Here is a 57,671-nt window from a genome sequence, read left to right as displayed (position 1 = left end):
TGGAAAGTTTCCATAAAAACTTTTACAATTACGGATTGCTTTCTCAAAAAGTGAGTCAGAAACAGCTCGATTTTGACTGGAGTATTGCTTCTCAAGCTTCTCCAATTGCAACTATAAAATGCGCTGAAAGCTGGGCAAATACAGATTTCCGACCAGAATTAGGCAACGTTAATGTGAAAACTTTAATTGTGCATGGTGACGACGACCAGATCGTTCCGATAGAAACTGCAGGAAAACAAGCTGCCGCAGGAATTGCTGATAATGATTTTGTCATTATTGAAGGCGGATCGCATGGCTTAAATATCACTCATTCAGAACATTTAAATGAAATCTTAACCAGATTTCTCACCAACAAATAACTCTTTTTTATATTTTATAGCTGATTTAATTAATCAGAAAACCGCAATAAAATTTATTGCGGTTTTGTTTTGTATAAGTTTAAAATTTAAACCTTTAAAAAATATAATCTGTACTCAAAAAATTAGAATCGTGGTCTCTCACAATGGTATTCAACAATTCTTTATTAGAATCTGTAATTTTTGCAGCCACCAAAGAACGGATTGAGAACGAACGAAGCGCATCAAAAACAGAAAGTGTACCTTCTGCGCTATCTTTTCTTCCTGTGAAAGGGAAAACATCCGGTCCACGTTGAGCTTGGCAATTGATATTCACTCGGCTCACCAGATTTACAAAAGAGTCGATCAGTTTTGAAACTTCCAGAGCATCTTCACTGAAAATACTCACCTGCATTCCGTGGTCTGCATTCACCTGATAATCGATGGGCTCTTCAATATCGTCAAAAGAAACTACCGGAATTACCGGACCAAACTGCTCCTCATGATACAATTTCATCTCATTATTCACAGGATAAACAACTGCTGGAAAAACAAAAGATTCTTCGGTAAACCCTCCATTTTCGTTGAGAACTTTTGCTCCTTTTGCTAAAGCATCATCAATGCATTCTTTTAAATAGGAAGGCTTATTGACTTCCGGAAGCGGAGTAATTTTCACTTCTTTTTCCCAAGGAAGTCCAGGTTTTAAAGCAGAAACAGCTTCCGTTAATTTCTTTGTAAATTCTTCCGCAACCTCTTTTTGAACGAAAATCAATTTCAAAGCGGTACATCTTTGTCCGTTAAAAGAAAGCGCCCCAAGAATAATTTCACTTACAGCAATGTCGATATTCGCATTTTTAGTTACAATTGCGGCGTTTTTTGCATCCAGACTTAAAATAGCTCTTAAACGATTGACTTTCGGATGTAGTTTTTTCAATCCGTTTGCTACTTTACTTGAACCAATGAAAGCCAAAACATTTACTTTTCCGCTTTCCATTATTGGAGTGATAATTTCTGAACCTTTTCCGTATAAAGTATTGACTGTACCTTTTGGAAAGGCTTCTTTAAATGCTTTTAATAAAGGATAATGCGCTAAAACACCATGTTTGGGAAGTTTAAACAAAATTGTATTTCCCATAATTAAAGCAGGAATCAAGGTGGTGAAAATCTCGTTTAAAGGATAATTGAAAGGTCCCATACTTAGAACAACTCCAAGAGGTGCTCTTCTGATTTGAGCAATTGTTCCTTCGGCTTGTTGAAAACGTGAAGATTCTCTGTCTAAATCTTTTAGTGCATCAATAGTTTGGTTGATGTAATCTACTGTTCTGTCGAATTCTTTGGTGGAATCCGGCAAAGTTTTTCCAATTTCCCACATCAGTAATTTGATAATTAAATCACGTTCTTTAATCATCAAATACACAAATTTCTGCATGCATTGTATTCTTCCTTCCACAGACATTGTTGGCCATTCTCCCAATCCGTTATCATAAGCTTTTACCGAAGCTTCTAAGACTTCCATTGCTTCTTTCGGACTAATATTCGGAATGCTTCCTAATAGTTTTCTGTTTAAACCATTTTCTGTTTTAATACAAATCGGTGAATAAATTTCGGTAACATCTCCCTTCCATTCTACCAATTCTCCGTTGAGGAGATATTCTCGTTGATGGATTTCGGGAACTTTATATTCTTCAGGAATTTCATTTTCAGATTTGAACAGATTATGGAATGAAGTTTCATTGACTGAGCTCATAAATTGTATATTTTAATAGTTTGGAAATTTGAAAGAATAAAGTTAGCCGTAAAAATCTGTTTTAAAAAGAAACAGCTCATAGATTTACTCTATTTGATGGGTGTTTGAATGAAAATTAATATTGAAAAAATTCTTTATAAACTCAAATATTTTCAGCATTATTATCAAGAAATTGTATGAAAAATTTCTCGAAATGATTTTTGCAAAATCTACTCGAAATGACGGGGTTTGGTCTATATGTTGAGACGAGCTTTTTTCAAAATAAAAAACTCAGCAAAAAAGCTGAGTTGAATTCTATTTTTCTGTTGATTTTAATGCCCAGAAAACAAGCAAGGGCTGCATAAATAGTCGGGCTAATCTCTTTCCGTCGGTATTTAAGCCGAAACTGTCTCGATCATTTTTATATTGTGCAATATTTCCCGGAAAAACTGCCGTAAAAAAAGTTCCTGCAATTTTACCAACTATCGATTCATATTTTTTAGGAGTCGCAATAATAGCAGTTCCTAAAGCAATTTCTGCAACTCCTGAGTAAACAACGGTATCATCTTTTTCAAGCGGAACCCAATTGGGAACCTGCGCCTGAAATTCTTTTCTTGCAAATGTAAGATGGCCTATTCCTGCGGTAATTAACATCGCTCCGAGACCGTATTTTGCGATGGTTTTGATGGTGTCTGCTTCCATAATGTATATTTTGTGATACAATAATGAAGTCAATAATGATTCCAATCTGATATTTATTTTTCTTAAAATTTTATTTCTTCTTTCTAAATTCTTTTTTAAGTTTAATAATGACGACTCCATTACGTGCTTTGGTTCCGTACAGTGCAGTTGCCTGAATTCCTTTGATAATATTCATTTTCTTAATCTTATTAGGATCAAAATCTTTCAAGGTTTTAGCTTCCACAATTTCGCCATCAATTACCCATAAAGGTTCGTTATTTCCCTGAATGGATGAAGGTGCACCTCTTCCCATTATTGGAAGTGAAGAATATGCATTGTTTTGATTAATTGTTAAACAAGATATTTTCCCTTGAAGACTGGCAAGAGCTGAAGTCTTTACTGAATCTTTTTCCTGAGCATTTACAGAGACAATTCCACCGGCTGTTAAGATAAAACCAATAGCAAATTTTGAAAATAGCGAGTTGATTATTGAGTACTTCATATTTCTATTAAGTTGTGATTGATAAAAGTTTCCGCAGGTATTTTGAGACGAATAATCAGAAAAATAATCTAAAATTTCATCATCAGAATTATTGGTAAAATCTATGACGGTTTTTGAGCAAACCGCACAGAATCGTCCTTTTTCTTGAGGAGTCATTGCTTCCCAGTCTTCATGACAAGGCTTTGGTAAAATAATCTTCATGGTCTCTTTTTAATTAAAGATGCAGTGTTCAATAAAAAGGTTGGAAAGAATTTAATATTTAAATGAAAATAATACTGTTTTGAACCATTTGAAAAAAAATAAATTTTCGCTAATTTTTTAGCAAGCCGATCAAAATATAAAACTCAGTTTTTTGTTATAAATTTAGCTTTGGATTAAGAAATTTTACTTAAACAAATCAACAGAAAGAAAAACAACATGACAGAAGAAGTAATTTACAGGCAAGAAACACAGGATGATTTTCAAGAAGTATTTGAACTTAACCATAAAGCTTTCGGACAGCAGAACGAAGCTAAGTTAGTAGATGCTTTAAGAAATAATCCGAATGTTTTTATTCCCGAACTTTCTATTGTTGCTATAAAAAACGACGCAATTATTGGTCATATTTTGTTTACTAAAATCAATATAAAAAATGATGATAAAACTTTAAATGAAAGTTTAGCACTTGCTCCAATGGCTGTATTACCCGAATTTCAAAAAAATGGAATTGGCGGTCAATTAATAAGATATGGTCTTGAAACTGCAAAAAAATTGGGTTATCAATCAGTAATTGTTTTAGGACATGAAGATTATTATCCAAAATTTGGATTTGAGCCTTCAGAGAAATGGAATATCAAAGCACCTTTTGATGTTCCTTTAAATGTATTTATGTCGATTGAATTGGTAAAAGGCAGTCTTGAAAATATCTCGGGAACAGTTATTTATCCTAAAGAATTTGAAACGGTTTGACGATTTTTTTCAAAACTAAGGCTAACTTCTTTCAATTGAATATCAATGTAAAATTAAATGTTCATCTCTCATTTAGCCTTTCTCATTAATACAAAATCCATTATTTCACCAAAATATAAATTTTAAATTATGAAAAATCAGAATTTACTCAGAATGGACAATGTCGGAATTGTCGTGGAATCCCTCGACGAAACGATTTCTTTTTTTCTGGAACTCGGTTTAAAACTTGAAGGAAGATCAATGATTGAAGGAGAATGGGCAGGTCGTGTAACAGGACTTGGAAACCAATATGTAGAAGTCGCTATGATGGTGACACCCGATGGAAACAGCAAGCTGGAGCTTTCAAGATTCATTAATCCTAAAGTTATTGAGGACCATCGCAATGCTCCCGTAAATGCTTTAGGTTATTTGCGTGTTATGTTTGCCGTTGCAGACTTAGACGATACGCTCGAAAGACTTTATAAGCTTGGCGCACAACTTGTGGAAGAGGTCGTAAATTATCAAAACGTTTATAAGCTTTGTTACATTCGTGGACCTGAAGGAATTCTTATCGGATTAGCAGAAAAAATTGAGAATAAATGAATACTGAAATTTGTTTAGACAAATTTGAAAATGCTAATTAATCGATGAAACACTTCTGAAATTTCAGGAAGTACGGCAAACCGTAAATGAACATAAAGGCATGTTTATATATTTGAGTAAATAATAAAATTTAAACAATATTAAAAACTTGAATATGGATTTTAAAATCAATGGCTTTTTAAATATTTCATTCGGAGAAAATAAGCAAAGTACAATTGAAAAAATTAAAGAAAGAAATGGAATTCTTGATTTAGATAATAGTACAGATGATTCATTAATATTTGATAACTTAAAATTTGCAGGAAGAGAAACAATATTTTCTGCTTTTCATTTTATTGATGATGAATTTTGTCGAGCAATGGTCTTTTTAAAAGCTAATTTAGAAAGTAGAACTATTGAGTTATATCAACAAATTAAAGAAGAAATTACTCAAAAATATTATATAACTAACCAAGATTTTGAAAATTATCAATACCATATGAAAAAAATGATGGACATACAGAGACTGCTATATCAATGGGAAAAGCAATTTTTTCAAGTTTTTGGAGATTTAAAAATGATAAAACTACTGAAGATGACTACATTTCCATTAAGATAGATGAAAACTTTCACATCATAGTAATTTATGAAAATGGAAGATTAATGAATAATTATGAAATCAATAAAAACACAAACAACTTTCAAGATTACTAAATATATTTACTTTAATTTGATTTTAAAATTAACATTTAATTTGAACTTAGTTTTTATGTTTTTTTATCTTTGAAAAATAAAGCATACTAAAAATACAATTTAAATGAAAGAAGAAAATATCAATAAACTAAACTCTTTATTCTCAAACTTAAAATCAGAAGATCAAAAGCTGAAAGAAAGTCTTGAAAAGAAAAAAAGTGAAGACGATTTATTTATTGAAGGTTTTAAAACGCTGTGCAAGAACTTTATTGACCCTAAAATGCAGGAATTCAGAAGAATGCTCAGGCAAAACGGATTTGGCTGTAAGGTTTCATTTAATGAAGAAATTAAAAATGGTTTAGGAATTAATTCTCAAACCAATATCAAACTTCAGATTTCAAGAAATGTAGATTCTAATTTTTATGCGAATGATAAGTTTCCGCATATTATGTTTGTTGCCGATAAAAATCTAAAAAGAATCGTTGTACATCAGGATACCATTTTTCAAAACGGAACAGGAACCGCTGCTTTAAAAGAGCAAAATTACACGCTTGAAAGTCTTCATGAAGATGATATAGAAAGAGAAATTCTGGAATCTGTAGAAAATATTTTAATAAATAAATAATTTTAAAGCCTGTATTTGCAGGCTTTTTTGATAAAATTGCTAAGCTTGTCATTTCGACGAAGGAGAAATCTCTTAAATCTACTACACTTTAATTCGTTCCGAATGACTTTATTAAAATTTATTTATTCTTCTGAAATTCCACATTAGAAACCAACACAGAATCATTAAGTGTTGCTAAAAAAGCCAATAAATCCTCCTTTTCCTGAGAATTAAAAATAATCGGTTTTTCTAATTGCTTTGCTAAAGTTGGGCTTTTAACTATTCCATTTTCATAATGATCCAAAACTTCATATAATGTCTTAAATCTGCCATCATGCATATAAGGATAAGTATAGGCAAGATTTCTCAAACTGGGAATTTTAAACATCATCTTATCTGCAGGTTCAAAAGTTTTGTTCCATTTTCCGTAATCTTTTAATTCGGAATTATAAGAAAGTCCGTTGTTTGCAAATTCATAGGTTGAAAACAATGGTTCAGAATGACAAGAGCTACAATTTTGTTTAAATAATTGGTAGCCTTTATTTTCGGAAGCAGTAAATTTTGCTTTTCCCTGTTTCACTTTATCATATTTCGCATGAGCTGAAACAATCGTTAACTGAAACTGTGAAAGCGCTTTCATAAGTCGTTCAGATGTCACTAAACTATCACCAAAACTTTTGTAAAAAAGGGTTTTGTATTCTTTTGACTGATTGAGTTTCCGAACAGCAACATTTATATCTTCTCCCATTTCTTTTGGATGATTGATCGGCGCCAAAGCCTGAACATCGATATTCACAACAGAGCCATCCCACATAAATGTTTTTTGCCAAGCCAAATTGAAAATCGCAGGAGAATTACGGTCACCAATTCCGTCTTCAATCCCTTTACTTAAATGATTTCCGGCATGCGAAAAAGCCTGATGCGACAAATGACATGAAGAACATGAAATTGTATGATCTCTCGATAAAACAGGATCATAAAATAATTTTCGTCCCAAGTCTACAGTAGACTGTTTTAGCGGATTTTTCTTAAAATCATAAACAGGTTTCGGAAAATAATTCGGATAAATCAATTGCAAATCCTGAAGACCGTAAAATGCCATCAGAATAAATAATGAAAGGAAACCTAAAGATTTAAATTTAGAATACACGAGAAAATTGATTAGGATAATTAATCTTCATTTTGAAATGATTATTCAGTACCTTTTTAAGCGATACTAATTAATTCTACAAATGAAAATACCTCGGATCAGGATATTGAAATTCGAAATTCAACTCTTCAATTATTTTATTTGGAGAGATCGTTCTTCCAATCTCCATTCTTTCGCCTGAATAAGGCAAATCTTTCTGAGCATTGATCACCTCTTCTTTGTTTGGATGAATAGGCGCAACCACATTGTACACTTTAGATTCAGAATGATTGTCCAGCATTTTTTCTACTACCGAACAAATATCTGCATAATGAATATGATTCACCAACATTTCTAAATTTGAAATATTATAATTCTTTAAAAGACGCTGATCCCCCATTAATCCGGCCAATCTCAGAACATTAGCATTTGGAAATTGATGCAAAATGAAATTCTCACTTTCTACCTCTTCTGCAGGTTGATTATCTTCTGTAAAATCTTTGTCAGTCTGAGGATAAACTCCCGTTGAGCTCATTAAAAACAATTGACCTTTATAATCTCCAAGAAATTCCAAAAGATTCTGCTGTTTTTCTTTCATAGAGACTTGTGCTCCTCTAATTCCTGAAAACGGAACGGTAATAATCACAGCATCTAATTGTGGTAAAACATCCCAAGTTGATATTGCTTCAGATGGATGATCAGGAAAATCAACCAATGTTGGATGATAACCTTTTGATTGTAGTTCTTTTATTTTAGATTCGGACGTCGTTGTTGCGAAAATTTCATATTGATTGGATAATCGTTCTGCAATATAATTTCCGAGCCAGCCACAGCCGATGATTCCTAGTTTTTTCATGTTTAGTTTTTGAGTATTATTATTTCAAAGATTCGTAATTGTTATCAGGATCTTGGAAGTTTTGGAGGATTCTATGGATTGTAAGTATTTCTTGATCCAAACTGTAGATTAAAGTATTATGCTTTGTAATTAAAATTTTATGATAATTTGTTCCTTCATATTTTTGAAATACAGCAATTCCATCAATAATTAGATTTAAAGTTTGATCAAGCTTTAGATTAAAATCATCCAACACCTTATCATTCCATCTGTTCAAAAGATAATCTTCAATCTCATCGAGGTCATCAAAAGATGCTTTACTAAATCGAATTTCCATTTCTATAATTCTCTAATCTTTGTCTAGATCTCTCTCTAACTTCCTCATAAGAATATACTCTTCCATTTTTAATATCTTCTTCAGAACGTTTTAAAGACTCCAAAATTTCTTCTTTCGTTTCGTTACGCCATTGTTTGGGTTCAATGGTTTTTGAAATCACTAAAAGTTCTTCCGGTGTGAATCTTTTTTCTTTTAGTTTCTTGAAAAAAGTAGGTTTCTTAATTCCTGATTTCTCAATAATATAAGACATTTTGAAAGGAGAATTTTTCAGAATCTCATCAATATTATTTTGAATTTCGATATATTTTTCTATTTCTGCTGTCATGTTTTTAAAATTTTAGACTCTAAATTTTAGATTTTAAATTGATAAAAAAGATACTTTTTGTCTCATTATATGATACAAATATAATCAATTTATGAGCCTAAATTATAGAAATGAATATCAAAAACATTGAATATCTTTGAGTCTCATCATTTTTTTTCTATTCCGTTTGTCATCCTGAAAGGATCTCAGCATGAATCTAATTTTCCCTAATTATGCACTAATCGTTGTAGGAAGTCTGCAAAGTTGCGGTTAGCGGATGGTTGGAAATTACAGGATATTTTCCTGACTGAATGTTGCTGATAATTCTCTGAGCCAAAGTCGCAAGATCTTTAGTACTCAGTCTGACTAATGAAATTTTCATCTTTTAAATGTGTTTTAATTATTAATTATTCATGAAATAACTGAAACAAATATAAATAATTCTGCATTTAGTTTAAAACATTTTGTGGGAAATAAAATGCAGTTGCAAGAAGTTCCCCTCAACTTGTAGGAGACCTCCTGTAATTGCAGGAAGTTACAAACAAGCTTGTTTTAAACAAAATGCAGTTGCAGGAGGTTTGTATTAAGAGTGTTTGTGAGGTAATGCGGATGCGTGAGGTTATAAATCGGTCTTTTTTGAGTATGGATATTGTAATAAGATAATGTTTTAAAGCAAGTTTCAAGATACTCGCACTAAGGGATGCAAGAGAATGTTTTAAAATCTCTTAGTGGAAAATCTTTTTTTGCTATATAAAAATTGTCCTGAAAAATAAATATTAAAATATGAAATAAAGTATTTTTAATATTTCTAGATTATTAATTTTTGCTACAATTTTATTTATCTTTAGAGAAAATTAAAACATTATGAAATACACAGATGTTTTTGTACCAGGCGGATTTCCTCAACACACTTACAATCCTAGACGAGATAAGGGGCTAGAAGAAAAAATTGAAGAGGCTAATAATAATTTATGTAAACTGGTAACAATAACTGGTCAAACGAAATCTGGAAAGACAGTTCTAACAAAAAAAATATATCCGAAAGATACTTCTATTTGGATTGATGGAGGATCAATAAAAACAGAAGATGATTTTTGGAATTCTTTGATTGATAAATTAGAATATTTCCAAGTGGAAAGTTTTTCAATGATTGAAGAAAAATCGGGGAGTTCTTCAACTGAAAACCATTTAAAAGGTGGAATTAAAATCATAGAGGGTGGAATTAAAAGCCAAGTGACTGAAGGTGACAAAACCAGCACTGTATCTTTACGAACAAAAAATGTTAGCACTAAAATTTCTGCAATCAATGCGTTGGAGTTTTACAAAACACCTTTAATAATTGATGATTTCCATTACATAGAAAGAGAATTACAAGGATCAATAATTCGAGCATTGAAAGCTCCAATTTTTGAAGGCGTTCCTGTTTTAATTATTGCTATTCCTCATAAAAGATATGATGCCATGAAAGTTGAAAAAGAGATGACTGGTAGGATATCACAAGTTTCGATACCAATATGGACATCTGAGGAATTAAGATTTATTGCTGATACAGGTTTTAGTATACTGAAGGAGGATATTTCTAATAAAATTATAGATTATTTAACTAACGAGGCTTTTGGAAGTCCGCATTTAATGCAAGAGTTTTGTAGAAATATTTCAAAAATATTAAGTAATGGTGAGGCACTAAGTAAAGAAAAAGTTGAAGTAATATTTTCAGAAATAGCTGATAACATTGGTCGACCAATTTTTGAGAAACTTATGAGGGGGCCAAGACAAAGAACTGACAGGATTCAAAGAAAACTCAAGTCTGGAGAAACGGTTGATATATATGGTTTAATTCTAAAAACTTTAGCATACCTTAAGCCAGGCTTAGTAAGCATAGAATATGAGGAGTTACGACAAGGAATGAAGGAAATCCTTCTAACTCAGATGCCTCAAATACATGAAGTAGCAAGAGTTTTAAAAACAATGTCCAGAATTGCTGCGACGGATGAAAGCTCAGCTCCTGTTATCGATTTTGATGATGTGGAAAAAAAGTTACATATAACCGATCCATTTTTTTCATTTTATTTGAAATGGGGTAAAATATAACACATAAAAACCTGCCTCACAGCAGGTTTCTCCATACTTTCTAAGTTTTTTTTGAAAATGAATATTTCTGCGTTATACTTCGCTGCCGCGAGCTTCAAGCTCGTGTCTTAAACTAAATTGAGTGAGTACGAGCAAGATGCTCGCACCAACGGGGAGAGACACACTCCATTTAATTATGACCGGAGTTGTCTACGTGATTATATGTTGTGTTGTTAATTCGGATTGAACTGAATATTGAAATTCTTTAAATAATCCTCTATTGGTTCCATTCCCATTTCTTTTCTTCTTTCGTTCACAGTTTCAGGATTTTCTAATTTATATAATTTACCATTTTCTATTTGTGAACCATATATTTGGGGGTTTCCTTCGTCCATTAACATCCTATCTTTCATCAATGCATATTGCTGTTTAGATAAGTCTCCATTTTTTACCGCTTTCTCTATTTGTGGAAAATATTTTTTTCTGATTTCTTTAGTACTATGTTGCAGTCCCAACCAGATTGCATCCATTTGTCTTTGATTCACCTCCTTTAATGTTGGCATACCACACTTTTCAATAATGCTAATCACTAATTCTTGATTCCTATGATCTTCTTTAGCATATTTGATGGGTTCATTTGATTTTCTAATTCTTTGGTCACTTTCTAAAACTTCGCTCAGGATTTGACGTTTTTTGCTACAATCGACTTCAATAATATCTACTGAACCTACATAGACAAATTTATCCCTATTCATATAAAGGAATATTGATATTACTAAAACAAGAGCGGTTAATATGCTAAATACTATTTTTTTTATTTTCATTTCTATTTTTGGGTCATATTCCAAAATAGGTTGACCAATTTTGGTTAAAAATTAATTGCTCCCAAAAGTAGGAATTATTTTTAAGTATCGGAATAAAGTATGGATAATTTTTTCCTGATCTCGCGGATTTGCAATCCGTGAACAAGAATAAAGCACGGATTAAAGATCCGCGCTATCATAAAAAGAAAAACCTGCTGTGAGGCAGGTTTTTCTTTTTCAATACAATAACTTCTCGATACGCTTTTTTTAAAAGCTACTCGAAGTGACGGATTGCTTTATCATTTTCAAATTCTAAAATTAAAAAAGACTCTCATCCACAAAATTCGGCAACGTCACTTTCAGATTCGGCTCAGCTTCCATTGCTCTTTTAATCGCGAAAACAGCACCTTCATTTCTTGCCCAGCTTCGTCTTGAAATTCCGTTGTTGACGTCCCAGAAAAGCATTGACTTTAATCTTCTGTCGGCATCATCGCTTCCATCCAATAGCATCCCGAATCCACCGTTGATCACTTCGCCCCAGCCAACACCGCCTCCATTGTGAATAGAAACCCAGGTTGCCCCACGGAAACTGTCACCGATCACATTGTGAATCGCCATATCTGCCGTAAATCTCGAACCGTCATAAATATTGGAAGTCTCTCTGTACGGCGAATCCGTCCCCGAAACATCGTGATGATCTCTACCCAAAACTACCGCTCCGATTTCTCCGTTTTTAATGGCTTTGTTAAAAGCTTCAGCGATTTTCATTCTTCCTTCTGCATCAGCGTATAAAATTCTCGCCTGTGAACCGACCACCAATTTATTTTCCTGCGCCCCTTTGATCCATTGAATATTATCCTTCATTTGCTGTTGGATTTCTTCGGGAGAATTTTGGATCATTTCTTCTAAAACCTGACAAGCAATTTCATCTGTTTTTTGTAAATCTTCAGGTTTTCCGCTTGTACAAACCCAACGGAACGGTCCGAAACCATAATCAAAACACATCGGTCCCATAATATCCTGAACATAAGAAGGGAATTTAAACTCTCTTCCCAACGTTGGATTTTCAGACATTACATCAGCTCCGGCTCTTGAAGCTTCCAATAAAAATGCGTTTCCGTAATCGAAGAAATACGTTCTTTTTTCTGTATGTTTATTGATTGCCGCAGCGTGTCTTCTCAAAGTTTCCTGAACTTTTTCTTTGAATAATTCAGGGTTTTCTGCCATCATCGTATTGGATTCTTCAAACGAAATCCCAACAGGATAATAACCTCCCGCCCAAGGATTGTGAAGCGAAGTCTGATCTGAACCGATATCGATTCTTAGATTTTCCTGATCAAATTTTTCCCAAACCTCAACGATGTTTCCAAGATAAGCCAGAGAAACTACTTCTTGAGCTTCCTGAGCTTTTTTTACTCTTTCCACCAATTCATCAAGATTTTCATGAATTTCATTCACCCATCCCTGATCATGACGGATTTTGGTGATCTTCGGATTGACTTCTGCAATTACCGTAACACAACCTGCAATATTTCCTGCTTTTGGTTGAGCTCCAGACATTCCACCTAAACCAGAGGTAACGAACAATCCGCCTTTTGGTTCTTTATTTATTTTTCTGAAAGCGTTTAAAACTGTGATCGTAGTTCCATGAACAATTCCTTGTGGCCCGATGTACATATAAGATCCTGCCGTCATTTGTCCGTACTGCGTCACACCCAATGCATTGAACTTTTCCCAATCATCCGGTTTAGAATAATTCGGGATCATCATTCCGTTCGTCACCACCACTCTCGGCGCATCTTTATGAGAAGGAAATAATCCCATCGGATGACCTGAATACATTGTCAATGTTTGTTCGTCTGTCATTTCAGACAAATATTTCATCGTCAAAAGATATTGAGCCCAGTTGGAGAATACCGCACCATTTCCACCATAAGTAATCAATTCGTGAGGATGTTGTGCCACTGCATAATCCAGATTGTTCTGAATCATCAACATAATCGCTTTTGCCTGCTCAGATTTTCCCGGATATTCTGCAATGTCTCTCGCTTTCATCTCATAATCAGGACGGAAACGGTACATATAAATTCTTCCGAATTCATCTAGTTCTTTTTTAAACTCTTGAATTAATTCTGCATGAAACTGAGGTTCGAAATAACGTAAAGCGTTTTTCAGATCGAGTTTTTTCTCTTCATCCGTTAAAATTTCTTTACGTTTCGGTGCGTGATTGATATTCGTTTCGTATGGTTTAGCCTGAGGTAATTGATTTGGAATACCTTGCTGTATCTGTTCTTGGAAAGTCATTTATAGTTGATCGTTATTTGTTGATAGATTTTTGTGGTTTTAAAGATATTAAAAATGAAAATTATAAAACAAATTATCGATATAGGAATAAGTATATAAAATTGAGGATTGATACACAATAAGATAAGATTGATTATGGAGAGTGTAAAATGTATCAATGACAAATATAAATTTGTTGATCTTCTAATTAAGGCAATAATAAAATAACCTAAAGGATAAGCAAAATAAGTAATCACAAAAACTGAAAAATTATATAATGAATTCCCAAGGTATTTATCCCAAATATTCCATCCTATTTTTCTGTTAAAACCTATCGCATCTATTGTATCCTTATTTATAAAAAACAAAAGAATTATAAATATCAATATAGGCAGATTAAAAAGAATGAAAAGTTGCTTTGTAAAGAGGGCTTTCATAAAAGATTGTTGCTAATTTGTAAATTTATTATTTTAAACTTAAGTAGGATGTTTAAAATCTTTTTCTTTTGAATTATTGCAACAATATTGATAAAACAGATATAATTACAATCCAGTTTTTATAGTTTTTAATTTGGTGATTTTAAAGATATTCAAATTAGAAAACCGGTGCAAATCAAATGAGAAAATATACAACATGATGGAGTTCCCCTCCTCTGGAGGGGTGGCGAAAATTCGAAAGAATTTTTGACGGGGTGGTTTAAAAATGTCTCATAATCAATAAAACTCCTATATGTTTAATGCCTTATTTTAACCACCCCGTCTTAATTTTCTTTGAAAATTAATCCACCCCTCCAAAGGAGGGGAATAATTTGGAACCGAAAATTTTCAATAATAAATTCTTCAAGGTCTTTCATTACAACAGACAAGTTATTTTTCACATCAAAATCTGTAATCCTGAAAATTTTTAAACCTAAGGATTCAAGATACTTTTGTCTCACCTCATCGTAAATTTCTTTGGTATCATAACTCCAACCGTCAATTTCAACGATTAATCCTAAATTTTTCACATAAAAATCTACAATATAGTTTCCAATAATTCTTTGACGGTCAAAATCTATATTGTGAAATGTTTTTGCCCGAACTATTTTCCAAAGAACTACTTCGCTTAGAATTCCGGCTTTTCGTTTTCCTGATAAGAGTTTCTTTAAGTTTGGATTATAAGGTAGATTTTCTACGAAGTTCCTGCGGATAAAAACTCCGTTGATTTCTGTTAAGATTTCATTCATCGTTTTTGTGTTTATGAAAAGATAGGGATATTTTTTAATTTTGTGAAATATAGAAAAGAGGTGCTTTTTTTAACCACCCCGTCTCAATTTTCTTTGAAAATTGATCCACCCCTCCAGAAGAGGGGAATTTTAATACGTTTGAAAACAAGATGATTTAGATTTTAAAATAACAAAAACCTCACTGAAAGTCAGCGAGGTTTTATCGTTTTAATTATTTTTAAAGGTTAATTATTATTCTTCACTAAAACCCATCCTGTAAACGTTCTTCCATCCGGAAGTGTGATAACATACCAATAACTTGAAGTTGGTATTGGTCTTCCTGAAATGGTTCCGTCCCAGATAATTTCGGTATTGGTATTCTGCTCGAAAATCAAATATTGATAACGGTCAAATACTTTTACGTTCGTCATTTTTGTTCCGAAAACATGAAGGTTTCTGATGATCCATTTATCATTATGCCCGTCTCCGTTTGGTGTAATTGCATTTTTAATATCTAAAATAACACCGTCTTGTTTTACAATACATTTTCCTTCAACATATTTTACATAAAATGTTGTAATTCCTGTCGGTAAATTATAGAAAACATTCGTTGCCTGCCAATTAATTCCGTCAATTGAATAGAGAATTGGCTGCGAACCGGTAGCAATAATCGTATAGGTATTACCGCTCGCAATCATATTCTGAATGACCGGAACATCGTAATATTTTGCTTCAAAAGTAGTCGTGTAAGAACATCCGTTATCTGATGTTACCGTTACGGTATAGGTTCCTACCATTCCAGCATTAACGAGAGTATCTGTAGTAGAAACTATTTGTCCGGCAGGATTTGTCCATACATAGCTTACAATCGTATGTCCTTCGACTTTTAAAGTATAGCTGAATGTCGCATCAGGACAGAAATACTGGGTTGGGATTTCAAAAATAGGAACTCTTTTAAGAGAAATTTTAATGGTTGCTATTTCAGGACATAATCCGGGAACGCTTACTTTTACATAAATGGTATCTAATCCTAAGTTTTGATTGAAAGAATAACTTGCAGGATTCGGAATTGCATTTGTTCCTGAATTTAAATCAGCTAAAGAAGTGTAATAAGTAAAGGTAGCCGTGCCGCCTGAGAAAATCTGTGATTCATATTGAGTAAGATTTACATTTTCTATTCCGTCATTTAAGGTATCGCAGACATTATTTAGAAGGAACGGTCCTGAATTTTGAAGTACCACTTTAGTTCCAATAATAAAATTAATTGTTGCAATATCATCACATCCAGGAATATTCATCACTTTTACCCAAATCTGTTGTGGAAAAGGATTTGCAGTAAAATTTTGAGGATTTGCAATTGGATTTACTCCGTTTTGTGCATCACTTTGAGTAAGATAAAAAGTGAAAGTATTGATTGTATTCGGAATATCCACATAAAGATTGGTATAATTCATCAGATTGACTTCATAAACACCATCAAGATTATCATCACAAACTGTTATGGTTGAATTAATTGCTTTTGGAGGAAAATATGTATTCAACTCAATCGGCGCGACTGAAAAGCAACCGTTCGTTTTCGATTGAAATCTTGCCCAAACCTGCACCGTAGAAACTGTTGTTACAATACTATTTCCAATCTGAGTGGAAGGAACTCCTGCATTGGCTTCTGCTAAAGTATTGTAATAAGTAATGGTCATATCAGAAAGCGGATATGTATTTTGAGAAGCTAAAAACATCTGCGGAATTGCATCATTCAGCTGAAAGGTTTCATTCAGATTAAAATCTTCGTCACACGTATTTAAAACAGCATTCTTCAGTACAATCACCGGTAAAAAAGTCATCTGAATATTCAATTGTGATGCAGAAAAGCATTCATTGTTATTAAACTGCACTTTTACAAAAACTGTTGCATTTCCCGGAATAGGAAACTCATTCGGGTTTGCGATTAATCCCGAAAAAACATGCGTTGCAGGATCATAAGAAGTGTAATATGTAAATGTAACATTCGAACCACTATAAATCTGAGGTTGAGCCGACAAAAGATTGTACAGCTCTACTCCATCATTATTGTTATCACAAATATTGGTCAGATTGATATTTACAACAGAATTTACAGCCGGAGTTGATATCAAACTGATGGTCACCGGATAAATCTGAGTACAATTGTAAGAATTAATTTTCACGAAAAGCTGTCTTGTACCAACAACATTTACACTGGTTACAGGATTGGTTCCGTTCTGAGCATCAGCTTGTGTTAGATAAAAAGTTGTAGTTGCGTTCTGATTTCCGATAATTGCCCCAGAAAACTGAGCGAGCGGAACAACTTCTGTATTATCATTATTAAAATCACAAACACTAAAATTGGAATCTACAATCACCGGATGAACCAAATGTACATTAATTGCTCTAATTGTATAACACGTTTCGCTTTGCTCAAACCGAACATAAAATGTTTTGCTTACAAAGTTTCCGTTTTCTGTAATCGTTTGGGTTGGTGAAATAGGATTTATTCCGTCTAATGCAGCTGAATAATTATCGTAAAACTCAGTAACAGGAACTGTTGAAGGAGTAACGAGCATGTTTGCAGAAAGCGTTTGTAGATTCACCGTAATATCTTCTGTTCCATTGAAGCAGATATATTCATTTTTATCATTAACCAAAATTTTGGTGAAGGTAATATTTAGATTAACGGTAACAACTGCAAAACATCCTCCCGGAATCTGAACTCTAATGTAAACCGTGTACTGCCCTTCTTTTATCGTTCCTACTACCGTTCCTGAATTATTATATGCTTCTGCAAAAGTCTGATAAACGGTAAAAGTAACTCCCGGTTGTGTTGTAATTAAAGGTCCAATATTTAAAGCAAAATCAAAAGGTTCATTATTATCTGCATTAATGTCGCACATCGTGTACGAAAAATTAATCGGTGAATTGGCATTAACTCCCGGTTGAAAAGTAAAATTTACAGGTCCGAGAATATAAGTACATGCGGCATCCTGTAATCTCACCCAAACTTTTGTGTTCACTATAATATTTGCCGTTGTTACTGCATTCGTATTATTTTGAGCATCCGACTGAGACAGATAATATGAAAATCCAGATGTTCCTGCAGGAAAAAGCTGACTGTTTAAGAAACTTAAATCATAGTTCTGTTCAATTCCGTCATTATTGGTGTCACAAAGCAAAATACTATCTGTCAAAAGATTTTTGGTGATGAAATTCAAAGTAAGAACTGCCACTCTGAAACATCCGGGAACATTGGGGTTTTGAATTCTTACATATAAAACCTTATTGGAATTGAGCGAATAACTTGTAGAAATACTATTCTGATTATTTTGTGCATCAGTTAAAGACTGATGAAAAGTAAAATTAAAACTCGCTGGATTTTGTGAAGTTACATTAGGTTTAAAATCATTCAGATTAAGCTGAATTGGAGCATTTCCACAAAAATCCTGGGTATAATCTCTTGAAATTGGATAAGATGGATCAAAATCAAGTGTAAAATCATCAGTCAGCGTCAGATTGCTATTTCCGCAAATATTAAAAACAACATTGGCGGTATAAACTTCATTCTGTGTTGGGCATAAAGTAGCCTGAATTCCTGATGCCACAGTTTGTCCTGCAGAATTAGTCCACGTTACTGTTGGTTGAATCGTACTTCCAGTGGGAGTAAATTTCCATGCTTCCTGCATAGCTTGCCAATTCCCTGTATTTCTTGAAGCCGGAGAATATCCTAAACTTCCCGTATCATTTATAATTCCAATCAGAGCATTTTCAAACTTTCTGGTTGGGCAGGGTGTGAGTTTTTTATCAACAAAAACTTCTACAATATTTGTTGTTTCATGTAAAACAATTTGTGATGAAGACCGATCTGTACAACCAGCGACTCTTCCGTCATAATAACTGATGACAAATTTGCGGTAAGGCGCAGTTCCTATTGTAGAATAATAAATTTCAGAAGCATCTGCGGCAGAAAAGACCATATCATGATATACTCCGAAAATAGAATTCTTGGGTAAACCCTGATTAGGATTTTGCCAAAGAACATTGGGATAATTGATATTTCCCTGCTGATTCAGGTCGAAAGTAACCATTCCGTTTGAACCGATCACAACAGATTCAAAATATTGATTAAAAAAGCAAAACTTAAATGGTAAATCTATTTTTGGCGTAAATAGATCGTCAAAATTGGCATTCAGCGCCGTCCCTTGGTTCAGTGGAATTGGCGGATCATACGTTCCTTGTGTCAATTGGTACGTTGTAGCTTGTTTCAGCTCCGGATATTCTACATGAAGCGGAATACAGCCGTTAGCATCGAGATCATTTGTGCATGTTACATGAAAATTTTCATTTCCCAAAGCGTCTTTTACTTTTACACTTACGGGAACTTGAGAATAAGCATAGCAACTCACAAACAGCAAGAAAGTCTGTAAATATTTTGTCATGGAAATTTGGTGTAAATAAAATTATTAATTAATCAAAAATAATTTACTAATAAATATATCTTAAAAATAATACTTTTTAATTAAAAAATACACAATCATAATAAATTATTAATGATTGTTAATAATTTATTAAAATTACAACAAAAATAAAGCCACAGGCAATTTTCCTCATTCAAATTCTAATATACAACACTTAACTTATTTTAAATCAAATAGATTTAAAATTTTCATCAATAATTCTAATTACAAAAAAAGTGATAACCAATTCATTGATTATCACTTATAATTATTTTAATTTTAAATAAATTTAATCTCCGTCTGAAAACATCGAATTGGCAAGCGATGTCACTATAGAAAGTGCTATACTGAAAATAAACGCCCACCAAAAACCATCTACCACCATACTATCAATAAAATAATCTGCAATAAGAATAATAATGGCATTAATTACCAAAGCAAAAAAGCCTAAAGTAATAATTGTAAGCGGCAAACCAAAAAGGCTTAAAACAGGTTTTACGATAAGGTTTAAAAGCCCTAAAACAATGGCAAAAATAATAGCGGTTGAAAAGCCTTCAAAATGTACTCCCGGTAAAATCTTGGTTAACAAAAAGGCGACAATAGCTGTAACCAGTAATCGAATAATTAAGTTCATAGTATTTAATTTTATATTATGGGTCTTTACAAACAAAACTTATTCCAAATACATCCAATTGATGATGAATACTAAGTTTTCTATGTTTTGAATCTATTTAATTTTCATCATCGTCACCAAAGATGTTGCTACATGACTTTCCGAAGTACGGTTTTCGTCAACCGTATAAATTTCAGTTCTGATAACACTGATTTTGGAACCACCCTTTACTACATAAGATTTCGAAACTAAGGCATCTCCCATTGCAGGTCTTAAATAATTAACCTTCAACTCCACCGTTACTACATAGCAATCTTCCTCATAATGACTTACTGCAGCATATCCTGAAGAAACATCAACCAAAGAAGCAATCATCGCTCCGTTGAACATTCCGGCTTTTCTGGTCATTAATTCCATTTTTGGAATTTTAATGGACACAAAATCAGTTTCTACTTCTAATAATTCAGCTTTGTAGAATTTTAAAGTTTCAGAACGGTTGAAACTATCGGTCATGAGTTTTGTTTTTTCGGGGGTCATGCAATTTAGGTTTAAGGTTTAAGGTTTAAGGTTTAAGGTTTAAGGTTTAAGCAAATTTCTTTAAATTATTTTAAATCTTGTTTACAAACAGTTTTTATTTTATTAGGATGAATAATCTTTATATTTGAAAATATAATTTAACATTTAAAAAACATTGAGAAAAATTTCTTTAATCATCATTCTTTTATGTTCATTAATAAGCTTAAAAGCTCAAGAAATTAAGTTTAGAGATAATATTGATAAAGATTCACTTTTTAATATCTCTGTTCAAAAACTTCCTGCACAAATACGTGAAGAGTATATAAAAATTTATAAAAACGGAAGAGAAAATGAAAAAGACTTTCTTCTACTTATGATTTCAATGCCAAGAAGTAATAAAGAGGAATTAATCACAAATTTTGAAAACAAAAGAAGTGAAATTCTAACGTTGAAAAATGAATATAAAAAATTAGTCCCACTTAATTATATTGTAGAAATTGAAATTCAACCAGAGAGTAAAATACTAACTACAAATGAAGAATACACAATAAAAATCTATACAAAAAAAACCGGGAAAGAATCAAAAAACAATAATACAATAGAAAGAAATGATGGTTTACAAGTTATATCCCAAAACTGGAACTTGAAACTTCAATCTAAAGAACTTGAAAAAGTTTTAAAATCAATAAATTGGACAAATCAAACCTTAACCAAAATTAAAACATTTTTAAATAACGCAAACTGCATTTCTATTGACAACAATACCATTTCAACCATTGGATATTCAAGAAGTGGATTAGGAAAATATTATTATAAAATATTTGAATCAGCAATAACTCCAGAGCAAAAATCAGAATATAATGATGGATGTCAATATATTTATTATAAGGATAATATAGTTTTAGAATATGGTGGCGGAGCAATTGGACCACAATGTTTTGAAAGTGAATAAAATCAAATTAATTACACAAACACCTCTTTTAAAATCCCATTAGAAGAGGTTTCTTATTTCCACATAAAATCCCCTACCTTTGCAAAATGGAATTAGAATCTATTTATAAAAAACTGCAGATTCAGGATATGAATCAGATGCAGAAAACAACATATAAAACGACAGAAAACAACACCGATGTTGTTTTACTTTCACCAACAGGATCAGGAAAAACACTTGCTTTTTTATTTCCGGTTCTTAGAAGTTTATCAAAAGAATCGACAGGAATTCAGGCTTTAATTTTGGTTCCGGCAAGAGAATTAGCTTTACAGATTGAGCAGGTTTTCAAATCGATGGGAACAGATTTTAAGGTAACTGTTTGCTACGGAGGTCACGATAAAAAGATTGAAATAAACAATCTCAAGGAAGCTCCTGCAATATTGATCGGAACTCCGGGAAGAGTTGCCTATCATATGAGAAATAAAAATCTTGATGTAAAAACAATTAAAAACCTGGTTCTGGATGAGTTTGATAAAGCTTTAGAATTCGGTTTTCACGATGATATGGAATACATTATTGAAAACATGTACAATCTATATCAAAGAATGCTGACTTCTGCAACATCGATGGATGAAATTCCAAAATTTACTGGTTTAAAAGATGAAAAAGTAATTGATTTCTTAAAATTAGGCGAAAACAAACCTGACATTCAATTAAGAAAAGTAATGACAATTTCTGAGGAAAAACTGGATACTTTATTCCACCTGATCTGTAAAATCGGAAACAAAAGAACCCTTATTTTCTGTAACCACAGAGAAACGGTTGACCGTATTGCTGATCTCCTTTTAGATAAAGGAATTGCCAGAGAAACCTTCCACGGCGGAATGGAACAAGACGAAAGAGAACGTGCTTTGCTGAAATTCAGAAATGATACGGCGAGAGTTTTAATCACCACAGATTTAGCGGCAAGAGGTTTAGACGTACCGGAAGTTGAATCGATTGTTCACTATCAATTGCCGACAACGGAAGATGCTTTCATCCACAGAAACGGCCGTACCGCAAGAATGAATGCAAAAGGTTTTGCTTATCTGGTGATGACCGAAGATGAGAAATTTCCGTTTATCAAAAAAGATACGCCTGAAGAATCTGTAAAAGAATTTTCTAAAGTTCCTGCAAACCCGCCATTTCAAACGATTTACATCAGTGCCGGAAAAAAAGATAAGGTCAATAAGGTAGACATCGTAGGATATTTATTGAAAAAAGGAGAATTGCAGAAAGAAGATTTAGGTCTGATTGAAGTAAAAGATACAACTTCTTATGTAGCAGTTTCGAGAACCAAAGTGAGAGATTTACTGAAAAAACTAAGCACTGAAAAACTGAAAGGCAAGAAAGTGAAAATGGAAGTTGCTTATTAATTTGAGGTTGAGGCTAAGGTTGAGACTAAAAAAAATCAACCTTAACCTTAACCTTAACCTTAACCTTAACCTTAACCTTAACCTATTTCAATCCTTTTGTTTTTGTCTGCAAAGTATAAACTGATTTTGAGGCGGTAATAAACAGAATATTGTTTTTCTCTCCTCCAAAAGTTACATTCCCCGTCCAGTCTTCAGGAATTTTAATGTGATGAACTTTTTCACCTTTGGTATTAAAAACCGTAACACCGTCTCCTGTAATATAAAGATTTCCATCCTGATCAAGCGTAATTCCGTCTGATCCCATTTCACAGAAAAGTTTCTTTTCAGACAATTTTCCGTCGCCTAGAATATCATAAACATAGGTTTTTCCGGCATCAATATCTGAAACATACAGCTTTTTCAACTTTATACTTCCAATAATTCCGTTGGGTTGCACAAAAGTTTCCAGTTTTGAAATCTTACCATTTCTGTTTCTGTAATACAGATTTTTTTCTGGAATTTCTACTTTAAAATTTTGCCAGTAATCTCTTCTATACAAGGGATCTGTGAAATAAATTCCTCCATTTCCATCGAGCCAAAGATCATTTGGTCCGTTTAATCTTTTTCCGTTAAAGCCTTTAGATAAAACCTCCATCGATTTATCTTTGCCAATTTTCCAGATTTCACCTTCGTTGTCTGAACAGGTAATTAAATTATCGTTCTCATCGAAATACGTTCCGTTGGCTCTTCCGGTTTTGTCTAAAAACAAAGACACTTTATCAGTTTTCCAGTCCCAGAAATAAATTTTATCGTTGGGCTGGTCCGTAAAATAAACATTTCCGGTTTTATCTGTTGCGGGACCTTCGGTAAATGAAAACTGATTTGATATTAATTTTGGTTCGGTATTTTCAAGCATTGCATTGTAATTTGGTGATTTGCAATTGAGAAATGCCAAAACCAAACCAACAAGACCCGCATTCAAAATATTTTTCATTTCTATAAATTTAAGGCATACAATTTACGATTTGTAAAAAGTTTAGCCAATTTTATATAACCATTTATTTAGTTTAACTACAAATAACAAAATGTCCTTTTTGTACTATTCTGTAAGTGTTTAATATTATTTATTAAACCTTAAAATCAAGAGCTTTGTATCATCTTTAGTGAGGGAATTTAGACTCATTATTACTTCAGAAATGATTTATTAATTATCTAAAAAAGTCCTTTTAATTCAATAAAATTCAAAAGATGAGCATTCAGCAAGGTAATATAAAAATTCCGGGAAGTGATGGTGAGGCTTTCAGAGATTCTGTAGGAACAATGGACGACACAGGAAAACGGAAATGGGTTTTCCCAAGAAAGCCAAAAGGTAAGTTTACCAATTACAGAGATTATACAAGTTATGTTTTATTAGCTTTATTTTTTGGAATTCCGTTTTTAAAAATTAACAACAACCCGTTTCTTTTAATCAATCTTATCGATAGAAAATTCTTCATTCTTGGTCAGTCATTTTACCTGCAGGATTTTTTTATTTTAGCTTTAGGAGCAGTGATCTCTGTCATTTTTGTGATGCTATTTACGGTGGTTTTCGGAAGAATATTTTGTGGATGGCTGTGTCCGCAAACGGTTTTCATGGAAATGGTATTCCGAAAAATAGAATATTGGATTGAAGGTGACCGTAACAAACAGATGAAACTCGACAGACAAAGCTGGGATTCCGAAAAAATAAGAAAAAGAGTTTTAAAATGGTCTGTTTTCTTTATCATGTCAGTGATTATTTCCCACTTTATGTTTATGTACATTGTTGGCTACGAAAATATTTTTAAAATCATTCAGGAAGGACCATTAGAAAACCCTTTGCATTTTACGGCAATGCTGTCTTTTTCATTGGTTTTTTATTTTGTTTTCACTTGGTTGCGTGAGCAAGTCTGTACTTTGATTTGTCCTTATGGAAGATTACAGGGCGTATTAATCGACAAGCAGACCATCAATGTATATTACGATACAAAGAGAGGAGAAGCTCGCGCCAAATGGAGAAACGGAGAAGACAGAAAATCTTCAGGAAAAGGTGACTGTATCGATTGCGGACAATGTGTCGTGGTTTGTCCAACAGGAATTGACATCAGAAACGGTCAGCAATTAGAATGCGTCAACTGCACTGCCTGTATTGACGCTTGTGATGAGGTAATGGTAAAAGTAGGTTTACCAACCGGATTGGTGCGTTATGCCACAGAAGCAGAAATTGAAACCGGAAAAAAACTCGGAATAACTTCAAGAATGATTATTACCACAATTTTTCTGGCGTTATTGATAGGATTTTTAGGATTTTTATTAAACGACAGAGGTTCTATGGAAGCAAAATTTATAAAACCTGCAGGCTCTACATTCTTTGTGAGAGACGGAAAAATCATCAATAATTTCACCTATACTTTTCTGAATAAAACCAATGAGAAAAAAGTAATTACCATAAAAGTGACACACCCTGATCATGCCGAAATTATTTCTTCAGGACCAAGCAAAATCACATTAAAAGGTGATCAAATTCTTAAAGGATCTATTGGAATTGCTTTTCCGGAAAATGAAATTAAATCTTCCAAACAAAATTTAACCATCGCTGTTTTAGATGAAAAAAATGAAGTTTTAGATACTTTCGAAACAACATTTGAAGGACCTTTTAAACTCGCATTGTAAAAGATTAGTTTTTATGATTTTTAATAAATTGCGAGGGTGTAATCCCTGAGTTTTTACGGAACATCCTCGCAAAATAAGAATACTCTTCATACCCCAATCTGAAAGCAATTTCCACAAGACCTTCATCAAGATAAATGAGCATTCTTTTAGCTTCAAGAATTACTCTTTCGGTAATAATCTCAGAAGCAGTTTTTTGCATAACTGTCTGTGTAATTCTGTTAAGATGCTTTGCCGAAATATTGAGTTGTGAAGCATAAAAAGAAATCGATTTTTGAGACGTAAAAGATTCTTCCAGCAAGTTTTCAAAATCCTGATAGTGTTTAAAATAAGATACACTTGTTGCTGAAGTTTTTTCATCATCTTTAGCAAACTCTCTTACCGACTGAATATAAATTTGAGAAATAAGTGAAAGTATAAATCCCTGTTTCATTACATTCTGAGACTCATGCTCGCTTCCAATATCCTCAAAAAGGCGAATCATATCTGTCAATTCATCAGATTGAAGCTGAAGCTTTCTCGGAAAACTCGGAGAGTTAAAAAACGGGAAATTTTTCAGCTTCTGATTAACATAATGCATTTCGTAATAAGGCTGAGAAAAAAAGAAAATATAACCATCGGTATCCGGAGAAAGTTCCCAACTGTGAACCTGTCCCGGAGAAAGAAAAAATAGGCTCCCTTCAGAAACGCTGTATTTTTGAAAATCTATTTCATGAATTCCGCTTCCTTTAGTGAAAATAACGGTTACATAAAAATCATGACGATGTGGTTTCTCGATATGCTTATGACTCGAAATCAAATGATTTTTCAGCGTATTGAAATAAAAATCCGGAGCATTTTTCTCTGACTGAAAAAGATTGATATGCAATACCGAGATAGAATTCATCCTGATTGATTAAGTGTGAAAGAGAACAAAAATACGCTTAAACTGCACATTTTACAACGTGTATTTGTAGTAAAGCTTAAAAAATATTTATCTTTGATTTTTCAGGATTTTATAATGAAGACAAATTTACCCGACAAACTGTATTATTCGATAGGAGAAGTTGCGAAAGCTTTCGATGTAAACGCTTCATTGATAAGATATTGGGAACAAGAATTCCCGATCATCAAACCAAAAAAAAACAAAAAGGGAAACCGATACTTCACTCCCGAAGACATTAAAAATCTGAAAATCATCTATCATTTGGTTAAAGAAAAAGGTTATACGCTTGATGGAGCAAGAATTGCGTTAACAACCAACTCAAAAATTTCTGAAACCGTAACTTTAATTGACCGCTTAGAATTCGTAAAAGCAGAGTTGCTTAAGCTCAAAGATTCTTTGGTAGAAAAAGATTCTGAATAAAAACGTAATATCAAATGATTAAAGTAAAACACAGAAAACATTTAAAAACTCTGGCCGGAGTCTCATTATTTCTTATAATTGTCGGAGCTATTTTTAATGTGAATACTTACTTAATGGCCGCTTTGATTGGAATCTTTGTCGTATCACTTGTCCAAATTTTCATTCACAAAAAAAGTGATTCTTAAGTTTACTTTTTGGGTATAAATACACTCACAATCAATTCAAAAACTTTCGAGATGTTGGCTTTATTATATTAAAGTTAATTGACTCTTTTGTAGAAAAAATCTAAAAAAAACCATTTCTCCAGAACATCAACCATCCTTTACATTTCCCTGTAAAACAATTATTTAATTATTCTTTTTTTCATTTTATAAGCTTGTGAATTAAATTAATTCATAACTTTATTGTATTCTGATTTCGGTAAATCGAAGTCAACCAAAACATAAATATTCAACGATGAAAAAAAATTACTATCAAAAGATGGCATTTCTCGGAATGTTATTGCTTGTTCTACTTGGATTTCAAAAATATACAGACAAATCCGACAAGCCTTTTCCCGAAGTCACATTTATTTCTGAAAGTTTACCTGTAGAATCTTTATCTGAATTTGATCCCAACGATTTAGATGAAAATCAATGGCAAAAGCTCGGATTTTCTGAAAAACAAACCGCAACAATTTTAAAATACAAGAAAATTGTTGGCGGAAAATTCCTTTCAAAAGAGCAACTCAAAAAATGCTTTGCCGTTTCGGAAGAAAAATATTCTCAGTTGAGTTCTTTTATTTTATTACCTGAAACCAATCTGGAAGCAAAATCCGGAAATTCAGGTTTTAAAACTTATGAGAAGAAATCTTTAAATATCACAAGAAAATTTAATCCTGATCAACTTTCACAAACCGATTGGGAAAACATGGGATTCTCTGAAAAACAAGCCGCTGCAATTCTGAAATATAAAAATTACTTAGGCGGAAGCTTTGTGAGTAAAGAGAAATTCAAAGAATGCTTTATCATTAATGAAGAAAACTATGCGAAACTTGAGCCTTATTTAATTCTTCCCGCAAAAACTCCAGCGAATTTCAATACTTATGCTGAAAAGTCTAATTCATCTAAAACTAAAACAGCACAAACCATCTTTGACCCAAATACTTTGGATGTAAAAGGTTGGATGGCTTTAGGATTTTCAGAAAAACAGGCAAATGTAATCGTGAATTACCGTGACAGAAATCTGAAAGGAAGTTTTAAAACTTTAGAAGATATTAAAAATTGCTTTGTTATTTCTGCAGAAAAGTTTGAAGAATTAAAACCTTTCATCAGACTGAATGCTTCTACAATGGCGAAAAACTCTGATGATAAAAAACCTGAACCAAAACAGGAAAAAACTGATTTTTCAAAAACAGATATGAATTCAATTACGTTTAAACAGCTTTTAGAATTTGGTTTGGATGAGAAAAGTGCAGGTTCAATGATCGGTTTCAGAAAAAAACTAGGCGGATTTATGACCAAAGAACAAATCATGGAAACCTACAATATTGATAAGGAATTGGTTCAAAAATTATTAAGCATTACTCCACTCGATAATTCAAAAGTTGAACGATATACTCTCGTTGATGCACCCGAAGAATGGCTGAAAAACCATCCTTATTTCAAATATTCCGCAGACAAAATTATTTATTACAGAATCAGCAATCCCGATGATAAAAAAATCTGGAAGTTATTGAAAACTAAGCCAGAATATGAAGCGAGGATGAGGCTTTATTTAAAGTAGAATGATGGAAGCTTGATGATGGAAGTCCGACGAGAGCCATTTTTCTTAGGCATTCAAAACTTTCACTAGTTGAACAATTCCTGATTTGATAGCTAAATAAACCTCCAGCTTCAGACATCCATCTTCCAGCCTTAATTATAGTAAAACTGTTAGAAATTCAGGTGATATCGAAACAATTCCTTCCGTTAAACTCTCGGGATGTGTTGTGAATCCTTTTAATTTTGAAGTTTTTCCTTTTAAAACTAAATCCATCAATTGTTTATCGGAAAGTTTTTTACCGAAAATATCAAATGAAACTTTAAAGCCGCAGTTTTTAAAATCGGAACATCCGACTGCGGTTTTACCTTTCATCAGATTGTGTGATTTGCATTTTGGGCATTGTGTTTCTTCCCAAGACTGTAATTCTTTTTTTACGGCTGGCTCACGTTTTTTCTTTTCCTTAACTTCTTCTTTTTCTTCATGTAAAGTGAAAACTTTTGCTTTTCCGTCGACTACTTTTTTGGTCAATTCGGTCACCATTTGTATCAATTCATCTTTGAACTGATTAGCTTCGTATTCACCACTTTCAATTTTACGAAGTTTTAATTCCCATTCCCCTGTTAATTCCGGGCTTTTCAGCAATTCGTCTTCGATGGTATCAATCAATTGAATTCCGGTTTGGGTAGCGATAAGATTTTTTCTTTTCTTTTCAATATATTTTCTTTTGAAAAGTGTTTCGATAATGTTTGCACGGGTTGACGGTCTTCCGATTCCGTTATTTTTGAGCATTTCACGAAGTTCTTCGTCATCGACTTGTTTTCCGGCAGTTTCCATCGCTCGAAGCAAAGTTGCTTCGGTGTAGGGCTTTGGTGGCGAAGTTTTCCCCTGATGAATCATCGGTTCGTGTGGTCCGGTTTCCCCAACTTTAAATTCAGGAATCGTCTGTTCTTCTTCCTTATCTTTTTCTTTATCGGTCGGTTCTTCTTTGGCATCTCTTGCATAAACTGCTCTCCAACCCGGTTCAAGAATCTGTCTTCCGCTTGTTTTAAAAGGAATTGTTCCAACCTGCGCTTCAACCAAAGTATTTGAAATTTTACATTCAGGATAAAAAACGGCGATAAAACGCTTCGCAATTAAATCATAAATCATTTTCTCTTCTCTCGTTAAATTGTGAGAAGGCGGAATTTCGGTCGGAATAATTGCGTGGTGATCGGTTACTTTTGCATCATCAAACACCGCTTTCGATTTTGGAATCGGCTGTTCCAGCAAAGGTGAAATCAAATCTTTGTAAATAACCATACTTTGAAGAATCCCTCCAATTTTCGGATATAAGCTTTCCGATAGATACGTCGTATCAACACGCGGATAAGTCACGTGCTTTTTCTCGTAAAGACTCTGAATATATTTTAAAGTGCTGTCTGCAGAATACCCAAACTTTTTATTGGCTTCTACCTGAAGTCCGGTCAAATCAAAAAGTCTTGGATTCTTTTCTTTTCCTTCTTTAATTTCAAATGAAAGAATTTCAAAAGCATTCAGCTTTAGATATTCCAAACCTTTTTCAGCTCGGTCTAATGTTTTTAAACGGTCAATCGCTGCGTTGAAAATAACGTCACGATATTTGGTTTTCAGTTCCCAATATTCTTCGGTTGAGAACGCATCAATTTCTTTCTGACGCTGAACCAACATCGCCAAAGTCGGAGTTTGCACTCTTCCAATCGATAAAACCGCTTTATTTCCACCAAATTTTTTAGTGAAAAGTCGTGTTGCATTGATTCCCAACAACCAGTCTCCTATTGCTCTTGCATTTCCTGCTAGATAAAGATTTTTGTAATCTTCGGCTGGTTTCAATTTTTCAAAACCTTCCTTGATCGCTTCTTCTGTCAAAGACGAGATCCACAAACGCTGTACAGGTTTATCGCATTTTGCTTTCTGCAAAACCCATCTTTGAATAAGTTCTCCCTCTTGACCGGCATCCCCGCAATTGATAACCTCATCACATTCGGCTACTAATTTTTCTATTACTTTAAACTGATTTTCAACGCCTTTATTAGGAATTAATTTGATTCCGAAACTTTGAGGAATAATTGGCAGCAAAAACAAATTCCAGGATTTGTATTGCGGACCGTAATCGTGAGGTTCTTTTAAGGTGCACAAATGTCCGAAAGTCCATGTTACACAATAGCCATTTCCTTCCATATAGCCTTGTTTGGGCATGGTTGCGCCCAATACTTTGGCAATATCTCTGGCAACACTGGGTTTTTCGGCAATACAAAGTTTCATGAATAGTCGGGATTATTGGAAGGGTTGCAAAAGTCGGGATTTTTTTTGGAATTATTGAAAATGAAATGTTGAAAATTAATAACCGACTCTAAATACCAGCTTTTTAATTATTGCAATTTCATATTTGTGATCGTAAATATAAAATAACTTCTTAAAATATTATTAGCAATAATTTACACAAAACTTATTGAAGACACCTTTTTTAACCTGATAATAATCCATTCTTTTTAATTAAAAAAATAAAAAGAATATTTAATAATTATTATTATCAAAATTTAAAACATAAACAACATATTGTTGAAAATACATATTTATAAACAATTATTTTAAAATAAATTCAACACAAAATACTTTTAATTAATAATTTTTAGTTAAAATATATTAATTCATTAAAAATAATTCATATATTAGATGAAACATAAATTTAAAATAATTATGAGAAATTTTTTACTATCATGCCTTTTAGTATTTGGAATTGGCATTTCTGCGCAAACAATACTTTTAGAAGACAATTTTGACACCGTTACTACAGGCTCCACAGGAAGTTGGACAGGAACCAACATTGGAACTTTATCTGTTTATCCTTATAATGCTTTTTACGTTCAAAGTGGATGTACTTCTAATTTAATAAGTGTAAGAACAATGCAGGTCACAGGCGTCACCTCAGCTACTGCTGTTAACTGTTCATATCAAAATGTTTCTGCAACTAATACAGGATTTGCAGCCTTAATTTATCGTATGGTAGACACCACTTCGTACTCTAACCTTAAATTATCTTACAAATGGCGATGTGGAGGAGAAACAGATCAGGACTACGGACAATTAGTATACTCTATAGATAAGATCAATTGGATACCTGTAAGCACCAAATTACAAGGACAGACCACAACCCAGACTATTACAGATTTAGCTTTACCGGCAGGAGCCGAAAATGCTGTGATTTACATCGGATGGCTTTTCTATGCTAACACAACCACTGCTACACAACCAGGCTTGAGTATTGATGATGTTAAGATTACGGGAGTTGCTCCTACCTCTTGCTCAGGAACACCCAATACAGGTACTGTTAGTTTATCTTCATATATAGGAAAATCTGGAACACCAATTACAACTTCTGCTTTAGCAGTTTCTGCAGGTGGAGGTATTACCTATCAATGGCAGAGTTCTATAGATAATGGAACTTCATGGAGTGATGTTTCTTCTGCAACCACACCTTCTTCAAGTATTACTCCAACAGGAAATTTCGGAAGTTCTATACTTTACAGATTAAAAACAATGTGCGCAAGTTCAGGACAGAATGCTGTTTCCAATACGGTTACTTATAAGTTTGACTATTGTAGTGTTTCTGCAGATGCAAGTGCTAATAAATTTCCAGTTACCTCAGTAAAAATTGGAACCTTGGAAAAAGTCTCAGGTACAACCCCAGGTCCTACAACACTGCCACAAGAATATTTCTTACAGGATGCTACAAACTTTACTGTTACTCAAGCCGACAATGTAACTATGGATGTAAAGGTTTTTGCAGGCACCAACAGAATGGGTCTCACATTTTTTATCGATTGGAATAATGACGGAGATTTTGATGATACCAATGAAGCTTTTAATACTACGACTCCTTTAACTGGTACTGGTACAACTGCAAACAACTTCCCACTTATACCAGCAACTTTTACAGTTCCTTCTAATGCTGTCGTAGGTAATTTGAGAATGAGAATAAAAACCAATTATTTCCCAACTACCAACAATACTACTCAATTAGCAACATTAAGTTCAGCTTGTAGTAATGTAATAAATGGACAATCAGAAGATCACATCTTAACAGTAAATGCCCAGCAATCTTTAGCCGTCTCTGATATTGACAAAACGGGAAATCTATCTGTGTACCCGAATCCGTTCTCAGGTATTCTTAATATCTCTGATATTAAAGGAGTCAAATCTATTTCCATAAACGATATTTCAGGAAGAGAAGTTAAATCTCTTGTACCTGCTAGAGAAATAAACCTTTCAGATTTGAAAACCGGTTTATACATCGTTAATCTTAAAATGAATGATGGCAGCATCAAACCATTCAAAGTAATCAAAAAATAATTACAATCTAAAATATTAAACCGTTTCGTTATCGCGAAACGGTTTTTTTAATGTTATATGCTAAAAAATTTATTGAAAAAACATAAAAAAACTCATAGTAAATTAATTAGATTTAAAATTACCTGTTTCAATTATCCTATTCTCAAAATACTCAATTCCACCGAACTCAAATAATTCCATTTCGCCGATGGTAACTGATCTTTTGCTTTTTTCCAGAAAAGAATGACTATACAAAGCATAAGAAGGCTGTTCAGCAAAACCATTTTTCAGCATTTGATGCGCTTCTACAATAGGTTTCCCATAGAGTTTTTTGAAACTTCCGATATTGTACTGTGAAAATTTTCCGTAGTGAACAATGAATTTTAATGATAATTCAATGGTTGTATTCAACATTTCGCTTAATTCCTGAATTTTCATATTGAAAGCCTTTCTCATATTTCTCAGCATTCCGGAAATCTTTTTGTACGAAGGTTGATTGTCGTAACGATAAAATAAAATCGCATCGCCCTCAATTTCCGAAATATTAAAATACTGATTGTTTACATCAATCAAAATAGAAAGTAGTTGTTTTACAATATATTCGCCGGTATAAAGTTTTGTATTGAACACAAATTCAGTAAATCCACTGAAATCGGGAATCAAAATAATTCCGCTGTTGATGTTTGTATTCTCCATAATTTTTTGGTTTGAAAACCCTTATTTGGTTAGACGAAAAAACCACCGTTTTACTTTACAAAAACTGAGTTTTTTTAATATAATCTTCTTTCAAAAAACATTTTATTGAATATTTATTTGGAAACCATAATCGTAGTTTTTAAGCTTATTTAAAAAAGTCGGAATATCTTTTACCAATTGATGACTGTGAAAAACACCTTTTGGAAGATTTTCATTAAGAATTAAAATTGCAATTTCTGCAGCAACGGATGCTGTAATTCTACCTTCATTATTTCCTGTAACGCTTACCACTTTTGAGTTTCCATTTTTGTTTTTACCTATAACTTTTACTCCGAAAACATCTGTTCCCATCGGAAAATTTTTAAAACTTTGAATCGCAAAATCCTGAACTTTTTTATTTCTGAAAAGTTTGGTAATCCGTAATTTTCTGAGAAATGCAGTAAGTTCTGTAAACCATTCCACATCAAAAGCCATTCTCGTCTGCACTTTCGGAACATCCAAAGCATTAAGCAAAACATGCTGATCTGAAAAATTAAAAAGATAAAAATTTCTGTTTCCTAAAAGATTGGTTTTCAAAGGCTCTGTAAAACTTTTTACGTTTTTTTCCTCATCATGTATTTTCAGTGTATAATTTGAATCTACATTGTCAAACGTCCATTGATAGGCATGATCGCCATGTTTTTCACCTAAACCTAAAAGAACAAATATATCAACAGATTCTACATTTTTCATTTGAGAAACAACATATTGCGCTAAGAGATTGGTAATTCCGGGAGCTAGGCCTACACTTAAAACTACTGTTGTATTATTTTGCTCTGCTAAACAATGCAGCTTTTCAATTTTCTGTAAATTCTGGTAATCAGCCGAAATATCGATGTATGAAATTCCTTTGAAAATACAATGTTCCACAAAATCCGTATTCTGCTGATCAAGACACATAATAACCAATTCTACGTCATTTAAAATAGAAAGATCCTTAGAATTATTCACATCTAACTGCTGTGGAATTACTTTATTTTGAAACTGCTCTGCTTTTGCGTGAGCTTTCGAAAAACTTCTCCCCGCAATAATAACCTGATGCGGATACATTTTCATTAAACGCTCTGCAATAGAACTTCCCACTGCACCGTAACCGCCAACAATTAATATTTTCCCTTTCATAATTTTGAATATTTTACAAATATCCTTCATTGATGAAAAATTCTGTTACAGAATTAAGGTGAGATGTTATGAAATTAAGGAAAAGTTTAAATCAAATTTCAATAATCAATTCTTTATCGTAACCGTTATATTTTTCGGTAATGTAACCGTGCGGATTACAGATAATTTCGGTCTCTCCTATTTTATATCTCGTAGGCGTGTGAATATGACCGTGAATCCAATAAAGAGGTTGATGTTCGGAAATGAAATCTTCAAGATTGGAAGCATACGCCGCAGTAACCGGATCTTTTTTAAAGTGCTCAGGAACCGATTGCAAACTTGGAGCGTGATGGGTAACCACAATGTTTTTCATTCCTTTTGAATTTTCCAAACTTTCTTTGAGCCATTGTTTTGAAAACTGATGAATCTTAAAAGTATCAATACTTCGCATTTTTGAATAGAAAGGATCACGAGTGATTTTCTTATAATCATTCATCACAGATTGACAAGTCATTCCGTAATATCTCGGATCACCAAAAATTGAAAAATCTGTCCATAAAGTAGCACCGTGAAATCTTATATTTTCAATATCCACAAAAGAATCTTCCAATACCTTTACATTGGAGTTTTTGAGGCTTCTTTTATTTTGTTTAAAGTTTTCGGATAAGAACCTTTGTAATATTCATGGTTTCCTAAGACATAAACCACCGGTTTATCGGGAATTTTAGTTTTAATCCACTCAATTCCTTGTGTTCCTAAATTAATGTCTCCCGCCAATACGACAACATCTGCGTTATCAAAAGATAAATCAGACAATCCGAATTCCTGATGCAAATCGCTGATGATTTGAATTTTCATGAGGGCTAAAATAAGATTATTCTAAGAATTAAAATATTTTCAATTTAATCAAATCAAGAAATAAAAATAAAATACTGATTTACAATTACTTAAATACATATTTAAAATTAACATTCAAAAAGTCTATTGTTTTAGTGGACTAATAAAAATATATGTTTTATATTTGCAACCGTATTCAAGTTAGGAAATGGAAATGAAATCAAAATTCACCTGCACTTTTATGTCGAAGATAAACATCAATTATATGATGATGTATTGCTGTATGCCTTTGTGTGGGAATTTTAGTGGCTGACCTTACTTTTATTATAACATATTTTTAAAGGCTTTACCACGTTGTAGAGCCTTTTTTTATTAAAAATTAGAGAAAAATGATAGAAATAAAGAATATTTCAAAAACATTTCATCAGAAAAAACAAGCTTTTAAAGCTTTACATAATATCAATCTAACTATTGAAAAGGGTGATATTGTCGGAATTATTGGTTTTTCGGGAGCCGGAAAAAGCACTTTGATCCGAACCGTTAATTTATTGGAAAGACCTGATGAAGGACAAATTATTATTAATGGGAAAGATTTTACAAAATTAAATTCCAAACAATTAGCCCATGAAAGAAAAAAAATTGGAATGATCTTTCAGCATTTTAATCTTCTTTCATCACGAACTGTCTTTGAAAACATTGCACTTCCGCTAGAATTGGACAATTTAAGTAAAGATGAAATCAGAGAAAAAGTGAATGAACTTTTAAAAATCGTAGGTCTTGAAGATAAAGCTCATGATTACCCCAAAAGTCTTTCAGGCGGGCAAAAACAAAGGGTTGCGATTGCAAGAGCTTTAGCCAATGATCCTTATCTACTGCTTTGTGATGAAGCGACAAGCGCGCTCGATCCGACAACAACGCAATCTATTTTAGAATTATTGAGAGACATTAACAATCGCCTAGGAATAACTATTTTATTGATCACCCACGAAATGGATGTTATTAAAACCGTTTGCAATCACGTTGCTGTCATCGATAAAGGACAATTAATATCAAAAGGAACTTTGAGTGAAATTATCTCCAACAAAGAAAATCCTATCATCAAACAATTTTTAAACTCAGGTGTTATGACTATACCGCAAGAACTTAACAAAAAACTACAGAAAGAACCACAAGAAGGTTTGTTTCCGTTAGTTGAAATCGAACTGAACGAAAGTATCAGCGTAGAAAAACTGCTTTCTGTAATCTACGATCAATATAAAATTCCGTACAAACTTCTGAAAGCTGATGTAGAATATTTGGGAAATTCCAATTTCGGAAAACTTCTTTTGCAGCTGCAGGGAGAAACTGATGAAAACCAGAAAGCAATCTATTATTTTAATCAGAATAACATTCAAAATACAGTAAAAGGTTATGCTTAGTGACACGGTAATTTCGCTTCTGTCAAAAGGAATTTGGGAGACAGTTTACATGACATTTGTTTCAGGTTTTTTCGGTTTTGTTTTGGGTCTTCCTGTTGGAGTTCTTCTTTTTGTAACCCGAAAAGCACAGCTTTTAGAAAACACAATTTATAACAGAATTCTGTCAATTTTAGTAAATATTTTCAGGTCGATTCCTTTCATTATTTTGATTGTCTGGATGATCCCTTTCACAAGATCTTTGGTAGGAACTTCTATCGGAATGAACGCTGCGCTCGTTCCTTTAAGCATTGGAGCGGCACCATTTATTGCAAGATTGGTTGAAAACAGTCTTTTGGAAATTCCGAATGGATTGATTGAAACAGCGAGAGCTTTAGGAGCAACTCCGTTTCAAATTATTAAAAAAGTTTTGTTGCCGGAAGCTTTGCCATCACTGATTAATAATGCAACGATTACTTTAATAACTCTTGTAGGATATTCTGCAATGGGTGGAGCTGTCGGAGCTGGTGGATTGGGACAAATTGGTTATCAGTACGGATATATCGGTTACGATGCGTTGATTATGAATCTTGTTCTTGGTTTGTTAGTCGCTTTGGTATTTATCATTCAGTTTTCAGGTGATCGATTGGCGAAAAGATTTGACCATAGGTGAGTTGAGTGGGAGGGTTTGAGAGTTTTAGCGCTTTAGAGTTTGCATCAACGAGAACAGATTTATAAGGTTTCAACAATAGGGAGATATCTAATTTATAACTTCTCACCATTCAATATTACTAAATGAACATCCAGCTTCCATCATCCAGCACCCAACCTTTTAAAAATAAAAAATAATTTACAATGAAAAATATAAAAATTTTAGGATTAGCAGCAGGTTTATTGTTATTCGGAGCGTGTAATTCTCCAAAAAAAGATGACCCAAACTTCATCAAAGTAGGAATCACTTCCGGCCCTGAACAGCAGATTGCCGAAACCGCTAAAAAAGTAGCTAAAGAAAAATATAATCTAGAAGTAGAACTCGTTTCTTTCAACGATTACGTTATTCCTAACGAAGCTTTGAATAATGGAGATATTGATGCGAATGCTTTTCAGCATATTCCTTATCTAAATGAACAGTCAAAACAACGTGGTTATAAATTAGCAGTGATTGGAAAGACTTTTGTTTATCCGATTGTAGCCTATTCAAAAAAAATAAAAAATATTAGTGAACTTCAAAACGGAAGCACAATTGTAATTCCAAATGATCCAACCAACGGTGGTCGTTCTCTCCTACTTTTACAAAAAAACGGATTATTAAAATTAAAAGACGGAATTGGCTTACTACCCAAAGTTACCGATATTGCAGAAAACCCAAAACAACTGAAAATTCTTGAAATTGAAGCCCCACAATTGCCGCGAGTTTTGGATGATAAAGAAGTGGTAATTGCCATCATCAACAATAATTTTGCTGCTCAAGCCGGATTGGATGCTGATAAAAATGGGATTTTCAAAGAAGATAAAGATTCTCCTTACATGAATGTTGTCGTTTCAAGAGAAGACAATAAAAATACAGATAAAGTGAAGAATTTCCTGAAAGCTTATCAGTTAAAAGAAGTTGAAGATAAAGCCAAAGAAATCTTCAAAGGAGGCGCTGTGAAAGGCTGGAATTAATGGAGCAATTAGTTTAGTTGATGGTTAAATTCCCCTTCCTTGAAGGGGTGGATTTTTGCGCCAGCAAAAAGACGGGGTAGTTGAAACAATCATTTTATCAACTCTTTAAAAAAAATTCTATTATTATATGCGATGCCGCTTCGGAAAACCTTTGCCTCAGGAGCGGTATTTTTTCTATCCACTAAATTCCTATGATCTACGAGAAAAGACAAAATTATTCAGAATATTGCTATCAATTTTCTCACGGCTAAACTTAAAAATTAATCATTTCTCAAAAAACACATTTTCTCAATTTGAGATAATAAATATTTTACCTATTTTTGTAAACAATCAATAAAAAGTTTTTTATGTTGAAGAAAACTGTACTTCTAAGTTTGTTTACGTTAATATCTGCCTCTGCAATGGCTCAAAACAATACGACTCCTGTTTATTTAGACGAATCTAAACCTGTTGAACAGCGAATTAAGGACGCACTTTCCAGAATGACTCTGGAAGAAAAAATAGCAATGCTTCACGCACAATCAAAATTCAGTTCTCCCGGTGTTCCAAGATTGGGAATTCCTGAATTTTGGACAACCGACGGTCCACACGGAGTTCGCCCCGAAGTAATGTGGGACGAATGGGATCAGGCTGGATGGACGAATGACTCCATTATCGCCTACCCTGCTTTAACCGCTTTATCAGCAACATGGAACAAGAAAATGTCTTGGAACTATGGTAAAGCATTGGGTGAAGAGGCAAGATACAGAAAAAAAGACATTCTTTTGGGACCTGGAGTAAATATTTACAGAACACCTCTCAACGGAAGAAACTTTGAATATATGGGTGAAGATCCATACTTAACTTCTAAAATGGTAGTTCCTTATATTCAGGGAGTACAATCTAACGGAGTGGCAACTTCTGTAAAACATTTCGCATTAAACAATCAGGAAATGTTCCGTCATACAAGCAACGTTATTGTTGATGACAGAACTTTGTATGAAATTTACCTTCCGCCTTTCAAAGCAGCAGTAACTGAAGGAGATTCCTGGACGATTATGGGCGCTTACGATATGTACAAAAATCAGTATGCAAGCCAAAACCAATATCTTTTAAATGATATTCTTAAAGGAGAATGGAAATATAAAGGGGTTGTGGTTTCAGATTGGGGTGCAGTAAACAATACCGAACAAGCCATTCATAACGGGTTGGATGTAGAATTCGGAAGCTGGACAAACGGTCTTTCTGCAGGAACAAGAAATGCATACGACAATTATTATTTAGCAAAACCATATTTAGACCTTATTAAATCAGGAAAAGTAGGAACTGCAGAGCTAGACGATAAAGTGACAAGACTTTTACGTTTAGCTTATAAAACTACGATGAATACCAAAAAGCCTTTTGGAAACATCGCTTCTGAAGAGCATAAAGCCGTAGCAAAAGAAATCGGTGAAGAAGGAATTGTTCTGTTGAAAAACCAAAACAACGTACTTCCAATCGACATCAATAAGGCAAAGAAAATTGCGGTAATTGGTGAGAATGCGATCAAAGTAATGACTGTAGGTGGAGGTTCTTCTTCATTAAAAGTAAAATATGAAACGTTACCTTTAGACGGAATTAAAGCTAAATTCGGTAAAAATTCAGATGTACAATATGCAAGGGGTTATGTAGGAGATATCGGTGGCGAATACAACGGTGTAAAATCTGGTCAGGATTTGAAAGACACCCGTTCTCCGGAAGAATTACTAAAAGAAGCTGTTGAATTGGCAAAAAAATCTGATTACGTTATTTTCGTAGGTGGATTAAACAAAGCTGATTTCCAGGATAGCGAAGGAAACGACAGAAAAAGTTATGGACTTCCATACAATCAAGATAATGTGATCTCGGCTTTAGCAAAAGCTAACAAGAACTTTACCGTTGTTTTGATTACAGGAAATGCAGTAGCAATGCCTTGGATTAAAGACGTGCCTTCTGTAGTTCAGGGTTGGTATTTGGGTTCTGAAGCAGGAAATTCTATCGCTTCTATTTTGGCAGGTGATGCCAATCCTTCAGGAAAATTACCGTTTACATTCCCTGTAAAACTGGAAGATAATTCGGCTCACACAATGGGTGAATATCCTGGAAACAAAGAAGAGTTGGCTGCAGGAAAAGGTAAAGATCAGAAAAATCCGATCAACATTACATACAACGAAGGAATATTCGTGGGTTATCGTTGGCACGACACCAAAAAAATCAAGCCTTTATTCAGCTTTGGTCATGGTTTAAGCTACACCACTTTCGAGTTTGGAAAAGCAAAAGCCGATAAAACAAGCATGAATCAGGATGATAAAATTACCTTTACAGTAACTGTAAAAAATACAGGTAAAAAAGCTGGTGCAGAAGTCGCTCAGTTATACATTACCGATGTAAAATCATCAGTTGAACGTCCTGCAAAAGAACTGAAAGGTTTTGAAAAAGTATTTTTAAATCCTGGTGAACAGAAAGAAGTAACCTTTACAATTGATAAAACTGCTTTAAGTTATTTTGACGCTCAGAAACACGACTGGGTTGCAGAACCTGGAGATTTTGAAGCGCAAATCGGAAATTCTTCTGATGCAATTAAAACTAAGGTGAAATTTACTTTGAAGTAATCTTACTTACATATTTCTAAAACAAATGCCCGAATTTTTTCGGGCATTTTATTTTTTAAAGTTATCTATTAAAATGTATTATTTACGAGTGTAAATTATTTCTGAATTCAAAACAGTATACGTTAAAGTAGTTTTTGTGACTTTATAGTCGCTGCATTGAAACTCATCACGATCATAATCATTTGTACAAAGCTTTCCATTTTCAATTTTCCACTTCGTATTTGTTGTTCTTTTTGGATATTTTGTAATAATTACACCGTTAGCTGCAAATATTTTTGTTACGTTTTCCTTCATAACATTTCCATCTGCTTTATAGAGTTTCCAAGTGCCTTCAACACTGGCATCCTGTTTTTTTTCAGCTGGTGTAAGTTTGTTTAAAGATTTTTGTCCAAATAAGGTAGCCGTTCCTAGAACTAATCCGGCTCCAACGATTAGTTTGAATGTTAGTTTTTTCATGATTATTTTTTTAAATAAATAGCCATAAATATATATCGAAAAAATAATATTTTCAAAGATATATTTTTAAAGTAAAGAATATTTGAACCAAGATGTCTACAAGATGACAAAGTTGATTTAATTCTAAAACATTGAAGGAACAACGAAAATTTTAGCCCCGATTGCAACGACATCCTTTTGTGCAGCAAAGCGGAACAAAAGATATAGTGGAAAGCGGGAAAAAGCTTCTAATAATAATTTAAATTTTAGCTAATCCTTCAAGTCAAATGGACAAATTAATTAAAGATTCTGATCTTCATGCTTCCCTTCATTGATCTCCTCAACCATTTTAGCATTAAAAGCCGGAAGATCTTCCGGAGTACGGCTTGTAACCAGACCATTGTCTACAACAACTTCACTGTCTTCCCAAACTGCTCCTGCATTTTTCAGGTCGATACTGATCGAATTGACAGACGTTAAATTTCTCCCTTCAACAGCACCTGCGTTGATCAGAATTTGTGGACCGTGACAAATTGCAGCAACTGGTTTATGTTGTTTGAAAAAATCCTGAACGAAAGACAAAGCTTTTTCGTTTGTTCTTAATTGATCCGGATTGATAACTCCGCCCGGAAGTACCAATGCATCATATTCTGAGGCGGAAACTTCATCTAAGGTCTTATCAACATTATATTCCTTTCCCCAGTCTTTTTCTGCCCAAGCTTTGATAGTTCCTGATTTTGGACTGACGATATGAGCCGTCCAACCCTGTTGTTCTAAATGTTCTTTTGGAGATCTTACTTCACTTTCTTCAAATCCGTGGGTTGCTAAGATTGCAATTTTCTTTGACATAATATTTTATTTTTGGTGTTATATGCTAACAACTAAGAAAATATAATGCCGTGAAAGGGTGATGTGGTATTTAAAAAATGTTAAAGTATCAACCCATTTTAATATTCAATACTTTAAATTTAAAAAATAATACCAAAAAGATCTGTATTAAAATAATAATTCCAAATTTCCACAGAAAACTTTTTTTTGACACTTTATGTCTGAAGATCATCATGGATAAAATAGCGCCAACCGTTCCTCCAAAAAACGTGAGAATCAGCAAAGAAAACTCTGAGATCCTTCTTTTGTGTTGGGTTGCCTTCCATTTATCTAATCCGAAAATGGTGAAAGCGATGAGATTCATTATCAAAAATACATACAACATAACGGCAAATCTAAAACAAAAATAAATATCAAACAGTTTACCTTCTGATCTTAACAAGATAAAAAGTTTTTACATTTGTTGTCCTTAAAAGTAAATCAATGACAATAGAGGATTTAGTGGGCAACTATTCTGTTCAGGGAAGCAATCAGGAGGCGAGTGAAAATATCAGTTATCACGGTATATTAACATTATCTCTAGATGAAAATAACCGCATTATTGCACAGTGGTTGATTGGCGACCACGAACAGAACGGAACTGGATTTTTTAAAAATGATATTTTAGTTATCAATTTTAATTACCAAGGTGAAGATTCTCGTCTTTACAAAGGAGTTGCTGTTTACCGCTGTATTAATGAGAATGTGTTGGATGGTTTCTGGTCAGAGAAACACGGTGATCCTTTGTATCTTGGGAGTGAATATTGTGTAAGAATCAATACTTCTGAGTTTTTGAACTAATCGATTTAAAATAAATAACATAAAAAATGATCGGAATTTCTCCCGACCATCATTACTATTCCTGAAATATTTTTTACTTTTTATTAAGAAGAGAAATATATTCTCCGTATCCTTTTGCTTTCATTTCTGCTTTAGGAATAAACTTCAATGATGCAGAATTGATACAATATCTCAAACCACCTTTATCTTTAGGTCCATCATCAAAAACGTGTCCCAAATGCGCATCTCCTGTTTTACTTCTTACCTCTGTTCTCGTCATTCCGATTGAATTATCTGTTTTTTCGTCGATAACATTTTTAGAAATAGGTTTCGAGAAACTTGGCCATCCACAACCTGATTCAAATTTATCGGTTGAGATAAATAACGGTTCTCCCGTTGTAATATCTACATAAATTCCTTCACGAAATTCTTTGTCGTATTCATTGGTGTGAGGTCTTTCTGTAGCATTTTCCTGCGTAACTGCATATTGTTCTGCCGTTAATTTTTTCTTTAGAACATCCTTATCCTTTTTTTGATATTTAGCTTTTGGAAGAGGATTTGCATTTCTTGCCATTTCAAATAATCCCGGTTCGATATGACAATAACCTCCCGGATTTTTATCCAGATAATCCTGATGATACGTTTCTGCACTGTAGAAGTTTTTCAACGGAATTGTTTCTACCAAAACAGGTTTGCTGTAATTTTTCGCTAATTTCTGAACTTCTTCTTTAATAATCGCTTCTGTTTCTTTGTCGGTAGAGTAAATTCCTGTTCTGTATTGGTCACCTCTATCATTTCCTTGCTTGTTTAAACTCGTAGGATCTATCGTTTTAAAATAAAGATCAATCAGAAGTTTAAGGTCAACCTGTTCCGGGTCGTATTTTACTTTCACGGTTTCGGCAAAACCTGTAGTATGACTTATAACTTCCTCATAAGTAGGATTTTTCTTATTTCCGTTGGCATATCCAACTTCAGTTCCTACAACTCCTCTGATTTGTTGAAAAAAATGCTCAGTTCCCCAAAAGCAACCGCCTGCAAAATAAACTTCTTTTACATTTTTAGCATTCATAGTGGTCTCATTCTCTTTTTTAATTGATGAAGATTGTTGTTTTGCGTCTCCGCAACTTGTCGCAAAGACCCCAATTCCCAGAACCATTCCGAGAAATGTGAATATATTTTTCATTTTTGTTTTATTATGTGTGTTCATTTTTTCCATTTAAAAGCATTAAACCAAATCCTAAAAGCATCAAATCTTTAAGAATAAAAAAGTCTGTAACAGGAACGCCGTCAACAATATGCCAAACATTCGGTGTTGTAAAGAGATAACTCAGTGTCACTAAAAAAGTAACCACCATTCCGATACCTGCAAACTTTTTAAGAGATGCAAATTTCACGCTAAAGATTAATAACAAGGCAATGATAATTTCTATCACTCCGATTATATTAGAAACCGCTTGGGCGCTCATAATATCATATACGAAAAACGTGAGAAAATGGTTTTCTACCAAAGGTTTTATTGCTGCTGCTTCTGTCGGAGTAAATTTGAAAGCTCCAATCCAAAGTAAAATAATTGCTGCTCCAAAAAGCGAAATATAATAACCGATTTTGTACGTTGGTAAACCTTTGTGTTGTGATGTCTGTTGCATTGTTCTTAGATTTTTTGAATTAATATTTATTATTTTCAAAACTATAGTCGCAACGATTGTAAAATCCTGACAGTTTTTTTTCTTAAAAATCTAACTTTCTAAATATTTTATCTTTAAATCCCTGAATATCTGTATCATTCAAATTGGTTTTTTCTTCCCCGAACCATTTCTTTTTTAAAATAGAATCTAAAATTTTCAGTTTTTCTTCATACGCTTTGCACCATTTGCAAATCATTACGTGCATCGAAAGCTGCCAGTTTTCTTTTGGTGAAATATTCTTTGCATTGCGTTTTTCCATCAGTAAAGTTGCTGTACTGCATGGTAAAAAGAAAATATGTATTATTTTTCTAAACATTTTTTATTCCTTATGATTTTGAAAACCAGTTAATTTCCAGACATTCTCTCAACTGCATTCTGGTTCGTTGTAAAATCTTCCAAAGGTTAGTCGTAGAGATATCCAATTCCTGACTCACTTCGGGTGCTTTTTTTTCTTCGAGATAATAAAGTTTCATCGGAATCTTCCATCGGGAAGGCAAATCTTCGATGCAATCTTCTAAACTTTTATTAAAATCCTGATTGTCCAGAAGTTCAGCTTCCGGGTTAGAAACATTCCAATCATTTAAAACTGTGTCATTTTTCCAGGAGCCGGTTTCGTCAAAAAAATGGTCGAGTTTAATCTGTGGTTCGGATTTGTATTTTTTACGGTAAAAATCAGCGACTTTATTGTTGAGAATCGTGTTGAGCCAAGTTTTAGGTGTGCTTTTTCCTTCAAAAGAATCGTACGATGAAAAAGCAGCAATGAAAACTTCCTGAACAATGTCTTCTGCCTCAATGGTATCTGAAAGCAGAAAAATTGCTCTTCTCAGCAAAGATTCAGAATACTGTTCTATCCAGTTTTTTAAAGCTTCGTTTTTCGTCATTTTTTTGATTGTACCTTTTCAGATACTAACGAAGGTAATAAGTTAAACGCAGAACTGCAAAGTTTTTGGTTGAATATATAAACGTATTAGTTTTAATTAAATGTTTTTTTTTAAAATTTGGAAGCCTAAATTTGATTGTTATGAATTCTAGCTATTTAAAAATTAGAATATTGTGTATTTTTCAATAGCATCGGGCTTTAGCCCGATGACGAAAAATGCCAGCAAATTGGCTTTAGCCGAAATTGATAATAAGTTTTGGCTAAAGCCAATTTGATTATTCTTTTTAAACGGGCTAAAGCCCGTTCCTATTGATATTTATAAATCCTTTTCAAGTTGTTACTCTTTTAAAAATGCCTGCAAACCTAGCCCCGATTGGAGCATTTGTCTGAGCTCATTTTGTTTGCTTCTTCGGCGGCAAAGCCGCCGAAGAAGCAAACAAAATAGCGAGTGCGGAAAGCGGGAAATAGCTACTAAAAAGAAAGGAAGTCAGAAGCTGGATGATGGAAGTTTACAAGATTGAGAATAATAGATTTCTCCTTTGTCGAAATAACAAACTCAAATAATATTTTACAAATAGATTAAAACACAAAACTATATTTTTCTATTGCTTTAAAAACATTAAATTTGCATCTTATCAAAAATTTGTAAAAAAGCAAAGCAATATATAATTATGACATCACAAGAGATTCGTCAGAAATTTTTAGATTATTTTAAAAGCAAAGACCACCTTATCGTTCCTTCTGCACCGATTGTGCTGAAAGATGACCCTACTTTAATGTTTTCCAACTCCGGAATGACGCAGTTCAAAGATTTTTTCTTAGGCTATAAAACGCCGACTGCACCAAGAATTGCCGACACACAAAAATGTTTGAGAGTTTCCGGGAAGCATAATGATTTGGATGATGTTGGTAGAGATACTTATCACCACACCATGTTTGAAATGTTGGGGAACTGGTCTTTTGGTGATTATTTCAAAAAAGATGCTATTGCTTTTGCCTGGGAATTGCTGACTGAAGTTTACGGAATTCCGAAAGAGAATCTGTACGTAACGATTTTTGAAGGAGATGCGTCTGAGAATCTCGACAGAGACCACGATGCTTATGATTATTGGAAAGCAGTGATTTCTGAAGACCGAATTATCAACGGAAACAAAAAAGATAATTTCTGGGAAATGGGCGCAAGCGGACCTTGCGGACCTTGTTCTGAAATTCATATTGACCTAAGAACTCCTGAAGAAAAAGCTAAAGTTTCCGGTCTTGAATTGGTGAACAACGACCATCCTCAAGTGGTGGAAGTCTGGAATCTCGTTTTTATGGAATTCAACAGAAAAGCAGATGGTTCTTTGGAAAAATTACCTGCTCAACACGTTGATACGGGAATGGGCTTCGAGCGTCTTTGTATGGCGCTACAAGGGAAATCTTCCAATTATGATACCGATGTTTTCACGCCTTTGATCGCTAAAGTTGAAGAACTTTCAGGTAAAAAATATACAGGGATTTTAGAAGACGAAAAAGATATTGCCATTCGTGTTGTGGTAGACCACATCAGAGCGGTTTCGTTTGCGATTGCAGATGGACAATTGCCTTCAAATGGAGGAGCTGGTTATGTTATCAGAAGAATTTTGAGAAGAGGAATTTCTTATTCTTACAGATTTCTGGATATGAAAGAAGCTTTCCTTTACAAATTGGTTGCTGTTCTTCAGGAACAAATGGGAGCATTCTTCCCTGAGCTGGAGAAGCAAGGAAAATTGGTTTCTGAAGTAATTAAAAGTGAGGAAGAATCTTTCTTAAGAACCATTGAAACAGGATTAATCAGAGTTGAAAAATTGATTCAGCAAACGATTTCGGAAGGTAAAAAAGTGTTACCAACTCAAGAAGTTTTCGAATTATATGATACTTATGGTTTCCCGGATGATTTAACGAGAATTATCGCTGAAGAAAAAGGGTTAACGATTGATGAAAAAGGTTTTGAATTGGCGTTAAGCGAACAAAAACAACGTTCAAAAGCAGATTCTGCTCAGAAAGTTTACGACTGGGTAACTTTGGAAGAAAGAGAAGAAAACTTCGTTGGTTACGACCAAATTGAAGCTGAAACCTACATTACAAGATACAGAAAAGTAGAAAATAAAGACGGTGAATTTTATCAGGTTGTCCTAAGCAACTCCCCTTTCTATCCTGAAGGAGGTGGACAAATCGGTGATAAAGGTGTTCTTGAAAATGCAACTGAAAGTTTTGAAGTTCTTGAAACTAAAAAAGAAAACGGATTGATTATTTCTTTAATCAACGGACTTCCAAAAGATGCAGGTGCTGTTTTCTATGCTAAAGTGAATGCCAACGAAAGAAAAAATTCTCAGGCAAACCACTCTGCAACGCACTTGTTGCACGAAGCTTTGAGAGACGTTTTGGGAACTCACGTTGAGCAAAAAGGTTCTTACGTTGGTCCGGATTATTTGCGTTTCGACTTCTCGCATTTCAATAAAATGACAGACGAGGAATTGGCTTTAATTGAAGAAAAAGTCAATACAAAAATCAAAGAAAATATCGCTCTTCAGGAATTCAGAAATATCCCGATTCAGGAAGCAATTGACAAAGGTGCAATGGCTTTATTTGGTGAAAAATATGGAGACAGTGTGAGAATGATCCAGTTTGGAAGTTCAAAAGAACTTTGCGGTGGAACTCACGTGAAAAGCACCAGCGAGATCGGTCATTTCAAAATTAATTCCGAAAGTTCTGCAGCAGCAGGAATCAGAAGAATTGAAGCGATTTCTGGAGATAAGTCTGAGGAATATTTCAAAGGTTTAGAAAAGCAAATTACCGAGCTTTCTCAATTGCTGAAATCTAAAGATGTTGTACGTTCTATCGAGAAATTAATCGAAGAAAATGCATCGTTGAAGTCTGAAGTAGAAGCTTTCAAGAAAGAAAAAGCAAAAGGCGAGATCGGTGACTGGAAAGGTGCTTATGAGCAAAAAGGCGATAAATTACTTTTAGTGAAGAAAACTTCTCTGGACGCAGGTTCTGTAAAAGATATCGTCTTCCAGTTAAAGAAAGAGATACCAACTTCTATAACGATTATTTTGTCCGACGCAGACGGAAAACCAATGATTACCGTTGGTGTTTCTGATGACTTAGCAGGAATTTATCAGGCTGGAGCACTTATTAAAGAGTTAGCTAAAGAAATCCAAGGTGGTGGTGGTGGAAACCCAGGTTTCGCTACAGCCGGAGGAAAAAATCTTGATGGTCTGGAAAATGCTTATCAGAAAGCTTTGAATATTTAAATTATTAATAAATATTACCGTTTTTGCGGTTTCTATACAATAACAATCCCTTTCAGTTTTTGAAAGGGATTTTTTATGTTTTACAACGCCAATCGTACTTCGTCACTTCGAGTAACTCAGCAAAGAAGTTTTTGATTAGAATACAGTATTTGTGCTTCAGTTCACGGGTTCTCGATACATTTTTCTACGCTACGCTGCAGAAAAACACTCGAACTGACGAAACTCGATTTTCGTTTAATGTCTGTAAAACGTCACTTCGAGTAACGTAGCAAAGCGAAGTGTATCGAGAAGTTTTTGATTTATGTGTTGTCTTCGGTTCATAGGTTCTTGATACTTTTTTCTACGCTATGCTACAAAAAACACTCGAACTGATGGAGCGGTTGACGTGGGCAAATTGATAAGATAAATAAATTATCTCCCAAACTTCTTTTTCGCAAGATTAGGCAGGTCTTCATATCTTCCTTCAATCAATGCTAATTTTTTCGCCTGTGACCATTTCTTAATCTTTTTCTCAAATGCAATTGCTTGTTCGATATCCATAAACTGACAAAAATATACTAATTGTAACGGTCGTCTTGAGAACGTGTAAGAACCAAAATATTTACCGTCTTGATGTTCATCAAAACGTTTGTACACATTTTCGGTTACTCCAGTGTAGTAGGTATTGTCAGAACAAAGTAATATGTAGACGAATGATGTTTGCATGATGAATTATATTAATAAGATTTGATTCAACGAGCGTCACTTCGAGTAGATTTTTGCAAAAAATCGTATCGAGAAGTTTTTGATGGGAAGACAAAATTTGTGCTTTGGTTCACGGGTTCTCGATACTTTTTTCTGCGCTGCGCTACGAAAAACACTCGAACTGACGAAACTCAACTTTCGTTTAATGTCTGTAAATCGTCACTTCGAGTAACGTAGCAAAGCGAAGTGTATCGAGAAGTTTTTGAATGGAAAACATATTTTGTGCTTCGGTTCACGGGTTCTCGATACTTTTTTCTGCGCTGCGCTACGAAAAACACTCGAACTGACGAGGGAAGTGACGGAATACATTTTTTATATAGGATCTACAGGTGGGACTTCCGGAAGTCCACTTGGGGTGTCGTGGATGATGTAGTCGTTGTACTTGGCTTCATTGGTTTCGTAGAAAATATCCTGACCGATGCCTGCATATTTTGTGAGCAGTTGGTAGAGTTTATTGAGCGCTTCCACTCTACCTTCGGTGACAACATCACGGTCTGAAATACCTTGAGCTTGTGAGTCGATAGCGATGTCTAAAGCATCACGTTGTGTAGTCAGTGTATTGATCTTGTCTACCGTAAGACCTTCATCTGAAAGTTCGGGAAGGTATTTCTCTGCGGTGAGGCTCATGATCTTGGCATCACTTTGTTGACTGATCAATGCATTTCCGAATTCCTTGTATTTGGCACTGTGCTGTCCGAAAACATTTTCTGCAGCATTGAAAATACTGCGCATAGATTTTTCCAGTGCTTTTCTGGCGGCGTCTTTTTGTTCGGTGAGATATATTTTGATGGCTTCCAGCTGTTCATCGCTTGGAAAACTGTCTATCATGTTTCGGGCAGTGGTCAATTCGGTCTTTTTTGTGGGGTTGTAGCCACGGTCTGTAAATTCGGTGAGGTCTCTGTCGATCAAAGCGATCAATTCATCAGCTTTTTGTTTCAGTACAGAATCTGCAATTCTGAAGCTACGGGTTACCTGTTCTTTTTTCATAATAGATTTGTTTTTGTGTTTTAAATAAGGATTTGAAATCTAATTTATCTTTTGTGTTCATTCATCAACTTTCAGAAAAAGTCTACAAAGCATTCATAAATAACAAATTGTACTTGATTGCCTCTTCGAACTGGTTGATTGACACTTCGAACTACTTGAATGGTTCTTCGAATTACTTGTTTGCTTGTTCGAAACAGTTGAGTGTCTAAACGAAACACTTGAACAACATTTCGAAGGGATTGATTGATTCAACCAAATGATTGAATGCTATTTCTAAACGGTTGAAGAGGTCTTCAAACTTCTTGAGCGATCAAACGTAGTACTTTATCGGTTTTTGAGTTCAGGAAGTTGTTGGTTACAATGTTGGTTTTTGTGGGATCCGATGGTGCCGGAAGACTGCGCATGAAATGCGGGATTATTTTTAAATATCATCATTTGTTTTTTGTTGTTCTTAAAACAAATATAAAAATATTTTTGATTAGTATGGGATTGAGGTTTTTAAATTTTATACGGAATATATAATTTTGGTAGAGCTACAATAAAAACTTTAGTAATAATGCTTTTTTATTAGATCTTTTACATAAATTTTATAATCAATAAACTCTTGGTCTTTTGGATTAATATAAACAATGTAGGAAAGTTTTCCATACAAATGATATAAGTAATTATTAAATTTTATTTTTTCGTGCTCAATGTAATCGAGCAAACCAAATTTTTTCAGATAGAAAATATTTTGTCTTAACTTATTTCTTTCTTTTCCGGAAACTTGAATTTTTTCATTTACAACAATTCCAGTGACAACCTGTCTCATATTTCTTGTCATAACTTTCGTTTTATTTCTGTTAATCGAAAGATTTAATTTCAAAAGCTCATCTTCAATCAGAGTTATAGCTGTCCCTGTATCAAAATCACCAGACAATGTAATATCGTCAGCATATCTAGTATATCTAATATTCTGATCAAGACAGTAATCTGCTATCTTCTTGTCAAAACCTTTTAAAATAATATTTGATATATATGGGCTTGTAGACGCTCCTTGAGGTAGGCATTTGTTTAGAGTACATAATTTACTAAATAGATCAGATAAAAGTTCTGAATATCCTAAATCTAAAAAAACTTTTTCTACCATTTCAATAGATACTGAAGAAAAGAAATCTTGAATATCAAGAGATAATACAATTTTTTGGTCTACATGATACCGTACATTTTCTTTAATAGAAGAATTTTTCTTGTAAGCTTTTGCAAATGCACTTACAGTAACTTTGTTAAGAATTTCTTCCAATATAAAATCTTGAATAACCTTCAAATTAGGTAGAGGTTCAGAAATTGTTCTTGGATTGCCATTTCTCTTAGCAATTTCAAATGACCTATAATATGACTTTGTGTAAATTGAAGCTCTTTTAATATATGCTTTTCTTATACCTACAAGCTTAGACAAATGTGATGTATTATAAACTGTAACAACATTGTTTTTAAATAATACGTTTGCGTATTCTAAACAATCTGCAATATCAGAATCAGACATTTTTTGTCTAGTTGCTTTTTCTGTAAATCTTTTTTGATAAGTAGTAAAATCCATGTTTAAGATCTTTAATTGAGCGAGCAGAGCTCGCTCAAATTGGAATAAAGTTTTCAAAAGGTCGGAGGTCAACGGAGATCTTTTGAAAACTTGATAAGCTTGAAAACTAGTTCTTTTTCAGATTAGTGACTTCACTAATCCTAGTATGTTACCATACTATTTTCTTATTATTTTTTTTAATCGAAAAGTTAATTCCTTACTACTGGGTACAAAGATATCATTTTTTCTTATTTTTTTTATAATATTTTTATCATCAGGTCTAATCCATTCTGATTTATTCGTTTTTTTATATTGAGTATCGAGAATAGTAAAACTCTTGTAACCAGTTTCAGATAAAATCAGCTCAGATTCTGTCTCAATAAGATAATTAAGCTCTATAATTTGCTTAAGTAGATTTGTTATTTCAAATAACTCTAATCCTTCATGAACTAACTCATTTATATTAGTATTATTTTTAATTTTTAGCAATGCTAAATAAAGATGCTTGTCATTCATATCTAATATCTTGGAAATGGTGCTTTCATTACTTCCTCGCCTTCTACATATTCATGCCAAAATACGGGAAATGTATTATTGGGTGTTTTTATCATTGAAATTAGCCCTTCTGACTTTTCAAATCCTAAGCTGTAGCTCGGATTATATTTTAATTTCTTTTCAATTAATGTCATTTTACTGATTCTTGTAATAATTTCATCTCCTACATAGTTATTACTAATGCCTTTTTTCTCAATGTGGGAATAATAAACAGAAAATCCATATTTTTGTATTAATTCTAAACCGTCTTCTTGTATAGCTAAAGTGCAAATAATGATTTTTTCATTTGGAATTGAATATTGCTGTATTTGATTATAACAATCTTCAAAAGTTTTTCCCGACCCTATAAAATCATCAACTAATATTAGGTATTCATCTTCTTTAAGAGTAATTCTTTTTAGTTGTTGAAAATTACTGATAATATTTCCTGTGTTGACATGATCAAATTCTTCGATGTAATTTAAAATTCCTACAATTGGATATATTATAGATAGCCCACTTTTTAATTTTTTTGAATCTCTAGGTTTTACAATTGGAAAAAAATAAAGTTTCTTGCACGATTTAATAATATTTGAGTCTATTTTCCTAAAAACGTCTAATATTTTTTTATCATACTGACTATTGGATATCCATGTAAATTTTTGCAGTAATTCAAGAATTAATGTTACTTCATCATTATCTAATCTGTTCAAGAGTTTAAACAATTTATTGTTAACACTTGTATGTAATGGATTATCAACCCATTCTTTTTTTGTAATTATTTTATCTAGTTCTAATAATTGTTTAGGTGTCATTTAGCTATTTAAATAATATTATGAGTAGTTTATATTAAAGAGTGAAGCTAGCGAAAATTCGAATTGCTAAAACATTGAGCTAAAAATAAATAATTATTCCTAAATAAACAATTTTATTTCAAACCTAAATGAAAAAAAATCCCCATGTTCTCGATACAAAATTATTCTGCAAATAATTTCTACCCGAACTGACGGAAGTTGTCAACAGTAGAAATATTATTTAATAATAAAAGCCTTAAAAACTCTTAAATAAAATACAATTTATCATCTAGTTGGGAATTGATTAATATAAAAACAAAACGTATCAAATTGAAATACAGCTTATTTTATTTTTAACAAAAGATTATATTTTCTCTTATGGTTTTGTAACTTTCTTATCAATAGTTTTGTCTCATTAATAAAAACTCAATGACAAAACTTTTATCTACTCTACTTTTACTTTGTACGGTACTTATTTTTGGGCAAACTCAATTGAAAGTTTTCAATAAAACCAACAAAAACCCGATTGAAAATGCAGCCGTTTACTGTGACGACAATCTTTTGGGAAAAACCAATTACGAAGGCGTTTTATCTTTTAAAACAAAATGTAAAAAAGTAGAAATTCTTGCCAGCAATTTTGAAGATGCTTTGGTCGATGTAAAAAAGTCGATGGATGTTGGTATGCAACCCTTGTCAGAAAAACAAAGTAACATCGATAAAATTATCATCACCGATAAAAGTGATCCGAAAGCGTTGAGAATTTTAGATGAAGTCAATAAAAGGGAAAAAGAAAATTCGCCAAAATCTTTAGATACTTATAACTTTAAATCGTACTCAAAGTTTTCGATTGATGTAGACAAAGATTCAATTGATACTTTTAAAAATTTCCTGGCTTCGAGAAAAGATTCTCTTTCAAAAGTTGATAAAAAAGAATTTAAGCAAAAAGAAAGCGAGAAGAAAGATTCGTTAATTAATGAAGACTTCATCAACGCTTCACAGGAAAGCCAGATGTTTCTTTGGGAAAAGGCAACAGAATACAAATATTCGCAGAAATTTGGTGAGAAAACCAATATCATCGATAACAGAATGTCTGGTTTTAAAAATCCAATTTATGAAGCTTTAGCGATCAATATTTCCAATTTAAACAGAACTCCAAGACAGTTAAGACCTGAGAACAGAAAGCTTTTCAACTTTTATATGTCGGATACTTTACAAATAGACGGAAGAAAAACTTATGTTATCAAATTCAAAGAAATTATTGATAAAAAGAAGCAGAATCCGAGAAAATTTAATGGTAAAATTTATATTGATTCTGAAACGTATGCACTGAAAAAATTTGAAAGTGCCAACAAAAAAAGAAATGAAGGCGACATTATCTCTGTATGGAAACCGATTGATGGAAAATGGTTTTTGGATTATGAAGATATTAAACTGAAAATGGGCGACCAGACCTTCAATATTGCAAAGAGAGACAGTGTAAAGACCGATAGTTTAAAGAAAGGCGCATACATCAGCGACAAGCGAAAATACCATCAGAAAACTTTTGGAAATTATCTGTATGTAAAAAACCGTTTCTTTGATTTCCAACTGAACGAAGCTCAAAAAGCATCAGAATTTAAAGGCTATTCTCTGGAAATGAAAAACTCTGACGGAAGTCTGCTTGAAAAGTACAGAACCGACAGTTTAACCGCAAGAGAAAGTGCAACTTACACTCAAATCGACAGTTTTGTACAGAAGCATGATTTTGAAAAAAAACTGAGTTTTTTAACCCAATTAATGAGAGGTAATCTGCGTTATAAAATGATTGACTTTGATATTACTAAGCTTTTCAGCTACGATAAATATCAAGGTATTCGTTTGGGAGCAGGATTAAAACTGAATGAAAAATTTAACAAAACATTTTCTCCGGATGGATATTTCGGTTATGGTTTTAAAGACCACACCTGGAAATATGGTCTTGGTCTAGACATGAAGTTGTCTGATAAAAGAACTTCTGTTTTTCGTATTGATTATGTAGATGACGTCTTTGCAGCAGGAAGATTTAGCAACAATATGTGGGATATGATGATGAAAGTCAATGACCTGAATCTAGATCTGCACAATGCCAATTTTTATAAAAATCAAAAATGGGGAGCATCATATTTGTATGACATTTCGAACTCATTGAGTATGAAAATCGCAGTGAATAAAGAGAAACAGGAAGCACTTTTTGATTATCAATACAAAAATTTAGGAAACCGTTTCGATAATGTAAGCACGACCTTATCTCTGAAATTCTCACCAAATGATAAAAATATCATGACGCCAAGTGGAAAATATACCTATGAAAAAAGCTTTCCTCAAATTTATATGAATGTTGAAAAAGGTATTAACGGATTGGGCGGAGATTTGGATTATTACAGAGCAGATGCATTGATCATTCATCAGTTCAGGTCAAAATTAGGCTACACCAATCTGAAACTTTTTGGAGGAATTTCATCAGGAACAGCTCCGATCTGGAAAAACTTTGAAATTGCAGGTCAAAACGACAGAAACCCTGATCATTGGTATTCTAATATTAACACTCCAAACAATTTAGCCTTTGCAACAATGCCTTCAGGAACTTTCTTTGCAAATAAATTTATCGCATTTAAAGTTTCACAATATTTACCTTTCAGGTTTAAAACGTTCGGTTCGAGATATTCAAACATCGAACTGGAATACCAGGCTGCAATTGGAGATCTTAAGAACAGAGGTGATCACCAGTTCGATTTTCAGGTATTGGATCACTACTATCAGGAAGTCGGCGTGATCTGGAATAGATTTTTGGGAAGAAATTTTGGCGTAGGTTTCTCTTATAGATTAGGACATTATCAAACCTCGCAATTCAAAGATAACTTTGGAATTAAATTGAGATTTAATGTTTTAAACTAATAAAACAAACTCTTTATAAACGAGATTTAAAATAGCTAACCGTCATTTGCTTTTAAAGTTGATGGCGGTTTTTTTGTTCACAATAAGTTTTTTAAAACAAAAAATATCATCTACATCCTCTGTTATAAAGTTTATAGATGATATTTAAATTTTACAAGACAGTTAAATTAAAAATTTATCTAACTAGCTGTGAAAATAGTTTCTAAATAGTTTGCAGATTATGTATGAAATTCTTTACAAGTTTGTTCATCGATACCAAGTCTAAGACAACATTGATATCTGCTCATGCATATTCCATTTGGCCAACCGGGAGGATAACACATTCCAAATGCCGGATCATCTGGACATGTCGGTCCACCACCTCCGTTAAGTGATTTTAGATTTTCTCTTGAAATCTTGATTAGATTTTTCATATTTTAATTTTGATTGGTTCCTACTCTATTAATGCTTTTCGGATTACGCTTTACTAAAATAGCAATTTATCAACACATAATGAAATATAATTCAAAATTTATTTATAAAATATTGATAGTAAGTACAAAAAACAAATAATCACTATCATTTAAAATTGAAAATAAAACTTTAACACAAATCTTAAAATATAATTAAACAATAATAACCTTATTAAAATATTTTCTTAGAAGCTTATTCCGGCTATCCGCTATTACTCCTCACGCGGTTGCTTTTCTATCTCTAAATTCCTCCAACTCTCCATCTCATGTTGCGGGGTAATCGCTGCTATCCGGGCTAGAAAATTCAGCGTATAAAGATTGATGATTAACAGAATTTTTAGCAATTATTTCATACGAATACTCACTCAATC

At 33.3% G+C, this 57,671-nt stretch carries 53 protein-coding genes (1 of these 53 running past the window's edge); 19 read left to right on the top strand and 34 right to left on the bottom strand.

The genetic code is table 11. From position 1 onward, the window contains the following. On the top strand, positions 1-359 hold the end of the coding sequence (locus tag BUR17_RS00260) for an alpha/beta fold hydrolase (protein WP_074228017.1). It extends 472 nt beyond the left edge of the window; only the last 359 of its 831 coding nucleotides appear in the window; the start codon falls outside the window, past its left edge; it ends in the stop codon at positions 357-359. 94 nt (positions 360-453) lie between these two features. Here BUR17_RS00260 and BUR17_RS00255 read toward each other — a convergent pair whose 3' ends face one another. The 3 genes from BUR17_RS00255 to BUR17_RS00245 form a co-directional block, all read right to left on the bottom strand. After that, positions 454-2,082 carry an NADP-dependent glyceraldehyde-3-phosphate dehydrogenase gene (locus BUR17_RS00255; protein ID WP_074228016.1) on the bottom strand — a complete coding sequence of 543 codons (1,629 nt, stop codon included), beginning with the start codon at positions 2,080-2,082 and terminating at the stop codon, positions 454-456. 294 nt (positions 2,083-2,376) lie between these two features. After that, entirely contained in the window at positions 2,377-2,763 is a 387-nt protein-coding gene (locus BUR17_RS00250) for a DoxX family protein (RefSeq protein WP_074230165.1), read from the bottom strand. A 70-nt stretch (positions 2,764-2,833) separates the two neighbouring features. After that, positions 2,834-3,445, bottom strand: a complete 612-nt coding sequence (locus tag BUR17_RS00245) for a TonB-dependent receptor plug domain-containing protein (protein ID WP_074228015.1) — start codon at positions 3,443-3,445, stop codon at positions 2,834-2,836. A 216-nt stretch (positions 3,446-3,661) separates the two neighbouring features. Here BUR17_RS00245 and BUR17_RS00240 point away from each other — a divergent pair, with 216 nt between their 5' ends. The 4 genes from BUR17_RS00240 (at position 3,662) to BUR17_RS00225 (ending at position 6,071) form a co-directional block, all read left to right on the top strand. Continuing rightward, positions 3,662-4,192, top strand: coding sequence for a GNAT family N-acetyltransferase (locus tag BUR17_RS00240; protein ID WP_074228014.1), 531 nt, complete (start codon positions 3,662-3,664; stop codon positions 4,190-4,192). 129 nt (positions 4,193-4,321) lie between these two features. Further along, positions 4,322-4,774 carry a VOC family protein gene (locus BUR17_RS00235; RefSeq protein ID WP_074228013.1) on the top strand — a complete coding sequence of 151 codons (453 nt, stop codon included), beginning with the start codon at positions 4,322-4,324 and terminating at the stop codon, positions 4,772-4,774. Positions 4,775-4,928: 154 nt separating this feature from the next. Further along, positions 4,929-5,372 (top strand): hypothetical protein, encoded by a 444-nt coding sequence (locus BUR17_RS00230; RefSeq protein WP_074228012.1) that lies wholly within the window; start codon positions 4,929-4,931, stop codon positions 5,370-5,372. A 198-nt stretch (positions 5,373-5,570) separates the two neighbouring features. Further along, positions 5,571-6,071, top strand: a complete 501-nt coding sequence (locus BUR17_RS00225) for a hypothetical protein (RefSeq protein WP_074228011.1) — start codon at positions 5,571-5,573, stop codon at positions 6,069-6,071. Between the two features lie 118 nt (positions 6,072-6,189). Here the strand turns inward: BUR17_RS00225 and BUR17_RS00220 are convergent, their stop codons facing one another. From BUR17_RS00220 to BUR17_RS20695, 5 genes are all read right to left on the bottom strand, one after another. Further along, the gene (locus BUR17_RS00220) at positions 6,190-7,200 is read right to left on the bottom strand and encodes a cytochrome-c peroxidase (RefSeq protein ID WP_074228010.1); all 1,011 of its coding nucleotides are present in this window, start codon (positions 7,198-7,200) and stop codon (positions 6,190-6,192) included. A gap of 76 nt (positions 7,201-7,276) precedes the next feature. After that, positions 7,277-8,035, bottom strand: a complete 759-nt coding sequence (locus BUR17_RS00215; protein ID WP_074228009.1) for a Rossmann-fold NAD(P)-binding domain-containing protein — start codon at positions 8,033-8,035, stop codon at positions 7,277-7,279. A gap of 19 nt (positions 8,036-8,054) precedes the next feature. After that, complete coding sequence (locus BUR17_RS00210) at positions 8,055-8,351, bottom strand: type II toxin-antitoxin system RelE/ParE family toxin (protein ID WP_074228008.1); 297 nt, start codon at positions 8,349-8,351, stop codon at positions 8,055-8,057. Next, positions 8,335-8,676, bottom strand: a complete 342-nt coding sequence (locus BUR17_RS00205) for a hypothetical protein (protein WP_074228007.1) — start codon at positions 8,674-8,676, stop codon at positions 8,335-8,337. The genes BUR17_RS00210 and BUR17_RS00205 overlap by 17 nt, the downstream gene beginning before the upstream one ends. A gap of 217 nt (positions 8,677-8,893) precedes the next feature. Beyond that, the gene (locus tag BUR17_RS20695; RefSeq protein ID WP_159437577.1) at positions 8,894-9,037 is read right to left on the bottom strand and encodes a hypothetical protein; all 144 of its coding nucleotides are present in this window, start codon (positions 9,035-9,037) and stop codon (positions 8,894-8,896) included. A gap of 482 nt (positions 9,038-9,519) precedes the next feature. Here BUR17_RS20695 and BUR17_RS00200 point away from each other — a divergent pair, with 482 nt between their 5' ends. After that, a complete protein-coding gene (locus BUR17_RS00200; RefSeq protein WP_074228006.1) occupies positions 9,520-10,746 on the top strand; it encodes a bromodomain-containing protein in 1,227 nt (408 codons plus the stop codon). Positions 10,747-10,958: 212 nt separating this feature from the next. On the opposite strand, the gene BUR17_RS00195 is transcribed toward BUR17_RS00200, so the two are convergent. From BUR17_RS00195 to BUR17_RS00165, 6 genes are all read right to left on the bottom strand, one after another. Next, entirely contained in the window at positions 10,959-11,549 is a 591-nt protein-coding gene (locus BUR17_RS00195) for a DUF6624 domain-containing protein (RefSeq protein ID WP_143747494.1), read from the bottom strand. 297 nt (positions 11,550-11,846) lie between these two features. Next, positions 11,847-13,832 carry a urocanate hydratase gene (locus tag BUR17_RS00190; RefSeq protein WP_074228004.1) on the bottom strand — a complete coding sequence of 662 codons (1,986 nt, stop codon included), beginning with the start codon at positions 13,830-13,832 and terminating at the stop codon, positions 11,847-11,849. A gap of 739 nt (positions 13,833-14,571) precedes the next feature. Beyond that, on the bottom strand, positions 14,572-15,036 hold the full coding sequence (locus BUR17_RS00180) for an endonuclease domain-containing protein (RefSeq protein WP_074228002.1): 465 nt from the start codon (positions 15,034-15,036) through the stop codon (positions 14,572-14,574). A gap of 224 nt (positions 15,037-15,260) precedes the next feature. Then, a complete protein-coding gene (locus tag BUR17_RS00175) occupies positions 15,261-19,460 on the bottom strand; it encodes a T9SS type B sorting domain-containing protein (protein ID WP_074228001.1) in 4,200 nt (1,399 codons plus the stop codon). A 307-nt stretch (positions 19,461-19,767) separates the two neighbouring features. Continuing rightward, positions 19,768-20,112, bottom strand: coding sequence for a phage holin family protein (locus tag BUR17_RS00170; RefSeq protein ID WP_074228000.1), 345 nt, complete (start codon positions 20,110-20,112; stop codon positions 19,768-19,770). Positions 20,113-20,205: 93 nt separating this feature from the next. Next, entirely contained in the window at positions 20,206-20,628 is a 423-nt protein-coding gene (locus BUR17_RS00165) for a PaaI family thioesterase (protein ID WP_074227999.1), read from the bottom strand. A gap of 154 nt (positions 20,629-20,782) precedes the next feature. Here BUR17_RS00165 and BUR17_RS00160 point away from each other — a divergent pair, with 154 nt between their 5' ends. Further along, positions 20,783-21,559: a hypothetical protein gene (locus BUR17_RS00160; protein WP_074227998.1), complete on the top strand. Its 777-nt coding sequence runs from the start codon at positions 20,783-20,785 to the stop codon at positions 21,557-21,559. A gap of 86 nt (positions 21,560-21,645) precedes the next feature. After that, positions 21,646-22,953, top strand: coding sequence for a DEAD/DEAH box helicase (locus BUR17_RS00155; protein WP_074227997.1), 1,308 nt, complete (start codon positions 21,646-21,648; stop codon positions 22,951-22,953). Between the two features lie 82 nt (positions 22,954-23,035). Here the strand turns inward: BUR17_RS00155 and BUR17_RS00150 are convergent, their stop codons facing one another. Further along, the gene (locus BUR17_RS00150; RefSeq protein ID WP_074227996.1) at positions 23,036-23,926 is read right to left on the bottom strand and encodes an SMP-30/gluconolactonase/LRE family protein; all 891 of its coding nucleotides are present in this window, start codon (positions 23,924-23,926) and stop codon (positions 23,036-23,038) included. Between the two features lie 254 nt (positions 23,927-24,180). Here BUR17_RS00150 and ccoG point away from each other — a divergent pair, with 254 nt between their 5' ends. Continuing rightward, positions 24,181-25,623: a cytochrome c oxidase accessory protein CcoG gene (ccoG, locus tag BUR17_RS00145; protein ID WP_074227995.1), complete on the top strand. Its 1,443-nt coding sequence runs from the start codon at positions 24,181-24,183 to the stop codon at positions 25,621-25,623. 4 nt (positions 25,624-25,627) lie between these two features. Here ccoG and BUR17_RS00140 read toward each other — a convergent pair whose 3' ends face one another. After that, positions 25,628-26,506, bottom strand: a complete 879-nt coding sequence (locus BUR17_RS00140) for an AraC family transcriptional regulator (protein ID WP_074227994.1) — start codon at positions 26,504-26,506, stop codon at positions 25,628-25,630. Between the two features lie 114 nt (positions 26,507-26,620). On the opposite strand from BUR17_RS00140, the gene BUR17_RS00135 reads away from it, so the two are divergent. Together BUR17_RS00135 and BUR17_RS00130 are read left to right on the top strand one after the other, a co-directional pair. Then, positions 26,621-26,965, top strand: coding sequence for a MerR family transcriptional regulator (locus BUR17_RS00135; protein ID WP_034757421.1), 345 nt, complete (start codon positions 26,621-26,623; stop codon positions 26,963-26,965). Positions 26,966-27,421: 456 nt separating this feature from the next. Beyond that, complete coding sequence (locus BUR17_RS00130) at positions 27,422-28,729, top strand: helix-hairpin-helix domain-containing protein (RefSeq protein ID WP_074227993.1); 1,308 nt, start codon at positions 27,422-27,424, stop codon at positions 28,727-28,729. Positions 28,730-28,864: 135 nt separating this feature from the next. Here BUR17_RS00130 and BUR17_RS00125 read toward each other — a convergent pair whose 3' ends face one another. Next, positions 28,865-30,988, bottom strand: a complete 2,124-nt coding sequence (locus tag BUR17_RS00125; protein WP_074227992.1) for a type IA DNA topoisomerase — start codon at positions 30,986-30,988, stop codon at positions 28,865-28,867. A 435-nt stretch (positions 30,989-31,423) separates the two neighbouring features. Between BUR17_RS00125 and BUR17_RS00120 the strand changes: the two genes are divergently transcribed. Further along, positions 31,424-33,076, top strand: a complete 1,653-nt coding sequence (locus BUR17_RS00120) for a T9SS type A sorting domain-containing protein (protein WP_074227991.1) — start codon at positions 31,424-31,426, stop codon at positions 33,074-33,076. 102 nt (positions 33,077-33,178) lie between these two features. Here BUR17_RS00120 and BUR17_RS00115 read toward each other — a convergent pair whose 3' ends face one another. The 4 genes from BUR17_RS00115 to BUR17_RS20920 all read right to left on the bottom strand — a co-directional run bounded on the left by BUR17_RS00115 (position 33,179) and on the right by BUR17_RS20920 (position 35,749). After that, positions 33,179-33,751 carry a DUF2652 domain-containing protein gene (locus tag BUR17_RS00115; protein WP_074227990.1) on the bottom strand — a complete coding sequence of 191 codons (573 nt, stop codon included), beginning with the start codon at positions 33,749-33,751 and terminating at the stop codon, positions 33,179-33,181. A 102-nt stretch (positions 33,752-33,853) separates the two neighbouring features. Further along, entirely contained in the window at positions 33,854-34,912 is a 1,059-nt protein-coding gene (locus BUR17_RS00110; protein ID WP_074227989.1) for a saccharopine dehydrogenase family protein, read from the bottom strand. A 91-nt stretch (positions 34,913-35,003) separates the two neighbouring features. Further along, positions 35,004-35,501 (bottom strand): metallophosphoesterase, encoded by a 498-nt coding sequence (locus BUR17_RS00105; protein ID WP_228418555.1) that lies wholly within the window; start codon positions 35,499-35,501, stop codon positions 35,004-35,006. Between the two features lie 5 nt (positions 35,502-35,506). Next, positions 35,507-35,749 carry a metallophosphoesterase gene (locus tag BUR17_RS20920; protein ID WP_228418553.1) on the bottom strand — a complete coding sequence of 81 codons (243 nt, stop codon included), beginning with the start codon at positions 35,747-35,749 and terminating at the stop codon, positions 35,507-35,509. A gap of 368 nt (positions 35,750-36,117) precedes the next feature. On the opposite strand from BUR17_RS20920, the gene BUR17_RS00100 reads away from it, so the two are divergent. The 4 genes from BUR17_RS00100 to BUR17_RS00085 all read left to right on the top strand — a co-directional run bounded on the left by BUR17_RS00100 (position 36,118) and on the right by BUR17_RS00085 (position 41,396). Continuing rightward, on the top strand, positions 36,118-37,146 hold the full coding sequence (locus BUR17_RS00100; RefSeq protein ID WP_074227988.1) for a methionine ABC transporter ATP-binding protein: 1,029 nt from the start codon (positions 36,118-36,120) through the stop codon (positions 37,144-37,146). Next, on the top strand, positions 37,139-37,795 hold the full coding sequence (metI, locus tag BUR17_RS00095; protein ID WP_074227987.1) for a methionine ABC transporter permease MetI: 657 nt from the start codon (positions 37,139-37,141) through the stop codon (positions 37,793-37,795). Before BUR17_RS00100 ends, metI begins: the two co-directional genes overlap by 8 nt. 182 nt (positions 37,796-37,977) lie before the next feature. Then, a complete protein-coding gene (metQ, locus tag BUR17_RS00090) occupies positions 37,978-38,787 on the top strand; it encodes a methionine ABC transporter substrate-binding lipoprotein MetQ (protein WP_074227986.1) in 810 nt (269 codons plus the stop codon). A 347-nt stretch (positions 38,788-39,134) separates the two neighbouring features. After that, positions 39,135-41,396 carry a glycoside hydrolase family 3 C-terminal domain-containing protein gene (locus BUR17_RS00085; protein WP_074227985.1) on the top strand — a complete coding sequence of 754 codons (2,262 nt, stop codon included), beginning with the start codon at positions 39,135-39,137 and terminating at the stop codon, positions 41,394-41,396. A 78-nt stretch (positions 41,397-41,474) separates the two neighbouring features. Here BUR17_RS00085 and BUR17_RS00080 read toward each other — a convergent pair whose 3' ends face one another. The 3 genes from BUR17_RS00080 to BUR17_RS00070 all read right to left on the bottom strand — a co-directional run bounded on the left by BUR17_RS00080 (position 41,475) and on the right by BUR17_RS00070 (position 43,023). Beyond that, on the bottom strand, positions 41,475-41,852 hold the full coding sequence (locus BUR17_RS00080) for a hypothetical protein (RefSeq protein WP_074227984.1): 378 nt from the start codon (positions 41,850-41,852) through the stop codon (positions 41,475-41,477). A gap of 279 nt (positions 41,853-42,131) precedes the next feature. Beyond that, the gene (locus BUR17_RS00075) at positions 42,132-42,680 is read right to left on the bottom strand and encodes a type 1 glutamine amidotransferase domain-containing protein (RefSeq protein WP_074227983.1); all 549 of its coding nucleotides are present in this window, start codon (positions 42,678-42,680) and stop codon (positions 42,132-42,134) included. A gap of 88 nt (positions 42,681-42,768) precedes the next feature. After that, a complete protein-coding gene (locus BUR17_RS00070) occupies positions 42,769-43,023 on the bottom strand; it encodes a DUF1294 domain-containing protein (RefSeq protein WP_228418662.1) in 255 nt (84 codons plus the stop codon). A 119-nt stretch (positions 43,024-43,142) separates the two neighbouring features. Here BUR17_RS00070 and BUR17_RS00065 point away from each other — a divergent pair, with 119 nt between their 5' ends. After that, entirely contained in the window at positions 43,143-43,499 is a 357-nt protein-coding gene (locus BUR17_RS00065; protein ID WP_074227981.1) for a hypothetical protein, read from the top strand. A gap of 73 nt (positions 43,500-43,572) precedes the next feature. Here the strand turns inward: BUR17_RS00065 and msrB are convergent, their stop codons facing one another. The 4 genes from msrB to BUR17_RS00045 form a co-directional block, all read right to left on the bottom strand. Next, positions 43,573-44,661: a peptide-methionine (R)-S-oxide reductase MsrB gene (gene msrB / locus BUR17_RS00060; protein WP_074230164.1), complete on the bottom strand. Its 1,089-nt coding sequence runs from the start codon at positions 44,659-44,661 to the stop codon at positions 43,573-43,575. Between the two features lie 10 nt (positions 44,662-44,671). Further along, entirely contained in the window at positions 44,672-45,124 is a 453-nt protein-coding gene (locus BUR17_RS00055; protein ID WP_066679991.1) for a DUF417 family protein, read from the bottom strand. A gap of 82 nt (positions 45,125-45,206) precedes the next feature. Then, positions 45,207-45,479, bottom strand: coding sequence for a hypothetical protein (locus BUR17_RS00050; RefSeq protein WP_074227980.1), 273 nt, complete (start codon positions 45,477-45,479; stop codon positions 45,207-45,209). Positions 45,480-45,489: 10 nt separating this feature from the next. Further along, entirely contained in the window at positions 45,490-46,044 is a 555-nt protein-coding gene (locus BUR17_RS00045; RefSeq protein ID WP_063969487.1) for a sigma-70 family RNA polymerase sigma factor, read from the bottom strand. Between the two features lie 670 nt (positions 46,045-46,714). Between BUR17_RS00045 and alaS the strand changes: the two genes are divergently transcribed. Beyond that, positions 46,715-49,318, top strand: coding sequence for an alanine--tRNA ligase (alaS, locus tag BUR17_RS00040; RefSeq protein WP_074227979.1), 2,604 nt, complete (start codon positions 46,715-46,717; stop codon positions 49,316-49,318). A 411-nt stretch (positions 49,319-49,729) separates the two neighbouring features. Here alaS and BUR17_RS00035 read toward each other — a convergent pair whose 3' ends face one another. From BUR17_RS00035 to BUR17_RS00015, 5 genes are all read right to left on the bottom strand, one after another. Continuing rightward, the gene (locus BUR17_RS00035) at positions 49,730-50,023 is read right to left on the bottom strand and encodes a GIY-YIG nuclease family protein (protein WP_074227978.1); all 294 of its coding nucleotides are present in this window, start codon (positions 50,021-50,023) and stop codon (positions 49,730-49,732) included. Positions 50,024-50,374: 351 nt separating this feature from the next. After that, positions 50,375-51,049, bottom strand: coding sequence for a hypothetical protein (locus BUR17_RS00030; protein ID WP_074227977.1), 675 nt, complete (start codon positions 51,047-51,049; stop codon positions 50,375-50,377). A 547-nt stretch (positions 51,050-51,596) separates the two neighbouring features. Next, complete coding sequence (locus BUR17_RS00025) at positions 51,597-52,628, bottom strand: reverse transcriptase domain-containing protein (protein WP_084550290.1); 1,032 nt, start codon at positions 52,626-52,628, stop codon at positions 51,597-51,599. A 156-nt stretch (positions 52,629-52,784) separates the two neighbouring features. Then, complete coding sequence (locus tag BUR17_RS00020) at positions 52,785-53,123, bottom strand: hypothetical protein (RefSeq protein ID WP_074227976.1); 339 nt, start codon at positions 53,121-53,123, stop codon at positions 52,785-52,787. 2 nt (positions 53,124-53,125) lie between these two features. Then, entirely contained in the window at positions 53,126-53,956 is an 831-nt protein-coding gene (locus BUR17_RS00015) for a phosphoribosyltransferase (RefSeq protein WP_074227975.1), read from the bottom strand. A 408-nt stretch (positions 53,957-54,364) separates the two neighbouring features. On the opposite strand from BUR17_RS00015, the gene BUR17_RS00010 reads away from it, so the two are divergent. Continuing rightward, a complete protein-coding gene (locus BUR17_RS00010; RefSeq protein ID WP_074227974.1) occupies positions 54,365-56,848 on the top strand; it encodes a DUF5686 family protein in 2,484 nt (827 codons plus the stop codon). Positions 56,849-57,066: 218 nt separating this feature from the next. On the opposite strand, the gene BUR17_RS21275 is transcribed toward BUR17_RS00010, so the two are convergent. Beyond that, a complete protein-coding gene (locus BUR17_RS21275) occupies positions 57,067-57,261 on the bottom strand; it encodes a bacteriocin-like protein (protein WP_074227973.1) in 195 nt (64 codons plus the stop codon). Between the last annotated feature and the right edge of the window lie 410 nt (positions 57,262-57,671).

It is taken from the genome of Chryseobacterium scophthalmum (assembly GCF_900143185.1).
In the GTDB taxonomy this organism is placed as follows: domain Bacteria; phylum Bacteroidota; class Bacteroidia; order Flavobacteriales; family Weeksellaceae; genus Chryseobacterium; species Chryseobacterium scophthalmum.
This window is presented reverse-complemented; position numbering and strand designations above follow the sequence as displayed.

Excerpts from the sequence above, each read along its gene's own strand:
- BUR17_RS00255 (WP_074228016.1), bottom strand. The coding sequence starts at position 2,082 with ATGAGCTCAGTCAATGAAACTTCATTCCATAATCTGTTCAAATCTGAA.
- BUR17_RS00250 (WP_074230165.1), bottom strand. The coding sequence starts at position 2,763 with ATGGAAGCAGACACCATCAAAACCATCGCAAAATACGGTCTCGGAGCG.
- BUR17_RS00245 (WP_074228015.1), bottom strand. The coding sequence starts at position 3,445 with ATGAAGATTATTTTACCAAAGCCTTGTCATGAAGACTGGGAAGCAATG.
- BUR17_RS00240 (WP_074228014.1), top strand. The coding sequence starts at position 3,662 with ATGACAGAAGAAGTAATTTACAGGCAAGAAACACAGGATGATTTTCAA.
- BUR17_RS00235 (WP_074228013.1), top strand. The coding sequence starts at position 4,322 with ATGAAAAATCAGAATTTACTCAGAATGGACAATGTCGGAATTGTCGTG.
- BUR17_RS00230 (WP_074228012.1), top strand. The coding sequence starts at position 4,929 with ATGGATTTTAAAATCAATGGCTTTTTAAATATTTCATTCGGAGAAAAT.
- BUR17_RS00225 (WP_074228011.1), top strand. The coding sequence starts at position 5,571 with ATGAAAGAAGAAAATATCAATAAACTAAACTCTTTATTCTCAAACTTA.
- BUR17_RS00215 (WP_074228009.1), bottom strand. The coding sequence starts at position 8,035 with ATGAAAAAACTAGGAATCATCGGCTGTGGCTGGCTCGGAAATTATATT.
- BUR17_RS00210 (WP_074228008.1), bottom strand. The coding sequence starts at position 8,351 with ATGGAAATTCGATTTAGTAAAGCATCTTTTGATGACCTCGATGAGATT.
- BUR17_RS00205 (WP_074228007.1), bottom strand. The coding sequence starts at position 8,676 with ATGACAGCAGAAATAGAAAAATATATCGAAATTCAAAATAATATTGAT.
- BUR17_RS20695 (WP_159437577.1), bottom strand. The coding sequence starts at position 9,037 with ATGAAAATTTCATTAGTCAGACTGAGTACTAAAGATCTTGCGACTTTG.
- BUR17_RS00200 (WP_074228006.1), top strand. The coding sequence starts at position 9,520 with ATGAAATACACAGATGTTTTTGTACCAGGCGGATTTCCTCAACACACT.
- BUR17_RS00195 (WP_143747494.1), bottom strand. The coding sequence starts at position 11,549 with ATGAAAATAAAAAAAATAGTATTTAGCATATTAACCGCTCTTGTTTTA.
- BUR17_RS00190 (WP_074228004.1), bottom strand. The coding sequence starts at position 13,832 with ATGACTTTCCAAGAACAGATACAGCAAGGTATTCCAAATCAATTACCT.
- BUR17_RS00180 (WP_074228002.1), bottom strand. The coding sequence starts at position 15,036 with ATGAATGAAATCTTAACAGAAATCAACGGAGTTTTTATCCGCAGGAAC.
- BUR17_RS00175 (WP_074228001.1), bottom strand. The coding sequence starts at position 19,460 with ATGACAAAATATTTACAGACTTTCTTGCTGTTTGTGAGTTGCTATGCT.
- BUR17_RS00170 (WP_074228000.1), bottom strand. The coding sequence starts at position 20,112 with ATGAACTTAATTATTCGATTACTGGTTACAGCTATTGTCGCCTTTTTG.
- BUR17_RS00165 (WP_074227999.1), bottom strand. The coding sequence starts at position 20,628 with ATGACCCCCGAAAAAACAAAACTCATGACCGATAGTTTCAACCGTTCT.
- BUR17_RS00155 (WP_074227997.1), top strand. The coding sequence starts at position 21,646 with ATGGAATTAGAATCTATTTATAAAAAACTGCAGATTCAGGATATGAAT.
- BUR17_RS00150 (WP_074227996.1), bottom strand. The coding sequence starts at position 23,926 with ATGAAAAATATTTTGAATGCGGGTCTTGTTGGTTTGGTTTTGGCATTT.
- ccoG (WP_074227995.1), top strand. The coding sequence starts at position 24,181 with ATGAGCATTCAGCAAGGTAATATAAAAATTCCGGGAAGTGATGGTGAG.
- BUR17_RS00140 (WP_074227994.1), bottom strand. The coding sequence starts at position 26,506 with ATGAATTCTATCTCGGTATTGCATATCAATCTTTTTCAGTCAGAGAAA.
- BUR17_RS00135 (WP_034757421.1), top strand. The coding sequence starts at position 26,621 with ATGAAGACAAATTTACCCGACAAACTGTATTATTCGATAGGAGAAGTT.
- BUR17_RS00130 (WP_074227993.1), top strand. The coding sequence starts at position 27,422 with ATGAAAAAAAATTACTATCAAAAGATGGCATTTCTCGGAATGTTATTG.
- BUR17_RS00125 (WP_074227992.1), bottom strand. The coding sequence starts at position 30,988 with ATGAAACTTTGTATTGCCGAAAAACCCAGTGTTGCCAGAGATATTGCC.
- BUR17_RS00120 (WP_074227991.1), top strand. The coding sequence starts at position 31,424 with ATGAGAAATTTTTTACTATCATGCCTTTTAGTATTTGGAATTGGCATT.
- BUR17_RS00115 (WP_074227990.1), bottom strand. The coding sequence starts at position 33,751 with ATGGAGAATACAAACATCAACAGCGGAATTATTTTGATTCCCGATTTC.
- BUR17_RS00110 (WP_074227989.1), bottom strand. The coding sequence starts at position 34,912 with ATGAAAGGGAAAATATTAATTGTTGGCGGTTACGGTGCAGTGGGAAGT.
- BUR17_RS20920 (WP_228418553.1), bottom strand. The coding sequence starts at position 35,749 with ATGAAAATTCAAATCATCAGCGATTTGCATCAGGAATTCGGATTGTCT.
- BUR17_RS00100 (WP_074227988.1), top strand. The coding sequence starts at position 36,118 with ATGATAGAAATAAAGAATATTTCAAAAACATTTCATCAGAAAAAACAA.
- metI (WP_074227987.1), top strand. The coding sequence starts at position 37,139 with ATGCTTAGTGACACGGTAATTTCGCTTCTGTCAAAAGGAATTTGGGAG.
- metQ (WP_074227986.1), top strand. The coding sequence starts at position 37,978 with ATGAAAAATATAAAAATTTTAGGATTAGCAGCAGGTTTATTGTTATTC.
- BUR17_RS00085 (WP_074227985.1), top strand. The coding sequence starts at position 39,135 with ATGTTGAAGAAAACTGTACTTCTAAGTTTGTTTACGTTAATATCTGCC.
- BUR17_RS00080 (WP_074227984.1), bottom strand. The coding sequence starts at position 41,852 with ATGAAAAAACTAACATTCAAACTAATCGTTGGAGCCGGATTAGTTCTA.
- BUR17_RS00075 (WP_074227983.1), bottom strand. The coding sequence starts at position 42,680 with ATGTCAAAGAAAATTGCAATCTTAGCAACCCACGGATTTGAAGAAAGT.
- BUR17_RS00070 (WP_228418662.1), bottom strand. The coding sequence starts at position 43,023 with ATGAATCTCATCGCTTTCACCATTTTCGGATTAGATAAATGGAAGGCA.
- BUR17_RS00065 (WP_074227981.1), top strand. The coding sequence starts at position 43,143 with ATGACAATAGAGGATTTAGTGGGCAACTATTCTGTTCAGGGAAGCAAT.
- msrB (WP_074230164.1), bottom strand. The coding sequence starts at position 44,661 with ATGAAAAATATATTCACATTTCTCGGAATGGTTCTGGGAATTGGGGTC.
- BUR17_RS00055 (WP_066679991.1), bottom strand. The coding sequence starts at position 45,124 with ATGCAACAGACATCACAACACAAAGGTTTACCAACGTACAAAATCGGT.
- BUR17_RS00050 (WP_074227980.1), bottom strand. The coding sequence starts at position 45,479 with ATGTTTAGAAAAATAATACATATTTTCTTTTTACCATGCAGTACAGCA.
- BUR17_RS00045 (WP_063969487.1), bottom strand. The coding sequence starts at position 46,044 with ATGACGAAAAACGAAGCTTTAAAAAACTGGATAGAACAGTATTCTGAA.
- alaS (WP_074227979.1), top strand. The coding sequence starts at position 46,715 with ATGACATCACAAGAGATTCGTCAGAAATTTTTAGATTATTTTAAAAGC.
- BUR17_RS00035 (WP_074227978.1), bottom strand. The coding sequence starts at position 50,023 with ATGCAAACATCATTCGTCTACATATTACTTTGTTCTGACAATACCTAC.
- BUR17_RS00030 (WP_074227977.1), bottom strand. The coding sequence starts at position 51,049 with ATGAAAAAAGAACAGGTAACCCGTAGCTTCAGAATTGCAGATTCTGTA.
- BUR17_RS00025 (WP_084550290.1), bottom strand. The coding sequence starts at position 52,628 with ATGGATTTTACTACTTATCAAAAAAGATTTACAGAAAAAGCAACTAGA.
- BUR17_RS00020 (WP_074227976.1), bottom strand. The coding sequence starts at position 53,123 with ATGAATGACAAGCATCTTTATTTAGCATTGCTAAAAATTAAAAATAAT.
- BUR17_RS00015 (WP_074227975.1), bottom strand. The coding sequence starts at position 53,956 with ATGACACCTAAACAATTATTAGAACTAGATAAAATAATTACAAAAAAA.
- BUR17_RS00010 (WP_074227974.1), top strand. The coding sequence starts at position 54,365 with ATGACAAAACTTTTATCTACTCTACTTTTACTTTGTACGGTACTTATT.
- BUR17_RS21275 (WP_074227973.1), bottom strand. The coding sequence starts at position 57,261 with ATGAAAAATCTAATCAAGATTTCAAGAGAAAATCTAAAATCACTTAAC.